41 protein-coding genes and 1 pseudogene (1 of these 42 only partly in view) are annotated in these 57,671 nt (G+C 45.3%); 6 read left to right on the plus strand and 36 right to left on the minus strand.

Translation table 11 applies throughout. The features are described from left to right. Positions 1 to 408 precede the first annotated feature (408 nt). Positions 409 to 2,871, minus strand: coding sequence for a TerD family protein (locus AAHF22_RS05410; RefSeq protein WP_347323942.1), 2,463 nt, complete (start codon positions 2,869 to 2,871; stop codon positions 409 to 411). 322 nt (positions 2,872 to 3,193) lie between these two features. Here AAHF22_RS05410 and AAHF22_RS05415 point away from each other — a divergent pair, with 322 nt between their 5' ends. Next, positions 3,194 to 4,246 carry an NAD(P)-dependent alcohol dehydrogenase gene (locus tag AAHF22_RS05415; protein ID WP_347323943.1) on the plus strand — a complete coding sequence of 351 codons (1,053 nt, stop codon included), beginning with the start codon at positions 3,194 to 3,196 and terminating at the stop codon, positions 4,244 to 4,246. A 791-nt stretch (positions 4,247 to 5,037) separates the two neighbouring features. Here the strand turns inward: AAHF22_RS05415 and AAHF22_RS05420 are convergent. Then, a complete protein-coding gene (locus AAHF22_RS05420; protein ID WP_347323944.1) occupies positions 5,038 to 5,547 on the minus strand; it encodes a hypothetical protein in 510 nt (169 codons plus the stop codon). Between the two features lie 349 nt (positions 5,548 to 5,896). Then, on the minus strand, positions 5,897 to 7,705 hold the full coding sequence (locus AAHF22_RS05425) for an ABC transporter substrate-binding protein (protein WP_347323945.1): 1,809 nt from the start codon (positions 7,703 to 7,705) through the stop codon (positions 5,897 to 5,899). Between the two features lie 233 nt (positions 7,706 to 7,938). Here AAHF22_RS05425 and AAHF22_RS05430 point away from each other — a divergent pair, with 233 nt between their 5' ends. Both AAHF22_RS05430 and cyoE read left to right on the plus strand, forming a co-directional pair. After that, on the plus strand, positions 7,939 to 9,219 hold the full coding sequence (locus AAHF22_RS05430) for an MDR family MFS transporter (protein WP_347323946.1): 1,281 nt from the start codon (positions 7,939 to 7,941) through the stop codon (positions 9,217 to 9,219). Between the two features lie 563 nt (positions 9,220 to 9,782). Continuing rightward, entirely contained in the window at positions 9,783 to 10,715 is a 933-nt protein-coding gene (cyoE, locus tag AAHF22_RS05435; protein WP_371834019.1) for a heme o synthase, read from the plus strand. 335 nt (positions 10,716 to 11,050) lie between these two features. Here cyoE and AAHF22_RS05440 read toward each other — a convergent pair whose 3' ends face one another. From AAHF22_RS05440 to AAHF22_RS05540, 21 genes are all read right to left on the minus strand, one after another. Next, a complete protein-coding gene (locus AAHF22_RS05440; RefSeq protein ID WP_347323947.1) occupies positions 11,051 to 11,719 on the minus strand; it encodes a hypothetical protein in 669 nt (222 codons plus the stop codon). Positions 11,720 to 11,900: 181 nt separating this feature from the next. Continuing rightward, positions 11,901 to 15,026 (minus strand): efflux RND transporter permease subunit, encoded by a 3,126-nt coding sequence (locus AAHF22_RS05445; protein WP_347323948.1) that lies wholly within the window; start codon positions 15,024 to 15,026, stop codon positions 11,901 to 11,903. Then, complete coding sequence (locus tag AAHF22_RS05450) at positions 15,023 to 16,573, minus strand: efflux RND transporter periplasmic adaptor subunit (protein ID WP_347323949.1); 1,551 nt, start codon at positions 16,571 to 16,573, stop codon at positions 15,023 to 15,025. Before AAHF22_RS05450 ends, AAHF22_RS05445 begins: the two co-directional genes overlap by 4 nt. Positions 16,574 to 16,896: 323 nt before the next feature. Next, positions 16,897 to 17,565, minus strand: coding sequence for a response regulator (locus AAHF22_RS05455; protein ID WP_347323950.1), 669 nt, complete (start codon positions 17,563 to 17,565; stop codon positions 16,897 to 16,899). Positions 17,566 to 17,574: 9 nt separating this feature from the next. Then, the gene (locus AAHF22_RS05460) at positions 17,575 to 18,750 is read right to left on the minus strand and encodes a sensor histidine kinase (RefSeq protein WP_347323951.1); all 1,176 of its coding nucleotides are present in this window, start codon (positions 18,748 to 18,750) and stop codon (positions 17,575 to 17,577) included. A 1,040-nt stretch (positions 18,751 to 19,790) separates the two neighbouring features. Continuing rightward, positions 19,791 to 20,600, minus strand: coding sequence for a type III-B CRISPR module RAMP protein Cmr6 (cmr6, locus tag AAHF22_RS05465; protein ID WP_347323952.1), 810 nt, complete (start codon positions 20,598 to 20,600; stop codon positions 19,791 to 19,793). Then, positions 20,597 to 21,028 carry a type III-B CRISPR module-associated protein Cmr5 gene (gene cmr5, locus AAHF22_RS05470; RefSeq protein WP_347323953.1) on the minus strand — a complete coding sequence of 144 codons (432 nt, stop codon included), beginning with the start codon at positions 21,026 to 21,028 and terminating at the stop codon, positions 20,597 to 20,599. Before cmr5 ends, cmr6 begins: the two co-directional genes overlap by 4 nt. Continuing rightward, positions 21,028 to 21,945: a type III-B CRISPR module RAMP protein Cmr4 gene (gene cmr4 / locus AAHF22_RS05475; RefSeq protein ID WP_347323954.1), complete on the minus strand. Its 918-nt coding sequence runs from the start codon at positions 21,943 to 21,945 to the stop codon at positions 21,028 to 21,030. Before cmr4 ends, cmr5 begins: the two co-directional genes overlap by 1 nt. Positions 21,946 to 22,000: 55 nt before the next feature. Further along, positions 22,001 to 23,350, minus strand: coding sequence for a type III-B CRISPR module-associated protein Cmr3 (gene cmr3 / locus AAHF22_RS05480; protein WP_347323955.1), 1,350 nt, complete (start codon positions 23,348 to 23,350; stop codon positions 22,001 to 22,003). Continuing rightward, on the minus strand, positions 23,319 to 25,130 hold the full coding sequence (cas10, locus tag AAHF22_RS05485; RefSeq protein ID WP_347323956.1) for a type III-B CRISPR-associated protein Cas10/Cmr2: 1,812 nt from the start codon (positions 25,128 to 25,130) through the stop codon (positions 23,319 to 23,321). Before cas10 ends, cmr3 begins: the two co-directional genes overlap by 32 nt. After that, positions 25,127 to 26,536 carry a type III-B CRISPR module RAMP protein Cmr1 gene (gene cmr1, locus AAHF22_RS05490; RefSeq protein ID WP_347323957.1) on the minus strand — a complete coding sequence of 470 codons (1,410 nt, stop codon included), beginning with the start codon at positions 26,534 to 26,536 and terminating at the stop codon, positions 25,127 to 25,129. Before cmr1 ends, cas10 begins: the two co-directional genes overlap by 4 nt. Before the next feature lie 31 nt (positions 26,537 to 26,567). After that, the gene (locus AAHF22_RS05495) at positions 26,568 to 27,515 is read right to left on the minus strand and encodes a DUF6602 domain-containing protein (RefSeq protein WP_347323958.1); all 948 of its coding nucleotides are present in this window, start codon (positions 27,513 to 27,515) and stop codon (positions 26,568 to 26,570) included. Between the two features lie 391 nt (positions 27,516 to 27,906). Further along, positions 27,907 to 28,629, minus strand: coding sequence for an MBL fold metallo-hydrolase (locus tag AAHF22_RS05500; protein ID WP_347323959.1), 723 nt, complete (start codon positions 28,627 to 28,629; stop codon positions 27,907 to 27,909). Between the two features lie 17 nt (positions 28,630 to 28,646). Next, positions 28,647 to 29,576, minus strand: coding sequence for a GTP cyclohydrolase FolE2 (folE2, locus tag AAHF22_RS05505; RefSeq protein ID WP_347323960.1), 930 nt, complete (start codon positions 29,574 to 29,576; stop codon positions 28,647 to 28,649). Positions 29,577 to 29,747: 171 nt separating this feature from the next. Beyond that, positions 29,748 to 30,980: a CobW family GTP-binding protein gene (locus AAHF22_RS05510; protein ID WP_347323961.1), complete on the minus strand. Its 1,233-nt coding sequence runs from the start codon at positions 30,978 to 30,980 to the stop codon at positions 29,748 to 29,750. A gap of 53 nt (positions 30,981 to 31,033) precedes the next feature. Further along, entirely contained in the window at positions 31,034 to 31,426 is a 393-nt protein-coding gene (locus AAHF22_RS05515) for a DUF3024 domain-containing protein (RefSeq protein ID WP_347323962.1), read from the minus strand. A 114-nt stretch (positions 31,427 to 31,540) separates the two neighbouring features. Next, complete coding sequence (locus AAHF22_RS05520) at positions 31,541 to 33,220, minus strand: nucleoside recognition domain-containing protein (protein WP_347323963.1); 1,680 nt, start codon at positions 33,218 to 33,220, stop codon at positions 31,541 to 31,543. Next, on the minus strand, positions 33,214 to 34,344 hold the full coding sequence (locus AAHF22_RS05525) for an NAD(P)/FAD-dependent oxidoreductase (RefSeq protein ID WP_347323964.1): 1,131 nt from the start codon (positions 34,342 to 34,344) through the stop codon (positions 33,214 to 33,216). The genes AAHF22_RS05520 and AAHF22_RS05525 overlap by 7 nt, the downstream gene beginning before the upstream one ends. 580 nt (positions 34,345 to 34,924) lie before the next feature. After that, positions 34,925 to 35,431 carry a GNAT family N-acetyltransferase gene (locus AAHF22_RS05530; RefSeq protein WP_347324117.1) on the minus strand — a complete coding sequence of 169 codons (507 nt, stop codon included), beginning with the start codon at positions 35,429 to 35,431 and terminating at the stop codon, positions 34,925 to 34,927. A gap of 438 nt (positions 35,432 to 35,869) precedes the next feature. Next, positions 35,870 to 36,835 (minus strand): AEC family transporter, encoded by a 966-nt coding sequence (locus tag AAHF22_RS05535; RefSeq protein ID WP_347323965.1) that lies wholly within the window; start codon positions 36,833 to 36,835, stop codon positions 35,870 to 35,872. A 297-nt stretch (positions 36,836 to 37,132) separates the two neighbouring features. Then, entirely contained in the window at positions 37,133 to 38,848 is a 1,716-nt protein-coding gene (locus AAHF22_RS05540) for an NAD-dependent malic enzyme (protein WP_347323966.1), read from the minus strand. Positions 38,849 to 39,184: 336 nt separating this feature from the next. Here AAHF22_RS05540 and AAHF22_RS05545 point away from each other — a divergent pair, with 336 nt between their 5' ends. The 3 genes from AAHF22_RS05545 to AAHF22_RS05555 all read left to right on the plus strand — a co-directional run bounded on the left by AAHF22_RS05545 (position 39,185) and on the right by AAHF22_RS05555 (position 42,431). After that, complete coding sequence (locus AAHF22_RS05545; RefSeq protein WP_347323967.1) at positions 39,185 to 40,066, plus strand: LysR family transcriptional regulator; 882 nt, start codon at positions 39,185 to 39,187, stop codon at positions 40,064 to 40,066. A gap of 319 nt (positions 40,067 to 40,385) precedes the next feature. After that, the gene (gene hcp, locus AAHF22_RS05550; protein WP_347323968.1) at positions 40,386 to 42,068 is read left to right on the plus strand and encodes a hydroxylamine reductase; all 1,683 of its coding nucleotides are present in this window, start codon (positions 40,386 to 40,388) and stop codon (positions 42,066 to 42,068) included. 123 nt (positions 42,069 to 42,191) lie between these two features. Further along, positions 42,192 to 42,431: a hypothetical protein gene (locus AAHF22_RS05555; RefSeq protein WP_347323969.1), complete on the plus strand. Its 240-nt coding sequence runs from the start codon at positions 42,192 to 42,194 to the stop codon at positions 42,429 to 42,431. A 446-nt stretch (positions 42,432 to 42,877) separates the two neighbouring features. Here AAHF22_RS05555 and AAHF22_RS05560 read toward each other — a convergent pair whose 3' ends face one another. The 12 genes and pseudogenes from AAHF22_RS05560 to AAHF22_RS05615 form a co-directional block, all read right to left on the minus strand. Beyond that, positions 42,878 to 43,726, minus strand: a complete 849-nt coding sequence (locus AAHF22_RS05560) for a S66 peptidase family protein (RefSeq protein WP_347323970.1) — start codon at positions 43,724 to 43,726, stop codon at positions 42,878 to 42,880. 323 nt (positions 43,727 to 44,049) lie between these two features. Further along, the gene (locus AAHF22_RS05565; protein ID WP_347323971.1) at positions 44,050 to 44,766 is read right to left on the minus strand and encodes a YwiC-like family protein; all 717 of its coding nucleotides are present in this window, start codon (positions 44,764 to 44,766) and stop codon (positions 44,050 to 44,052) included. Between the two features lies 1 nt (position 44,767). Further along, on the minus strand, positions 44,768 to 45,793 hold the full coding sequence (gene moaA / locus AAHF22_RS05570) for a GTP 3',8-cyclase MoaA (RefSeq protein ID WP_371834020.1): 1,026 nt from the start codon (positions 45,791 to 45,793) through the stop codon (positions 44,768 to 44,770). Positions 45,794 to 45,910: 117 nt separating this feature from the next. Next, the gene (locus AAHF22_RS05575) at positions 45,911 to 47,419 is read right to left on the minus strand and encodes a nitrate/nitrite transporter (RefSeq protein ID WP_347323973.1); all 1,509 of its coding nucleotides are present in this window, start codon (positions 47,417 to 47,419) and stop codon (positions 45,911 to 45,913) included. Between the two features lie 582 nt (positions 47,420 to 48,001). Continuing rightward, positions 48,002 to 48,919 (minus strand): annotated as a pseudogene (locus AAHF22_RS05580) (alpha/beta hydrolase family protein); the annotation flags it as partial. Between the two features lie 231 nt (positions 48,920 to 49,150). Beyond that, a complete protein-coding gene (locus AAHF22_RS05585) occupies positions 49,151 to 49,798 on the minus strand; it encodes a response regulator (protein WP_347323974.1) in 648 nt (215 codons plus the stop codon). Then, positions 49,798 to 50,832, minus strand: a complete 1,035-nt coding sequence (locus AAHF22_RS05590; protein WP_347324118.1) for a sensor histidine kinase — start codon at positions 50,830 to 50,832, stop codon at positions 49,798 to 49,800. Before AAHF22_RS05590 ends, AAHF22_RS05585 begins: the two co-directional genes overlap by 1 nt. Positions 50,833 to 50,867: 35 nt before the next feature. After that, positions 50,868 to 51,326: a GAF domain-containing protein gene (locus AAHF22_RS05595; protein WP_347323975.1), complete on the minus strand. Its 459-nt coding sequence runs from the start codon at positions 51,324 to 51,326 to the stop codon at positions 50,868 to 50,870. A gap of 49 nt (positions 51,327 to 51,375) precedes the next feature. After that, positions 51,376 to 52,056 (minus strand): respiratory nitrate reductase subunit gamma, encoded by a 681-nt coding sequence (gene narI / locus AAHF22_RS05600; protein WP_347324119.1) that lies wholly within the window; start codon positions 52,054 to 52,056, stop codon positions 51,376 to 51,378. Continuing rightward, positions 52,049 to 52,624 carry a nitrate reductase molybdenum cofactor assembly chaperone gene (gene narJ / locus AAHF22_RS05605; protein ID WP_347324120.1) on the minus strand — a complete coding sequence of 192 codons (576 nt, stop codon included), beginning with the start codon at positions 52,622 to 52,624 and terminating at the stop codon, positions 52,049 to 52,051. The genes narI and narJ overlap by 8 nt, the downstream gene beginning before the upstream one ends. Then, positions 52,617 to 54,197 (minus strand): nitrate reductase subunit beta, encoded by a 1,581-nt coding sequence (gene narH, locus AAHF22_RS05610; protein ID WP_347323976.1) that lies wholly within the window; start codon positions 54,195 to 54,197, stop codon positions 52,617 to 52,619. The genes narJ and narH overlap by 8 nt, the downstream gene beginning before the upstream one ends. After that, positions 54,187 to 57,671, minus strand: the 3' portion of a protein-coding gene (locus AAHF22_RS05615; protein WP_347323977.1) for a nitrate reductase subunit alpha. Its footprint extends 190 nt past the window's final position; 3,485 of the gene's 3,675 nt are visible here — the last part of the coding sequence; the start codon falls outside the window, past its right edge; the stop codon is at positions 54,187 to 54,189. Before AAHF22_RS05615 ends, narH begins: the two co-directional genes overlap by 11 nt.

Genomic DNA, 57,671 nt, shown 5'->3' on the forward strand with positions numbered 1-57,671 from the left:
CACTTACCCCTAATCGAAACTTTCTATACATTTGTGCTATATCATTTTAAACCATATTTTTCATATACATAATTATAGGTGTGCAAAATAATAAACAATACTAGATCACTTATCCGTTGTTAGAACACTCTTGATATAAAATAATTATACATGTATCCGGTACTCCAGTTCATTCAGATTCAGAGCGCTCTCTATGCAATTTCCTATTCACCTATCTGTTGTGCACTTCTATTCCAGCCCAAAGAGCACAAGTTAGAAAATAGCTTTCGCATTTCATTCCTGTGCTCTTTAGCAGCATAAGTATATGGCATATAGAGTCACTAGCATATAAAGTTACTAGCATCTATTCGTTACTGCCATCTATTTGTTACTATCTGTTCCTACCTGTCATTTTCCATTCCCTACATCCTATAAATAATGCGCTAAAATCACATCGGTTTGATACGGCGTCACACCCTGTTCCATCGCAAATACGGTATCCGCCTCCTCTATTCGATCGACAAGCTGCCCTCTCGCTTGCGCATGTAGTGCAAACAATTCTGCCAGCATCGGGCGACGCAGATCGGTAAATGCATGTCCTAACATTTGCAAGCTCGTCATATTATCTGCTGCCGTGATGCGGAGGCTACGATTGCGTACGATGGCATCCATCCATATCATCTCGCGTGTTTGCAAATCAAGTACAAATGGAACTGCCTGCTGTGCTTCCACGGTCAGATCAAACTTCGCCTGTACTGTAGCTGGATCATAAATCTCTCCTGCACGCTGATCCCCTCGCATCATAAAGCCAGCAAAACATTCCGGCAGTTCAGCAATCGCCTGTCCGGTATAACAAGCGATCTGCATCAGTACATAACGAGCATAGGTATGACGCTTGATTTGGGAAATGTACAGATCGATAAATTCAGAAGCTCCCTCCGGTGCATCTACGATATCGCCACTATGCACACCATACGGTCCCTTTAAATTATAAAAAGCTAACGTTTCGATCTGCTGCCAGTTCCCATCAAGCAGCACCGCAGACAGATCAATATCGACACGGCTATGATGTTCGTCATCCATATTTTTCCACCAGCAAAATAAACGAACGATGTCTCCTGCTGGCATCGCTATACGACTTCCGCGAGGCACCGTACGTAATGCTCGGCTGGCTGAGCGCTGTGACCACGGTACTGGAATCCCTTTTAATTGCGGATCGATATACACGCGACCCAATGCTGGACGTTCAGCAAATCGACGCTTCAACTCCTGTTGGATCATGTTCACGATATCCTTAGTGATCGATTTTTTTAAACGAGGTAAGCGGTTGGGAATGGCGACTGCTTTACCTGTATTTCCTTTTGGAAAAAAGACACGATAACGTCTCTGCTGTTGACGATGACGAAAATGCGCCATCATTTGCAAAAGTAAAGGTACCGCCAGCTCTTCAATATGAAGCTGAAACTGCTCCATAATTAGTGTCGTATGTTTCGGTTGCGAACGCAGCAGTGCATCCAGACGACGTGCCAGTTCTCCCGGACGGGTACCGAGCTTGGCAATCACTGCTGGATCACGTTCTATCATCCCCTGCTCGATCTCGGTACGCATCGTTGGAATGGATCGCTGGCGGCGTAGTGCCGTAAAAGCCTCCCAAGCACGTGGATAACGAGTACGCATTTCTCCTGGATGTAGCAGCTCTCCAAGCCGTTTCCACTGCTCCCGATAGAGCACCATATTCTCAAGCGGATGAGCTATACGTTCCAGCAATCCTAATAACAATCGACGCTCTGCCCGGCGAAATTTACGGAAATGATAAGCATTGCGCGGATTGTCTGCTTGCTCCGTTGATGCTGGTATGTGCATACCCTGATTGAGATTGTACACATTAGCCATGTGATTCCGTAACTGAGGCAGCTTTTTCGCCCATGCTAGATCGGTAGCCAGCCCGGATAATCCGGCAGCTAAACGCAATACATCGGTTGCTGTACGAAAATATACACTTAATCGCTGCCCATCTGCACGTCCTGCTTCCAATAGCACAGAAGCGATAAACGCAGCGTTTTCTTTGTAGGGAATCTGCTCCGGTAACAGCCATTCTACCTGTTCAACCATCCATAATCCCATAGTAAGATCATCCTTATCCTGGGCAGATAACGAACCATTCGCTGCTGCCAGATTACGCAGCATCCCAATACATGTATCTGCTGTCGCAAGACTGATCGGTTGGAGATGCGTTTTCGGTTCAGCAGGTGGCCGCATTACGGTATCATACTGTGGACGAATGCCGAATCGATAATGTAGCAATGCATTGATAAACAGCTCAGCTGCGGACGCTTCCATCACTTGATCAGGAAACTGAGGATACATCGGTTGATACTGTACATGATCGCCGACCTGCTCGCGCAAAACCGGTACGATTTGTTGATACAGCTCTGTCAACGATTGTACCGATAGCTGGCGACATTGCTCGATCAAATCGGTTGTAAATGTATAGCCTAGCTGCTCGATCTCTTGCAGTAAAGAAGCGAGTAGTTGATCTACAGCCGTATGCTGCTGGCGAGTATGTACAGGGTTATTCCACAGATCATTTTCGGACGCTTGCTTCTGATCATGATTATTATCTATCGTCACTGGAAGCATCACCTGTTCTGCACGACGCAACAAAATAGGATTCATCCACTGCGCTGGATGCTGCTCATGTCTTTCCTTTTGTAATAGATCATGCTCTGCCTGTAATATATCGTGCTCTGCTTTACGTGGTTTGGATGTATATTGTTTGGATGTATGTACGGTAGATTCTATTTGCTCAGGCTGGGATGAATGCCCTGCCTGGTGATACAGGGATTGATTACGTTTATTTTCCGATGAGTTATCGTTGTGATGTGTATTCATTGCAAAGCCTCCTAAATAACAGAAAAGTTGCAGGAGAGCAGGAACACTAAGGGATCCAATAAGGGAGGAGAAGGAAGTGTTCACAATAGCCTGCAACTATTCGTGTGTGTTGTTGTTTTCTATGGCTTTAGATTACACGATGCAAGGCGAGTTCAACAGGGCACAAGTATGGCGAATATCGACATATAGCCTTTTTATAAAATTAGTGAAAATTGCATCTATTTAAATTTTGCATATAATAAATGATTAAGTGTTCATTCATAACTTAATGTCACTTTGTCAGTTAGTTGATTTGAGGAACATCTATTTTATAAAACGAGGAGTGGGCAATATGGTACAAACACGAGTACTCCGTACTTCGCATGCAAAAGCACCTTTTGAGAAAACAACTATCGAACGTAGAGAACTGCGTCCGCATGATATTCTAATCGATATCAAATTTAGCGGCATTTGCCATTCTGATATTCATAGTGCGTATGATGAATGGGGCGGCGGCATTTTCCCAATGGTACCAGGTCATGAAATTGCGGGTATCGTTGAAGCTGTAGGTAATGAAGTGACCAAGTTTGCTGTTGGTGATCGTGTCGGGGTGGGTTGCTTCGTTGATTCGTGTGGTGAATGCGAATACTGTCAGCGCGGTGACGAGCAATACTGCACACAGGGCGTTGTACAGACGTATAACTCTCGCGATTATGATGGAAATCCCACTTATGGTGGATATAGCCAGAAGATTGTCGTAACCGATCGTTTTGTTGTCAGCATTCCGGATCAGTTGGAAATGGACGTAGCCAGTCCGCTGCTGTGCGCTGGCATTACAACGTATTCCCCACTTAAACACTGGAATATCGGCCCTGGTAAAAAGGTAGCTGTAATCGGTGTAGGCGGTCTCGGTCATCTGGCGCTGCAATTTGCACGTGCATTGGGAGCCGAAGTAACGGCGCTCAGCCGCTCGGCAAGTAAAAAGGATGAAGCGCTGGAGCTTGGTGCACATCAATACTACTCCACTGAAGAAGCGGAGACTTTTAAAGAGCTGGCAGGTCACTTCGATCTCATTCTAAACACCGTATCGGCGAATCTGAATGTAGATGCCTACCTGTCCCTGCTACGTGTAGATGGTACACTCGTTAATGTAGGCGCTCCAGCCCAAGCGGATCAATACCATGTATTCTCTCTAATTATGGGTCGCCGTAGCATTGCAGGTTCCCTCGTTGGCGGTATTGCCGAAACACAGGAAATGCTGAACTTCGCTGCGGAACACGGCATCGCGCCGAAGATTGAAGTAATCCATGCTCATCAGGTAGATGAAGCTTATGAGCGTGTGCTGAAAAGCGATGTGCGTTACCGCTTCGTGATCGATATTGCTACGCTGGACTAAGAGCTATTTCAATATACGAGCCGAGGTAAAAGTTAACTTGATCAAAACAGCGGGGCATGTACGCAAACTGTTTTGTAGTGGCATACACCATTCCGAGAAGGAATAAGTAAACGAACTACGGTATCGTACAGGATTATACAGAATAAGAGAGAGTTGTAGATCCCGATGCTCCAAAGAGGTAAGGTATTGGGCTTTGCAAAAATGACTTTTTCATTGAACCATGTGTTAGAAGCTCACTAACACTAGAAATCGTCCTTTCTCCTTCTTTCCTTCCCTCTACTCCATGCTGTATACATCTATACGAGTTTACGTACACGCCCTGGCTTATAATCGTATATCTGTATTACTGTTGTACAATGAACGTTCTACGGTAAGTTTGTAGCTCATAGGTTTGTAGCTTATAAAATTGCATAACGTTTACAGTATAGCGAAAAAGCAGCTTCCCTCCTGAATCTAATCAGGTGAAGAAGCTGCTTTTTTGCGATTTTATATTCGTAATCCTATATTCATATATTATGATCATCTATACTTTCCGACCATCTACAGTTTCGCTACTTACCTGTTTATTTACAAGGGTACCGTCAACGATTCATACAAAATTACAGAGCGCAACAGTATGAGAAATAGAACTCATTCACTCCACATCTATTCATGCTAACGAGCCGATTATGAAAATGCCACTGTATTCACTTTCTAAGCTTTATCCAGCTCCAACGCTGCCTGTCATCAAACCTATGCTCATGAGGCAGCCTATAGCTAGCTTATAAGCTTACAATTTACCCAGTATCCAGTTACCCACCATCCAGCTCATAGCGTGCCATTCGTTTCTTCTCCTCTTGCATCTGTGTATCGATCCGACTGCGCATCTTTTGTAGCACCAGTGCAAGCACTTCGCGGCGTTCGCCCAGATCAATCAGCATCTGTCGGATGCTCTCTCGTTCGGTTGTATTGGAGGTATCGTCTTTGCGATAACGTGTAAGCACATCTGCTACACGTACAATTTCTTCCTGCAATTCATGTAAATAACTAGTCACCACTTCCAACGACTCCATATACACCTCGCTTGCATAACCACGCAGCGGTGAACGTATAAATCGCTCCACATGGTCGCCCTGAACAAGCACCGGTGTGAATACCGGATTACCCATCAGCATTTGCAGGCTATCCAGCTGTAGCTCAACTGGCATTCGATCAATGCTAATCGCTTCGTTATGATCCACCATCTGTCGCAGTCGATGTTGCAGCGCAGTTGGGTCGGATGGAAGTTGCTCCACCTCGCTTTTCCGTACAAAATAGATCATCGTTCTTCTTCCTCCGATCTTTACGTTGAGTAGCCACAACGCCTTTCGACTACGACTTAGACTTTGTACAGATGTGTCTGGCTCTCATCATGGTTAATTCTTAACAGAGAAAATTAAGCACCTTAGATATATTTACGACATCGTTTGCATAAATCCCTGTTTGTAGGATGAATGACTACAATTTTTATCTTTCACTAAAATATAGCATTTATATCGCATTCTGTTTATATTTCTTATTGATGAAAACAAGTATGGAGAGCGGTTTATTCGTCTCATCCATATTTTCAAACCTACTTGTTCATTTCAAAATATTCCATTGTTCATAGATTTACCCTATTTTAGTTAAAATTCACGTATTTGCGACTGTTTTTTCTGATTTTGCAATTGTGCCTGCCATCGTGGACGTGTCTCGAATCCACATCGTAGACAGATTCGGAAAACCAAACGAATCCAGATGGAGTCCGCTCAAACTCCGGTTAAAATAAGCGCGTTGATTAATATGATTGCCGAGTAGCAGCCAGTGTTCCTCCTGTAGCTTACGCTCCATCTGCTCCAAAATGTGCTCGCGATCAGCACGTTCATGACGCATCACATCATACAGCATCGTATGCAGCACCCGAAGCTGCTCTGTATCCAGCAGACGATGCAGATGATTCACCTCATTGGAAAAGAAATTAATCAAATCCCATTCCCAGTCATCTTCCAGTACCTCGACTGCCAGTGCAATATGACCACCGATCAGGAGCCGATCTTCTTTCGCATCCAGCTCCAGATGCAGACCAATTGCTGCTGCACGCCGCTGGATCCATTCGGCTTCCAGTCGATCTTCCTTTTTGTGGGTAAAGCTTAATATTAGCGTTTCGCCAGTATAGCTACTTTCCGCAAGCTGCTGTCTGGCTTCTTCAAGACTATGACGCGGAATCGTTTGCTGTGCGCTTTTCCACGGTAGAAAGCTGCTTGCCGGTGAGGTACGATCGCCCTGTAACTCTTCCTGCATCGTCTGACGATCATATAACAGCCGTATCGCACGGCGAAAATGAATGTCATGCTGAACACCAGGCATACGCATATTAAACAGCAAATATCTGCCTCCAAGTGCAGGCTGTGTTAACTGACGACTGTTGCTCTGTTCCATCTCTTCTTCATCCGTTCCAGCTAACATATGGTATAAACGATGGGAACCTCCCTCCTGTGACAGAAACCAAATATCGACACGATCCAGAATCGGACGATAACCATAATAGCCATCAAAAGCGGTCAGCGACATTTTGCTTGCGTTTAACTCGGATACGCGAAATGGCCCTGTGCCGTTGATCGCAATCTCTTCCTGCTCATGCTCCGACACAATAGCCATATTAATATTGGAAAGCAGATGCAAAAACATCGTATTGGGACGCTTGAGCTTGAAGGTGAATGAATAATCATCATGTAGCTCAATGCCTGCAATATCCCGGTAGAGCCAGCCGATATTTTCTCCTCGTTGCTTAACTCGCTCCAGTGTAGCCAGCACATCGCGCGATGTGAGCAAACGTCCATCATGAAAACGAATGCCTTTGCGCAAATAAAACGTCCATGCCGTCTGATCCGTATTCGATTCCCATAAATGAGCCAGTTTCGGTATAAAATTCTCAGTCTTCGATTCATAAGCGACCAGTGTATCAAAAATATGACGCATAAGAAAAATCTCAAATGCACTAAACGCACGCACCGTATCCAGTTGCCCCAGCGGTCGATAACGAACGATACGCAATACATCCTGCCTGCTGCTCTCTTCCCGCTCCTGATGCAAACCAAGATAAATGTTAATGCGCTGTGACAAGCGTTCTCGCACATGCTCCTCGCCTTCAAATGTGCTGACCAGATCAAGCGCATCTTTTACCTTATCGCGATGAAGCAAATGCTGAACACGTTCGTCCAGCATATCCCCATTTGAACTTAGAAATTGTAAACGTGAGCTATTCCCCCGTCCGCGTCCGGGCTGCCATACAATCCAGCCATGTGCTTCTAGCCGGCGGATAATCAGCTTCACATTACGCGGTGTACAGCATAATAGTTGTGCCAGCTCAGCTACAGTAACCGTACACGTAAAGCCCGATTCACGCTCTGCGTTCAAGTGCTGGTATAGCTGTAAATATTGAATCATATCATTTTCCATCATGATGTCCTTTCTACAGGCTTTTTTTCGCATTGTATTTACCAATAAACGAATACAAGGTGACTATTTTCTACGAATTTAAAAGCAGATTTTCCAAGAATTTAAAAGCATATTTTACACGTACAGGTTAAAAGGGGAAGCTTACACAAAAAAGTCTTCTCTTTTTCTTCTCCTTTTATCTTTTTACAATGATAACAACTTGATTAACGTTTTGTAAAATATAAGGAGTGTTCAACATGATTGCCAAAAATTTAGCTATGATCCATCCACTCGCCTGGACGATCATCGTCGGTACGATGTTCGGCAGGCTCGTCACTTCCATGAGCGTTCCTTTTCTCGCCATCTATTTGACCTCTGCACTCCATGTGCCCGCTACACAGACCGGACTCATTATCGCGGGCAGCGCGCTCGCTGGTGTATTGTTTAGCTTTTACGGAGGCTATATTTCCGACCGCATCGGACGTAAACGTGTCATGCTGGTGTCTGTGTTTGGTTGGTCACTCGTCTTTTTCGGATTTGCATCGGCGCAATATGTATGGATGTTCTTTGTTGTTAATCTACTGAACGGAGTATGCCGTTCTACTTTTGAGCCTGCTGCACGTGCACTACTATCCGATACAACACCACCAGAACACCGTTTACTCGTCTTCAATCTACGTTATGCTGCTATTAATATCGGCGTCGTATTCGGCCCTTTGATCGGACTTCAGCTTGGCTCAGGTGCGTCGACATTTCCGTTTTACATTACGGGCGCCGTTTATGTACTGTATAGCTTTGTACTCGTGTTGCAATTTTACTTACATCCGATCCAGACATTGCAAAGTCATGCTTCGGATACGGCAGCCAGACCGAATATTCGGCAAGCGTTACAGGTGACATCGTCTGACCGCGTCTTCCTGCCTGTACTGATCGGGATGATCTTTTGCGTACTCGGTTATGCGCATTTCGATTCGACGCTAGCCCAATTTCTAGCGATCACACCGGATATTAGCAATGGCAGTAAAATATTTTCCTATATGCTGGCGATGAATGCTGTCGTTGTACTGATTGTGCAATATCCGCTTGTACGTACAGCCAGACGTTTTCGTCCGATCGTTCCGCTAATTATCGGCAATATCTTAGTAGCGCTATCGCTGATGATCTTCGGTATCGCCCATAACTTGCCTGTGTTTATGATCGGTGTGTTCATCTTCACTGTAGGCGAAGTGTTGATGTTCACGATGATGGATATGCTGATCGATCATATCGCTCCTGCCGGCTGGAAAGGCACGTATTTTGGCACGATGGGTTTCAACAACATCGGTACGATGGTCGCTCCGATCATCGGTGGACTATTGATCGATCGTGTGGCATTACAGGGTGGTATTCAGGTGTTCGCGCCGCTTGCTCTACTAACGCTCGTAGGTCTGCCATTCCTATTGACCGCCCATCGTCGCTTGACGATTCGTGATCAGCGTGCGGAAGCCGAGGCTGCTGGGGAGAATAGGGTTGTAGCAGAGAAGGTAGTTGGAGGCTGAGTAAAGAAGTCTTAATGTCCGTCACTTTCTAAATGATGGCATTAAGAATCAATAAATGATGCGAATATCACATAACGGAGACAAGGAAATAAGGGGGAAGGACGAACTTTGAGCGCGGGAATCTACAATGATCTTCTACTCTGTAGATTCCTGTGCGAGACCGGAGTCCGTCCCCTTATTTCTGGACGGAGTGATGTACCTCCCATCAGCCATCATTAACTAGAACGCACATTTAAACTATCTTTTCTCTATCGATACACTAGCAGCTCAACGCACACCAACACCACAATATCGTCTATTTCGCAATAACCATCCGCACCTTTCGATTATTTTTTACACGAATCGCTGGCTTTTATATTCTAATAGGTATATATTTATCTTGATGTGCGACCAATGTTTAGGCATATTTTCACAAATATTCCTATACCTTTGTGAAAATCGTTATAAAGTTTTCACAAATTCATGGCGTAATTTTAAAAAACGTCATTTACATCGCATGTTTGTACCTTATAAATGGTATGATGGACACATATCAAATACTGAAACGGGTGACATATATAGAGATGAAAAATCAAACTGGTCAAGCTGTACCTATGCAGACGAATTCGTTTCCTGCCATCTTCTTTGCGACCATCAAAACGGGAATCATCAAATCTAACCTGATTGCGATGTTTGCCGGATTGAGCATGGCTATTTATGTGTTTAATCTATCCTTTTTTGAGCATATTGGAGCTATTATTTTAGCGTTTATCGGCTCCTCGCTCGTGATCGGCTCTGCTGGAGCGTTTAACAATCTGTATGACCGTGATATCGATGCGATTATGGAACGGACTAAAACACGTCCAACCGTAACTGGTAAAATGGATGCCCCGAATGGACTTGCGATCGGTACGACGATGGCACTGATCGGTATCGCCCTGCTTTACATGAGTTCACCGATGGCTGCACTGTTTGGCTTCCTCGGCCTGTTCCTGTACGTAGTGCCTTACACGATGTGGACCAAACGCAAAACGATCTACAATACCGAAGTCGGTAGTCTGTCCGGCGCCGTTCCTCCATTGATTGGTTGGGCAGCGGTATCCAGCGATCTGGGACACTGGGAAATCTGGGCGCTGGTCGTAACGATGTTGCTGTGGCAAATGCCTCACTTTTACGCGATTGCGATTCGCCGCTTTGATGAGTATAAAGCCGCAAGTGTGCCGATGCTGCCAGTTGTAAAAGGGCTGAAACGGACTTATGCGCAAACGAACTTCTATCTGGTACTGCTCGTATTGTCGAGTCTGATGTTCTGGCCGCTTAGCCCGTACATCGCCGGCGTTGCTTTCCTGCTTAGTCTGTCCTGGCTCGTATTTAGCTTCCGTAGCTATAGCAAAGCAGGCACAGAAACCGACGTGAATAGCTGGGCGAAGAAAATGTTCATTTTCTCCCTCAATCATATTACGCTGTTATTCCTGATCATTATCGCCTTCTCCCTGATCGCACAGTGGTTGAGATAATCTTTCAGAAAATCTAGCGTGTCCATTCAAACTCCTATCTGATTTATCATTGGATGGACTCCATAATCTGCACTATAGGCTACCATGTATAATGCCATAATGTATATGCTAGAATGAGAAAAGCTTCACCGATAATGATCGGTGAAGCTTTTTTGTACGGCATTGCATAAATAACTACACAACCAATACCGATTTCGGATTAGAGTAGTATCTGTTCCAGCAAAACAGTTTGCGTACATGCCTTAACGCAATCCACCATTGCAACAGACGCATGTCTAAACATTCAGAAGCTCAGAAGCATCGTAGAATTGAAAATATACTACATAGAGATGTACTTAACAGTGCAACCATACTTGAAGCAATTGTGGATGTTGCTCCATATAATCTAGCCATAGCTGCACAAGCAATACACGTTGTGTGGGACATAATTGCAGTGCTTCCCTGCTCATTAACATCTGCCAGCGACTATACTGAACTGCGGGTGCCAGCGGTTGATAGTGGAGCCTACGTTTTAATGCGTATGAACGACTGAGATGCTTCAAAGCCAGATCCAACAGAGGACGTGTAGATGGAGACAATGCAGATTGGAATGTCCTGATATGGATTATTAATGAATTTGATGTGAGTGGGTGAGTGCTTATGCTTGTATTTCCTTCATCTATCAGCTCATGTATAGCGATTTGAAGCATCTCGATCAGTAATTGACTGAGCCAGTATTCCAGCCGATCCTCTGGTTCTGTCGATCGATAAGTGTTCGGAAAACGAACACTATCGTCGGTGTTGCTATTGTATTCGTCCATATTCAGCTGTTGCCGACTCATAAGCGCCATGTAAGCGCGGATTAAACGTTGCATTTTATAAGAAGTTGTTGTGTAGACATCGTCCGTATAGAGACAGAAAATCATATGCTCGATTGGTTGGCTCCATGCTTGCTGGAGTTCGTATTGTGCGGTTTTGTGCCTTTTTGCAGGTGATTGTATGAAGAATTGACCGGATGTCCTCATGCTTCCACTCCCCTGTGTTATAAACTAAGGAGACAGAACGATTCTGTCTCCGCGTTAGCGATCTTTCTAATACGAGGTCAATAGAACGGAATTTGGGTACAATACAATATTTTACAGTCGTTTTGATTGCGATAGCGGTGCTACTATTTACATGCAGCTGTTACTGCTCCTACTGCTCCGATTAATGTGCTGATCCTTGCTGTTTCCGTTTATCAATGCGCTGCTGTTTGCGTTCGGTTCGGCGCCATTGACGTTTCTCTTTCCACTCCGCTACAACCATATACAGTGACGGTACGACAAATAGCGTCAGAACGGTCGAGAAGATCAGACCGAAAATAATGACTACGCCAAGCGGACGGAACAATAGCTCGCCAATGGTAGCGATTGGAATCATGCCGACGATCGCAGTTAGTGACGTTAACAAAATCGGACGGAATCGTGCCGCAGCCGCCTGTATCACCGCTTCTTTCAGCTCCATGCCTTCATGTCTTGCATCTTCAATAAATTCGATTAATACGATACCATTTCGCACGACAATACCAGCCAGTGCAATAATGCCCATAATCGCCATAAAGCCAATTGGCGTACGTGTAATGAACAGTCCTAGTACAGCACCAGCTGCTGCTAGATAGACTGTAGTCATAATAATGAACGGAATCGATAGGGAATAAAATTGAATAACGATAAGGATGAAAATAATAAATACCGCCACTACAAACAGCTGCCCCAAATCACCGAATGTATCGGCTTGATCTGACGTTTCCCCGCCGATCGTCCACGTATATCCTTCTGGAACGTTCATCTGCTCTAGCTTAGGCTTAATATCCGCCATTACCTCGGTCGCTGTACGTCCATTCACATCGGCTTCAATCGTATTCACACGTTGCAGATCATAGCGATTAATTTGTTGAATCGTAAAGCCAGGCTTCATCTGTACGAGCTGAGATAGTGGAATCTGGGTGCCTTTGCTGTTCGTAACATTTACCTGTTGCAGCAGCTTCTCTGGATTAGAAGACTGTGCATCGGTCATATATAACTTCATATCAACCAGATGCTGACCATTATCGAAATCGCCTACATTAATACCGCTGCCCATCATTAATAACGTCTGAGTGAGATCTTTGTAGCTAACACCGTAGCGATCCATCGCCTGCTTATTCACAACGAAATCAAGTGCATAATTATCATTGCCCATCGTATCGGTAATGCCATACGTGCCTGATGTTTCGCTAATAATCTGTTTGACCGTATTAGTTAAATGACGTAGTTGTTCCAGATCATCACCTGCAATACGAATCGATACCGGTTTGCCGACCGATACACCGAGCGCTGCCCCTTTTACCGATATGTCGATGCCGGGGAATTGTTGTTTTAATTGTTTGGACCATTGCGCTGTAATGGTGTCGATATCCATGCCTGTTTTACCGGTAACAAGAATCTGTCCGTTATTCGCTCCACCACCGGAACTACCGCCAAGTCCACTAAATAGTAATGGTGCTCCGCCACCAGCAGCATAAGCGATTTGATCCACATCAGGCTGCTTGCGCACCCACGCTGCAATTTGTCCGGTGACCTTATTCGTTGCTTGTAATGAAGTTCCGGATGGCAATGTTACATTTACCGTAATGCGCGGTTCTTCTGAAGTAGGGAACAATTCAACTGGTGTTGCTGCTGCCAGTCCATAGATGCCTGTACTGACGATAAGGCCGATAAGGGCGATTAACAGTGGTTTTTGCAAAATACGCGGCATCAATCGATGCGCATATCCGTTACTGAATGCTTGAATTTGCCGACCTAACAATCCAGCCGGACGATCCTGGCGACGTTTGCCTCTTTCCAGTTGGCGTTCTTCATACCACTGTCTGAAAATAGGGATGATCGTCAGCGACATAATCATCGATGCCAGCATACAAAGTGAGATGACGGTCGGAATCGGACGGATAAATGAACCCATATCTCCTTGCAATAGCATCAACGGTACAAAAGCAGAAATGGTAGCGAGCGTCGCTGTAATGATTGAGACAGCGACCTCCTTCGTTCCTTTCACAGCTGCATCGGTTGGACTTTCGCCTAGCGTAGAAAGTCGGCGCTCAATATTATCATTAACAACGACCGCATCATCGACTAGAATCCCAAGCACGATAATCAAACCAACAATCGTAATCTGATTCAGTGAAATGCCAAGTCCAGGTAAGAAAATCAAACCAAGTGCAATCGAGATCGGAATCGCCAGCGCAACAAACCCGGCAGTCAACCCATTCATCCCAAGTGTGCAGATCAAAATCACAGCTGCAATCGCAATCAGCATTTCTTTAATCAAATCGTTGAAAATACGATCCACTTCATCATTTTGTGCAAATAGTGGCTCTAGCTTCACCGTGCCTGGCAATGTTTTTTCGAGCGAAGTCATCTTGGCGTTCAGACGTTGTTCCATCTTAGGCACATCTGCGCCAGTTTGACTGCTAATATCGAGTGAAATCGCCGGACTGCCATTGTAATAATTCAAATGACTTTCTGTAGCTTTGCCCAGTTCAACAGTTGCAACATCCTGTAAATAGACAGGAATACCATCATCATTCTGTGAGATGACAATCGTTTGCAATTGATTGTAATCGGTCGATTTATCGACTGTGATCTGATACGTGCGATCATCGTAAGTCAAATCACCGGTCGGGATACGGTTATTTTCGCCCTGAATCGCCTGTTGGACTTGTTCCCATGTAATGCCGTATTGCTGTAATTTGGACATATTTAGCTGAATACGTACTTGCTGATCTGGAATCCCGGCAATCGATACTTGCGTAATGCCTGGCACCGAACGAAGCTGACTTTGCCATGTCGTCATCAGATCGTTGAGGTCATATAGATTCTGTTTATCTTTACTGTAGATCACATACGATTTGACAAACGATTGCGTTAAATTATCATTGACGACAGGTGTGTCCGCATCAGCTGGTAATTCCGCCTGTGCATCTTCCACTTTACGCCGTAATTCATTCCATGTATCCGTCGCATTCGCATCATCCTCAGCTTGCACGACGATGCTGGATACACCGTTGCTGGAAGTGGAAGTGATTTTTTTTAGATTGGTCACTTCTTTAATTTTCTGTTCCAGTACTTCAGTGACCGTCTTTTCCATTAATTCGGGTGTCGCGCCTGCATAAGTAGTGGTAACGGTAGCTGTTTTGATAATTACATCAGGCATTAGCTGCTTCGGTAATTGACTCAGCTGGGCTACACCGACAACGATGAGCATGATGAAGAATAAAATCGTAATTTTACGCTTTTTCACAAAGTATTGAATCATTGCACAGCCCCCACATCCTCTGTAATACTTGTTGTTATAGGGGGATCACTCTGTGCATCTGTGTCTGTCGTATGAGCTGCGCTATTTCCCTGCTGCATGCCTTTTTCAATCGTCAGCTGATCTCCGTTAAATAGACGATCTGCGCCGGTTGTGACCACTTTATCACCAATCTTCAAGCCGTTAAGGATCTCGTACTGATTGTTATACACTTTGCCCAGTTTCACGTTAGTTTGTATAGCCTTGCCATTTATAGCCCTGAACACATGAGGCTGATTACTAGAGCTAATGACGGCTGTAACAGGTACGAGGATTCCTTCTGCTTCGGAAATTTGACGCGAAGCTTGCACGACCTGACCCGGTTTCCAGCTTCGTTGTGGATTATCGATAATGACTTCTACATTAATGGAGCCTGTATTCTCATTCGTTTGTGGACTAAGCTTGTTCACTTTGCCCCGGCGCACTTCATCATACAATTGCACACTGACCTGTTGACCTATTTTCCAATTGGACATGTCGCTGTCCGCAATCGGTAGCTGTACCTTTAGCTTATTCATATTACCGATCAAGAACAGCGGCGAACTGCCATTACTCCCTCCACCACCGCCTGCACTTACCGACTGACCAACCGATACATTTTTTTGTAAAATTGTTCCGGTGGCTGGTGCCTTCATACTTGTACGCGATAAGTTCAGCTTCGCGGTCTCTACAGCGACCAGTTTTTGATCATAGGCTGCCTGTGCTTGCTGTACGCCTGCATTCGCTTTGCTAACACCGGCATTTGCCTGTTCTACACTTGCCTGTGCGCTCTGGATGCCGACCTGCGCTTCTTTCACAGCTGATGCGGCTTTGGCGCGATCGGCTGCGCTTGCTCCTTCACGAATGAGCGACAATTTCTGCTGCGCATCGTTTAATGAAGCTTGTGCATCAGACAGTGCCGTTTGCGCTTTATCATGATCTTGCTGGGTCATTAATCCGTTATCCAGCAGTGTCTGCGAACGGGTCGCTTCTGTTTTCGCCTGATTGTAAGCGGTCTGTGCTTGAGTGACTGCATTTTGCGCCTGAGCTAGCTCCTGCGATCGGGCACCTGACTGTATATCCTGTTCACCGATGCGTGCACTTTCCAGTTTCGCCTGTGCAGAAGAAACGCCTGCTCTGGCAGATTGCTGTCCAGCCTGTGCGTCTCGCAGCGATGCTTTCGCACTCGCTAAAGAGGCTGCGGCTGCGGACACATCCTCCTGTGCATTTTGTAACGATAATTGTAAATCAGCGGTGTCCAGCTTCGCGATCATATCGCCTTTACTCACCTGATCTCCGATCTCTTTGTTAATTTGAATAACAGTGCCTGCCGTTTGAAAAGAAACAGGTGTCTGATCGTATGCCTCCAGCGTGCCAGACAGATCATAGCTTGTATTCAGCGGTTGCTTTTTCACCGTCATGATCTGTACCGTGCTCGTTGTCGGCTGTACTGCTGCTGGCTCGCTGGAGCATGCTGCCAACGCCATAAGTAGTAATGTGGACGTGAAGGCCATCGGCCATTTTTTGCTCATAGGTGTCGTATCCTCCTGTAATGATTCATATCGTCTGTACCCCATGTATACAGACTAGCAAAATCATCGAACAGCCGAATCGTCCATACGTGCAATTGCCCTTTTTTGCCCGTTTGCCCAAAAGGGCAGCATCCAGAAACCGATCGTGCCGCAGACAATACAAAAACACTCATTCCAACGAATGAGTGTCAGCAAACGAGCGATCCAGCGCTCGATTATATAACGAACATCTACTTTTCCCTATCTTATTTGTGCTGTAGTATGTCTGACTATCTGTGCAGACCAAATAGCATACATACACAACGATTCTAAATGCACCATAGTCATAAATGCACGATACCCTTTTCAATGGCAAAAGCGACCGCCTGTGATCGTGAATCTACGCCCAGCTTATTATAAATATTAGTCAGATGCGCTTTGACCGTTCGTTCGGAAATCCCCATATCAAAAGCGATATCTTTACTGCGATGTCCATGAGCAATCGCCTGCAATACAATCTTTTCCCGGTTGGAAAGCAGTACAGCGGAATAGCCCGCTGTACTTGATGGCCGAGTCGATGCAGACAATGTGGTTTTACTCCGTGCTTGAAATACAGTTTGCATAATTTCCGGTTGCAGCAATGTCTCGCCACGGATCGCTGAATCGAGCGTACGGAATAGATGTTCACGTTTGGAATCCTTTAATAAATAACCTTTCGCTCCCATCGCCAGTCCTTTGACCATCAGATCATCCTCATTGTATGTCGTCAAAATGACCACTGGAATTATGCACTGCTGCTGTTGCAGCTTCTCCATCGCTTCCAGTCCATCCATGATCGGCATATTCAAATCCATCAAAATCACATCCGGTTGTAGCTCAAGCGCTAGCTCCACAGCGATTTGACCATTCTCCGCTTCACCTATTACCTGATATTCATCACTCGTTTCCAAAATGAGCTTAAGACCTTCTCTTACGACAAAATGATCATCTACGATTAGCACTTTATATTTCATATGACCCTCCTATCTGAGCGGAATGTTAATTTCTATAATGGTGCCCTTTGGCTTATTCGGGATAATGTTAAATTGTCCATCCATAATGCGTACACGTTCGCGAATCCCCAGCAAGCCGTAATGACCGGGCTGCTTGCCAATCTGATTTAGATCAAGTCCTCGACCATCATCTGTAATACGGATCAACAGCTTCTCCTTTGCTGAACCGAGCGATAATGTCACATGCTGCGCTTCCGCATGACGAGCAATATTGGTCAGAGATTCACGCACAATATGCAGACTATGTTCTATTTGTAACGGAGAAAGCTCATAGGGAATAGAGATATCTGCCTGTACCGCAATGCCGGTAGCCGTTTGAAAACGAGTTACTTCATTTTGCAGCATATACTTAAAGTCGGTATCATTCGCCGATTCCCAGCGTAAATTATCAATAACTTCACGCGCTTCTGCCAGTGTGATCCGCGCATTATCCATAGAAGATGAGACAATCTCATAGGCGCGTTCGGTATTGCCTTTCCCTAAATGGACATGAATCGCTTCCAGCTGCATAATGATCCCAACCAGTCCCTGCGCTAACGTATCATGCAAATCACGCGCCATCCGCTGCCGTTCATTCGTCACCGTTAACTCTTCAACCTGTCGATGTGCCTTTTCCAGCTCATCCAAAAAGTTCTGCGTGCGTTCACGTGCATAATATTGCCGCAGCATCAGATTCACAATGCTAATGACGATAATATTCATAACCGTCACAAGCGATAGCGAAATCGCTACATTCGCTCCGTTATCAATCGATACGGTGTACCATAGCACAAGTACATAACCAAGCGCGAGAAAAAAGAACATTTTTACCTTATCATAATAAGCATAAAGAAATTGACCTGCCAAAAGAGGATAAAGGCCTAGCTGCGCCAGCGCGTAGCCATAATGTGAAAAGCATATAATCGACACACTCAGCAGTACTTGAACCGTAAAATAGATCCACAGCCACTTTTGCGGGATGCGATCAAAAATCCAGTTCATGCCCATAAATAGAAACAAGAGCAGCATAAGTAGCGCCGTATATAGTGGTTTCTGCTGGAGTGAGGTAGAAATAATACCGATACCGATTTGAATAATAAAGATCCATAATGTTGTGATCTTTCTGGCTTCACGGGCAATCCCCGAAAAATGATGACTGTTCTGCATAATTTCACCCTTTCACCTGTCATTCCATTATATCAGGTGTAGGCAATCGTATATTGTACCTTTGGGTATGCCCTTTAGTGAGTTGTGCTTGAAATTCCGATCCCATTTCTTTTTAACATGATCATTGAGCAGCAGCTATGATATTTAAACTCGATGAGATAACGAGTATGTTCGGACTTTAGTAAAAGAGGAAGCTACATCAAAAACAGCCGTTCCATATAGAAACGACTGTTTGGGTGATAGGTAGAAATGAGGTTGGATGGGATAGGTACTCAAGCAAGAAAGACACAAAAGTAGGCTAAACAACCAAGCAGAATCTACATCCAAATTTGTTTATAACGATAGATATAAATCGTATATAGCAAGCGGTACGAACCTTATAGCATTTTTGTGAGGGTTTAAGCTTTGCACTTCTCATTCTTTCATGTTGATGTTCTTCCACAAAATTGTTGACTATCACTTATAACAAAAGACTATGACGGAAAAACGACTACGGTTTTCTCACTTTTAATTTATACTTCTGCGTAAGGAGCGACCAAAATCTCCTACAGTGTAAGTGAATGCCATACATCTTTCAATCCACGCTCCTGCGTAAGGAGCAACTTGGATTCGATCAGGCTGCGCTCGATAATCCAAGCGTTTCAATCCACGCTCCTGCGTAAGGAGCAACATGCAAACATCAATATGATAGCAGCTAGCAATATTGTTTCAATCCACGCTCCTGCGTAAGGAGCAACTGTACCCCTAAAAAAGCCTTAATACGTAAGGGCTTCCACCCTCAAAAGTGCGAACCCCTAAAATGACCTTAGTCAATTCCATCTAATAAAGCAATATATACCTCCAAACCCTTGCACTGCAAGAGGTGCGAACCTCCCAGGGTTTTTATGAGAGCTTAGGGTTCGCACTTTTTTTATTCTTTCTCTATCAAAACTGCCCTTACTTCTAACTATGACAAAGGACCGGAACAGAAAATCTGCTGCGGTCCTTCTCACTTTCATCCACCCCTGCGTAAAGAGCTATGCCCCACCTCTACAATCAGCTTATGAACTCCTGACCATTCGTCCATATCCTGCATTCGTTTTTCCACCAATGCCTTCATGCTCTAAAGCAAATTGTACAATCGATGCAGCTAGTTCCAACCACTCCTTCGCTATAGAAACTTTCCCTTCACAGCTAAGCGCCACTTTATACGTACCCTGTGCATGAAGAAAAGGAACCGGCACTGGAGGATCATCGTCTCTTGGTGCAGCATAAGGCATTTCCTTCTTCTCTTCCTTCACTGAAATCTGATTATATTCCTGATGGTGTGGCGTTAACACATCCAATTGAATAGCGTCTTTTGCCGTTCCAGGTGTAACTAGCGCATCATGAAACTGAATAAAGCCCGCAGCTTCCGTTGTACCAAATAACGTCGCATACTCTACTCCATCCTTCGCCAGTTCAGAGTGTGCATGAAGCTGTGCTAATTGATCCGCAGCTCGAACAGCAAGCCCTTTTAACGCGGTACCTGGCAGATACGGAACACCATAGGTAGGATGCAGCGACAAATAAGTTTCCAGCACCGAAGCGGTTCCATTACCGATCACAAGCGCTGAACCAGGAGCGGTCGATACTTCAAACGTAATATGCGCCTGCAATCCAAACGCACTATTTTTATAGTACCGCTCAAAACATATTTCGTAATCTTTTGCATACAATGTATCTTTAAATTGGTCCTTATATTTCTGTATGGCGTCTTTATAAAAAGGAGCTTTACGATCCCCCTCTTTGGACGCCACACAAGAAGCAAGTTTATGTTCGCGGCTCGTGACATCATAATGCGATTTAGTAAGAGCTAAATATATATTCATATTTGCCCCTCCAAATCAGACCTATCGTTACGTTGCTCCACCTTTAAAATCGCCTCAGCGTATCGTTTAAACCATACCGAAGCATTCAGCGCATTACGCGAAAGATGTAAATAGGAGGTTTGAGAAGAAACACTAGATCGTACCTTATCATGTCTTTTTTCTAATCCAAGACCCTCCTCCCAATCCTCTATATCCAATGCTTTTCCCATATGAGCTAAATACAACTGATATGCTTTTGATTTAGCATCTTTCGATGCCGCCTTTTTTGCAAAGAAAATATATGCCAGCCGCAACCCATTCGTTAAGACTAACGATGGAAAACGATGGCATAACTGACCATATTCGTTCACCAGATCAGCATGTGATTTTTTGACTTCTTGAATGCCAATATATGCTTGTTCTGCATAGCGATGCTGAGCCGATTGCATTAGCGCTCTCCCCCCGCCCGGTAATTCACTCTACCTTTACCTACGGTCGCATTGCCACCCATTTGAATAACGGTCTGGGTTTCCAGATGGCGGAGCAGTTCGTCTTTCGCTGTGGTCTTCTCTTGTACAGGTATCCGATCACACCACATCAGTCCATAAAATAGAGCTTCTGTCGGTACATACTCTTCATACCACAGCGCACCATCTACCGTTGTTTTCGTTTCTTCATTTAAACGGATACGCGGCGTTACTTCACTGCACATCGTGACCAGATATTGAAAGACTTCATCTGAAACAACGGTACAACGTTCCACAAACAAACGCTGGGATTCGACATCTCCTGCAAAGCATTGCTGGCCCAGCCACGTAGCGAACGTATTCCATTCGGTATTCTTTTCTGCATTGCCGACAAATTCATCGATGTATACTGTATGAGAAGCTGTAGAATTTTTATCATAAAGCTTCGATTGATTTGTGATCCAAACTTGTTCGGCTTCAAAGGAACTCACATCCGGCACAGGCACATCCATATCCATCGCAGTCGCATCTCGCTTCAAACGCTCCAGGACAAGCGGACTCGTCACATAAGCAAAAATGCCATAACGACTGGCGACTGGAAAGGCCAGCAGCCGTCCATCAGAGAATACCACTGCACCGGCTAACTCGTCCTGTGCCCCTTTACCTCTACCAAAGGCTTGATCCACCCAAGAAGAGGACTGTCCCTGTGCATTCTTTCCTTCCTCCTGTGAAATGAAATGATTGCGTAGAACACCTTTTACTGTACTACCTGGAATGAATGGCCATTCGGTTACTTTCTCTCGGATAATCGGTTGATCAATAATACCGACTCCATCACCAGAGCCGATATGTAAAGGGGATAAACAGTGAAGCCAATACCAACGACTAGCATTATTCATGGACTATACTCCTTTACGTGTAAAATCGTATGTTTATTATAGGTCTAAAACTGATTTATAGTTCCGGATGCCATACACCCCAGAGTGCTAATCCACAGCCATCTTCTTGATCAAAGGCTTCACGGCGTCGATTCGTATCGGATACGGATTGGAGCCACATCGCTTTTGCTAATGCTGCCGGATTGCCTTTCACGCCTTGTGCATCTTCGATCACCTCAAAGAAATACACACTACCTACTGGAACCATACGACGAATCGCTTTTTCATGTCCTTCACCTTTATAGGGTTGTGTAGATGTCGATTGGACTGTGGCCTGATCTTTCTGATCTTTTTCCGTGGTTTTCTCCATACGCCAACCCGATACGGCTTCCCACCGCGGTACACAAGCCCAGCGTAACCGCACCCGTAGTGTCGTATTAAACAATTCCCCAAACAACTTGTTGGATTCCATGTCTTCATTCAGCCAACTTGGGAGCCAGCCTCGACGGAAATAAGCCGGTGTCGCTAACACGATCCGAAAATACGATTGATTTTCCAGTGCTTGTGCGACTTCGTCCGGGCAGTTCCATTGATCTTCATGCAGCGTATGCTCTTCCGTAAAATGTGCAAGGCGACGTTTCCCACCCATCGGATGAAGTTCAGATAATCCTCCATGCCATTGTTCTGGTTCGGGTAGCGTAATTTCAGATTGCAGGGTCAAATCTTTAGGAAGAACCAGCGATTGGGTGGTAAACAATTGTTGATCTTTGGCCCTAGAGGTGAGCAGATCACGCTCAATATGGGTTCGTTCCTCTTTTTGAAATAATGGTAAAAAAGCATGATGCTCTGACTTGAGGGTGGACTTCTTTAGCTCGTCTTGCCATGCTTTCACCTGATCAGCATATTCGTTTCGGAAGGATGCGGTAGGCTGACTTAACCATCGGTACATGTACGCTGCACTCACATGGGTTGGCTGCTTCGATGCTAGTTTGTATTCTCCGCTCTCTGCTTCCGCTACTTGAGATACAGCGACTTTCGGTAACCAGAGATTATCATAGAGTCCCATTTTACCGGTGCCGAAAAATCCGCTATCTTCACTCATCTGGGGCTGCGGTTGAACCGGTTGAATATGCAGGTGTTCTCCGTTCTCATACACTTGGGCATCTTGAGGCACGGCAAAATACATCTGATCCTTCCAGACATACACCGGACCCCGAATTTTCGTTTTCGTAAATCGCTTAAAATCGGTGAAAGCTCCTTCGGAAGCCTGCGCTCGTTTCGTTAACATAGTGCGAATGGAACCTGCGAGTACGCTAGGCGAAATGTTCTTTAATGTATGTGCACGAATACCGGGTGTCCGAGTAAAGGGGCGCCCATCGCGGATCATGATCGGATCAAGCGGTTGGACTCGAATGAATGCCTTCATGGGCTACGCGTACCTCCTCTAGCTGAATCGTTAAAATAAGTTGTTCGGTAAGTTGTTGTAACCGAAGCAGTGGATTAGGCAATACGATGGAAGAATCGCTATGTCCTGTGAAAAGATCGAGTAGTTTAGAACGGAACACTTGATGCAGCTCTTCACTAATCGATGTTGGTTTTTTCTTCACAGCCAGACGTCTAATTTCGTCATGTAATACCTCGTGCAAAACAGAATCTTGGTTTAGCCACGAAGACGACTTGGCTAACTGGCGGTAGGTGATATACAGATTCCGCAATTCATACGCCAATTGTGTCGAAAAATAGCCCTGACGGAAATCAATCAGTAAGTCGTTCAGCGTTCCAACTGGATCACCGGTAAAGGAAAGCGACATCTGTAATTGATCGCCTCCGCCACGCTTATGAACATGGATCGCTAATGAATTCCGCTGTTGTTTCGCATGTTTCTCGGCAGCCTGTGCCCACTGTCGTACCTCTTCTAACGGCTCTAACATATGTACAATGACCATACCGACAGATAGCGTAGCGGATTGTCCTGCTGTGTCAGAGGAAACGTTATCCTGAAATGCCTGGCGTAACCTTTCTGCTGCTTGAAGACAGGTATGCACAGGCACATACGCCATCACATCATCGCCGCCGCCATAGATCAGTTGCCCCTCGTAACCGCATATAATCTTCTTAGCTTCCGCTGAAAAAGCTGATAGTTTGTTGGAAAATGTAATATGTTCTTCATCATTTTGAATGGATCGAAGTATATGTCCCATACGGTCACCATCCGCGACGATAAACGCATAGTATGGTGTAGGTTCTGGAATACGTTGATAGAGTTCGCCCAACCATTGGTTAACCTGCTGCGCGCACTGTTCTTTTTCTTGCAGCGTGCCTTTTGTAGATTCATCGATATACTCTTCAACGCGACGGGCATAAAATAGACGCGCATCTAAGGGTTCCTTGAGCGTCGAACCAGCCAATAACTTCTCTCCTATGTAGGCGTTTACTTGACGCTGATAGGCATGAACAAGTTCAGAAGTGGCGGTATCCTCGGTCAAGCGTTTTTCAAAAGGAAGAAAAGCCATTTCGCACACAGAAGGAAATGTAGGTTGATCTGACAATGCTGTTTTGATTCGCTTCACAACCGATATCGCATCTAACTGCTCATTCTTCTTTATGCCTAATCGAAGGAGTTGCTGTTGTTGTTTGGCAGCTTCAGCATCATCACGTGGTTTTAACCATACTGACTCTCTACCCCCATCCAGTGTGGATTTCATTTCGCCATACAGCACACCCGGTTCATTTTGTCTGAAGTCTCGCAAGGTTTTGCGAGCCGTCATGTCGTGCTCTACTTGCGCTAGCGTCTCCGCATAGGATGAAGTGTCTACACTGTACCGTCTCCATACCGCGTAATACTCGATAAGATCGGCAACCTGTCGATCCCAGGTATTTTCCTTAATCAGGCCCTCTACTTGAGCACGGGCTTGCTTGACATGCTTCATCCAGACCCCGCTCATCGCGTGTCTGACGTTAAAGGCTATATGCTGTGGGTCTACATCGGCTCCAATAATACCCAGGATACGGTTGGGTGCACTTCCCCGGTCGGAGCCATTATCTGTAGCTAGAACAGGATAAACGACTTTGCCTCCCAGCTTTTGGAACGCCATCGCGCCTTCCCAGCTCAGTTCAGATAGCAGGTGTGAACCAAACCAGAGGTCCCTTGTACGGCGAGCCTGAGCGATAAATTCTTGAACGGGTCCGATGGAGAAAAGCATCATGATTTTCTGTTGGGATGCTGACAAAATTCTTTGACCTCCTCGCTGTTAAGAAAAGCTTCGATAACTAAAGAATAGCCATTCATAGGATTCTCCAAATAGTTAATAGTTGGATGTTCCGATACTTTTGGATAAATTTCTCTTTCCATTATTCGTACTGTTTTTAATTTTGATTCCACTTTTTTAAAATGTTGATATTGCGAATTATTTTTAATAACTGGTTCAATAAGACTTAATGTTACCTCTTCAATTTTGGGTTGATTGAGTACAATAATCACTCCAAATCCTTGCTTTGGACTGACTGCAACAGCTTTAAGAATAACAGGGGAAGAAAGTCTACTTTTATCTTTAGGCACTAATTGTGTATCATAAGGCTCACCCTCGTCTGAGAAAAAAATACGTGGTGGAAGATCAGACTCTTGTCTAAAATGTGTGATGATCGGCATACCAAATTGGACTCTTGGAAAAGCCACCAGGTCTTTACTTTTACTTTTTGGATATGGATGCTTATGATCTTTTTCTTTCATACCTGTGAGCTTACGAAGCACATCAGGCTCAACCCATGCTGATCTACCTTGCGGATTATCAGATGAGACTTTTTTTTGCCGAAATCTCCGGTATACTTCAATGGTGTCTCTCCATATTCCGTTCCCTCTAGTATTCGATATCTCTTTTGTATATGAAGTTGATTTAAATTTCAGGCTTAACGTTGGCCATTCCTTTTCAGGATCAGTGTCGTGCAAGGGACAATGGAGTTCGTCCAATTCCTTTTTAAACCACGCTACTAATAAGTCTTCTGAATTTATAGTAGCATCAGGAGAAAATGAACTACAATATAAGCTGCCACAACCTCTTCTCGTTCTTGAACCTATCCCACCAAAATTAATCCATGCCCATAGCGCTGCATTGATATCATTTTGTAATTCTTTATAAAGGTCTTGCTCTTTCTGATCTCGTCTTAACACTACAAATTGAAGACATAACATAAAAGAGTTGTTTTCCAAATAAGAAATGGTTTGACCTTTTTTCTGTTGAAATAAATAGGCTGGATATGGCGGTCTCGTTCCCTTTTGCGATGTATATGATTTGGGTATACGATTCGTGACATTTTCCACCCATATTTTAATTGGGCTAGGATGTTCCGTATCTCCAAAAATCTCGATCTCTCGTTTACGAAGATCATAGGCATTTTGAAATGCAGCTCCGCGAGTTGCACGCCACCAAAACCGAAGTTGACCACGAATCGTACTAGAACGTATTGGATTTTTAGTATCAATTATTCCTGCTTGAACACCCCCACCAAACATAGGCGTCACGACATGAACTTTATACTTCGATACAGGATATACCGTTTTCGTTGTTGTGGGAAGTGATTTACTTTCCTGCGGTAACGAAGGTAATTTTCGCAAGGATGTCATTCTCCTTTCGTCTATTATGAGCTTAGTTCAATGACGTGGTTGGTGAAGCAACTTCCTGAAATGCTTTAGCATATGCAAAATGAGGGAACAACATAGGATTATTAATCAGCATCAGCAATTGATTGAGCTGAAAGTTAAGCGTCAGCAGCGGATTATTCGGTATTCTAAGATCAGCAAGCGTATTGTCTAAAGCGACTTTATCCTTATCAAACTTCAACTCTGGATGACTCTCAGTCATCCCTTCAAATAATGCAGGATTAGTGGGATGCAATTTCAAAATTTCTTCGCCTTCTTGTTGAAGAGGCAATCCATTTAACGTGTCTCCCCACCAACCTAATTTCTTCTTTTCGTTAGGTACAACAACCTCAAACAACATATCTTCCTTCGGCTGTTTAAGGATGACAAAATCAAATCTACCCTGAAGCTTCGTGATATGAGTTTGGATCGTTGTATCTTTGACTTTAGTCAAGTTAGTAGCCAGGATACGAATCGGCCGTGATTTTTTCTGCGTGGGATTTGTAAAGCCTACAGAATACCCTGATAGGGTTCGAGCAATGCCAGATGCTTTAGGTTCTAATCGTGCAATACTGTCCGCCCAAGTGATTAAGGCTTCTTCATCCACGTCAGTGCTTTTACATTCAATCGCTACGACAACAGCTTCAATCGGGATGAATTTAAGCGTGTTATATTGAAATACATACGGCGTGTACTGATCATCATAGATCGCAATATCGACTTCACGAGACACCCTTTTTTCGGAATCAATAATCAGGACGCCTTGTGCAATAGAATATTTAAGTGGAATAATACTCCGAAAAAACTTGATCCACATTTCCTCTCGGTAATCGCCAGTTAATCCACCATGCACAGCAGCAATATTAATTTCTTCGACCATCGTTTTGTTTAAGTACCGATAGTTCTTTTCAATTTGCTCAAATACTTTTTTATCCTCATTCGAAGAATTAGCCATCATCTGATTCCTTTCTACTATACAATGTATAAAAGTAATAAATATACATAGTAAATTATAACTACCATTTTTACTTATTATAGTAAAAAGAACCTGAATAGTCACGTTATATTTAAATTTTTGCTCTCTAGTTTGTTTAGCATCATTCTATGTACCTATAAAATAAAAACAGACCTTCTATAACAAGGTCTGTTTTTTCAAAATTTTATAACCTATAACTATGACTATGACTTCACTGCTTTTTTCTGCGCAAGAAATGACAAGGATTATGAAGTGATACTATACAAATACACAGTTCTTTCAAAATACACTCCTGCATAACGAGCGACCTTATCTAACAAAACGAAACTACAATCATCCATTCATGTATTCAAGTCATTCTAACTGCCAGCTATGATCCCTTTTCCAGCCTACGCTCCACCGACGATTGCGCTAACAACCGCCGTAAACGAGCCTTTGCATCATAACATACCCCGCCATGATAACAGATCAACGTATCAAAATCATAGTGTAACAATTGCTCTAATGACTGCATAGCCGCAGGCACATCCTCTGTCAGTTCGACAGGCGGCAGCACCAGCTCATCATCGATATAAAAGACAATATCTCCTGCGATTACAGCTCGTTCCTGTGGTAATAACAGGCACACATGTCCGGCGGTATGACCGGGCGTATGAATAACCTCTATTCCGCCTGCGATATTGAACTGTTGGCCATGTGTGAGATAACGATCAATTCTACCACTCGGTAGCTGAGTCAGCTCGGATTGCCACGGTACGACGTTTTCTTTTAACAATGGACGCTCTCCGCGGATGTACGGAGCATCTCCTTCATGCGCATAAAACGTCGCATAACGATTAACCGTATCCAATTCCGGTAAGCAGCCGATATGATCAAGATCCTGATGGGTGAGTAGCACAGCATCGAGCATTTCTGGTGAAATGCCTGCTGCGTGCAGTTCTTGACTAAGCTGCTCATACTGTCCCGGTAATCCTGCGTCGATCAACATCGTATAACCTTTCTCTGCTAAAAGTAATGGATGAATAACACGATCTTTACCCATGAATTCCATATCCAGCTCTAGCATCGTTACATTCGCATTGATTCTTTTCATCTGTTGTCCCACACTCCTTATTCCATACTATAGGCTGATGTTCTGGAATAGGTGATGCTCCCTACAGCATCATGCTGATGAATCGACTCCTCATTTCGACACTGGATCTGAAAGCTAGAAATCCACTCGATCTCGTATAGATCGGCAGCACTCAGACGTAGCATATCTTCTACAAAGCGCGCATTTTCATAAGCTTGCTCCGTAATATGCTTTTCATCCGGACGCTTTAGCACGGGATAGGGAATGCTGCTTGCATTACTTTCTGCTACCTCAAGCAAGCGCTCCTTCCAATCATCTGGAAGCAAGCCATTGGCAGGTATGATCTCTATCGTTAACCGTCCACGCTGATTATGTGCACTATATTCACTAATATCACGGGAGCATGGGCACAATGTGGTAATCTGCACTTCAAGCGTCGCTTTAACGTGGAGGGCGGATGCCATCGTATGATTTAATTCTAATCTGGCTATGGCATGGTTAAGTCCAAGCCGACCGCTGCGTGGTGCCTGTCGTTCATAATACCAGTCGTACTCCACTTCCAGCTCTGCCTGTTTTTGTTGCATATGCCGCGCCAGATTCTGCGTCAATGTGGTCAGATCGTCTAATCGATCGCTTAATCCATTCTGCCGTGCCAGCTCCAGTTGCTCCGTAAGCCTGCTCATATTAATGCCACGTGATTGCTGAGACAATGAAGTCGTCAGACGAAAACGGGCTGAGGTTGTCATCGTAGATGGAAGCAGCGTCGAATGGACGATTAGGGGATAACGAAGATTCCCGATTCCAACTTGATCAAGCGCAAATAGAAAATCATGCTGTACATTTTGCAAATCATGCATCCCTTCCGCTTCTACTGGCTTCTCTCCAGATACAGACGGTATCGAACCAAACAGCTTTAATCTTGCTGCTTTGTTTGGCCATAGGGATGCGTGCTGTTGATTTTGCTGCATAGGGGTAGAACTCCTTTGAGTATAAGTTGAAATGATGGCATTATCTATTCATATCAGACTGCATCTCATCCGTTGCCTTTGCATAAAATAAAGCTTTAGCAAGAGATGAAATTGGATGCGGGTGACCTTCTAAGCTAATTATTGTAGTTCTATTGATGGCTATACACCAGGTTACAATGCTGACTCTGTCGATTCTGCGATACAGTCAGCAAATCGTTGCTGAAACCATACTTCGTCCAGATTTTTGCCGATAATGACGATCCGAGTCAGGCGTAGTTCATCATCGCGCCAGTTGCGATCGGTATTGATACCAAGCATCATATGCACACCCTGAAATACGACACGGCGATCCACTTGATCCACGTGAATAATGCCTTTGTATCGATACGTATCCTCCGCATGATTGATCAGCCATTCATCCATAAATTGATTGATCTTTTGTAAATGCATCGGACGTTCGTCCTGCAACACGATCGATCGCACATGGTCTTCATGATGGTGATGGTGATGGTGGGCATGTAGCAAGTTTGGACGAATGTCCAGCTTATGACTCAGGTCAAATGCATTCACATCCAGTACATAACGAATATCCAGTGTCGATTGACAGGTGTGATAGATCGGCGCGGATACGTTCATATGACGCAACCGTGCTTCGAGCGCCGTCAATTGCTCCATGTTAACCAGATCGGATTTGTTCAATAACAGAATATCGGCAAAAGCAATCTGCGCCTGCGCTTCAGGGCCTTGATGGAGATGCAGATGAGCATGACAGGCATCCACAAGCGTAATGACTGCATCCATTTTAAAAAATTGAGCAAGTAGATCTTCTGCCAGAAACGTCTGAATGACCGGTCCCGGATCAGCCAGTCCGGTCGTCTCAATAACAATCCGATCAAAATGGTACGCTCGCTCATTCATGCCAAACTTGCGATCCAATAGCTGTAATGCAATCTTCACCAGATCACCGCGTACCGTACAGCAGATGCACCCATTATTCATCTCGATAATTTCGTCTTCGGCGCCTATGATCAATTCATGATCAATACCGACCTCGCCAAACTCATTGACGATGACCGCGATCTTTTGCCCGTGGTCTGAGGTTAATAGATGATTAAGCAATGTAGTCTTACCTGCTCCTAAAAATCCGGTGACGATCGTTACGGGAATACGCGGATCATCGATTTCATCCGCATTGCGGCTTCCCATCATTGATTGATCGACTTCATGTTCGATCCATTGGTCTATATCGTGTTCTATCAGTTGATCTACATCGTGTTCGTTCGCTTGCTGTTTTCGTTCATTTCGCTCCATAGCGAGATCGTCATCATTGCATCCCATTGCGAAACGGCTATCATTACATTCCGATATCCACTCGGTTGAATCGTCGTTACATCGATTGTTCATTCTTCTACCTCCTTTGACCAATGAATATGCAGTACGCCAGCATTACCATCATGCTATACGTAATCTTCCTGCTCATTATGCGCCTGCCAATCCGGCCAGAACAACTCAAGCGGGTCTTCTTCCACATATTGCAGCTGTCGCTCGAAATCATGCTGTCCGCCAGCTTCGCTCACGGCATTCCATTGCGGCGGTTCCTGAGCAGATAGCTTGTTTTGACGTGCATACACATGCCAGCAACCATCTGATTGGCAACGCAGACAGGCGAATGCCGTTCGTTCCCAGCCGCGTAACGACTCTGATGGCCGAAGCTCGGATAAGACCAGTCCATCTGGCTCTAATTCATACGCCAGCTGTACCGATGTTCGCATCGAAGCAGGCACTTTGGCATCAATATAGCCGTCCATAATCTGCCTGATCCGGCGAATAGTAAATAGGTCTAATATCATGGGAATTCCTCCTATCGATTTGCTATTCTTATATATTTGCTGTATCACTGGCACTGCATCACTGTCGCTTTATCGTTGCTGCTGTATTGTTGCTGCTTCATCGTTAAATCTGTATCATTTCCACAATACGACTATTACCGCAATCATCCATGCACTCACGAGCGAAGTTAACAATTGCCGACCGGCAAGCTTGAGAGCGAATCCAGTACCTAGCTCTTTGGAGATCGTCCATAACGTGACCAGGCATGCAGTCAACGTAGAAGCAAGATAGACGAGTACGAGCAATTGCCCACCGCTGAGCTGCAATAACCACTCTCCACCACCCTGATTCAGCACTAACAAGCCATCTTTACGCAGCACTGAAAATAAAATGCCGGCAGCCGCCTGCTGGGGTAATCCGAACAAGGACAACAACGGTGCAAGTCTATGCGTCAATCGATCTAATAAACCGCTCCATTGCAGTACACTCGCCACCACACAGATGAAGAGGAAAATAGGCATCGCTTGTGTTAAAAACTGCTTTAGTACAGCCCGAAGCCGCCAGCTCACAGCACGCATAGATGGCCATTGTAAAAAGGTACGACCAGCTGTAATTGACTGCAAGCTGGAGGAAGATTGCTTGTTCCATATGCGCGTATGCAGCGCACCTGCTAGCACGAGGATAAGCAAGTATGGCAGAAATAACCACGGTCGCCCACCAGAACTGAAGATCGATAGACTGGCACCGATCTGATAGCTGCATGCAGAGCCAAAAGCAATAAGCGATACACATGAACGCCGTGTACAACGGCTACAAGTACGACTTTGAAATACAGCAACGACATTGCAGCCAAAGCCACTGAGTACCGGAATAAGATCCCGTCCATTTAGACCGATACGTCTCATCCACCCATCCAGAGAATCAGTAATACGATCTTTCAATCCGCTTTCTTCGGTCAGCGCTACACTGAATCCAATGAATAGTACAACCGGAAATGCCCAGATAAACGAGTAGCTGCCAAGACTGAGCACACCATAATCGCCCATCACCATCATGTCCAGCCACGCTGGAAGTTGCGAGCTAAGCTGACGCAGCGGATCAAGCAACCAGCGGTCGGCCACAGGTTGTAGCCAGCCGGAAAATACGTAAGCGATATACACCGGTACCGCGAATAGCAGCAATAGCGCAATGACCGATACGAGCCTTCCCCATATCGTATGCTCAAACCAGGTGAGCGGTGCATCTTTGATTTCTACTATAGGTAGCTCTGTGAGCACCGGCTTTCGTTTCATCGGGCGCGCCATATCAATCGCTTGTACAAGTGTATGTTGAGTCGCTAAATCGAGTTGCCGCGAATCAACTGCCAGTACGGAAATGCCTAATGCTTTTCGGAAGTGATGGCTATAAATCTCTGCAAGCGCACCAGCCCGATCTGCAAAGGTAAGTAACAGAACGACATTTTTACCGATCAAATCAAGCAACTGCAATAGTAACGGTAGTTCGCGAGCAGCATGAGTAGCACGAACGACCAGCAGCACAGTGTCACTTTGACCGAGCATACCCAATGCTAATTCTGTCGTCAGACTATCATCATGCATACGAATGCCCGGTGTATCGACCAGTTCTATGTTTGCTTGAGATGACGGTATCGTTAATCCGGCACGCCGCACCGTAACCGTTGAGCCACGAAAATTCGACTCTGTACCGGTATCCATCCCGCTCAAGCTGCGAAATAACGCCGACTTGCCCGTCGATTCCAGACCAATGAGCACGACAGCGCGCGGCGTAGCTGAATGTTGTTGTTCGTTTAACATGTACAGTTCTCCTGACAGCAGGACAGATCATCCAGAAACATACCTTCACCGCGATAATGTTCCAACCGTGACACATCATAACCGAGTAATGTACCGATCCGATGAGCGATCACGGCAAAGCGCTGCCGGAATTTATAAATGAAGCAAAACATTAATTGATCATGCATCACACTCGGCCCGCTGACGAATAAGCCGGGGGCAAGTAAAGATTCATCGGCTGGTCCAAGCCTAATTGCTCCATTCCCACTGCGCTGAATCAGATGCTCAATCAGACGCAGGCTGCCGGTAAAGCCAGTAGCCATAATCGGTGCCGCTTCACTATGAATGACATGTTGCTTACCATGATCATCTTCACAATAGATGAGATAGCCACCCTGCGCTTGTGGCTCAATCCACTGCACTTCACAGCCGCCGATAAACGAAATCCGTCCATGCTGAATCTCATGACGCAGACGATCTTTCGTATACGGACTTAGCTCCATACTGGGATCACTGCTGCCTTTATCCAGCATGCGTGAACGCCGATCCAGCATCGTTACATTCTTCCCCAACCGGCTCAGGTGAATAGCGGCATCTGTTCCACTCTCATATCCACCAATAACGACAAACTGCTCTCCTTCCAGTGCTGCCCAGCTTGCGATCTGGCTATTATGGATAGCATATTCACTGCCAGGAATAACATCCAGACGTGGATATTGAAACTCACCTGCCGCCCATATTACAAATCGTGTATACCATTCTCCTGTACTGGTGCTGACACAAAATCCGTCTGCTTCCTGCCGTACTGCGGTTACGTCTATACCACAATATACAGGCAACTGGTGATAATCGCTTACTGCTTGCAAATATTTGGCGTATTCTTTACCTGTAGGATGCTCTGTACTTAATGTGTATGCAGGCGATGTGTTCAAAGCAACAGCATTCAGATCAAGCATGCCATACGCATTACTTGTAAATGAAGGCGTAATCAAGCGCATCTCCTCCGGCCACATACCAAAAGATGCACCTACCGCATGTCGCTCCAAAATGGCATAATTGTGTAATCCAAGCTCTTTCAGTACGGTTCCTATGCCAATGCCCGCAGCGCCTGCACCGATAATTAGACAGTCCCATCTTTTTAGCATGTGATTCCTTCACCTCTTCCAAACGATCGTTCTTATGATGATGGATATATTGATTAGATAGCTGATAAAAGCTCACTATTTTTTTAGAGCATTCGGATATGAATTTAACTTCGATATGAATCTAACTTCGGATGCGAATAGATCATGATTTCAGTTAAACGGCGAGAGAGAAAGCTAGTGATTGATTTGTTCTATGCTAGTTGGTGTGAAACTTCAGCTGATCTTATAACTAATCCTCTATCTATTAATCGTAATTATTACGATTAATAATCAATATAGTCGTATGCTCTATGTTTGTCAACACGTCCACTTATCGTCGGATGGTTCGATCGCCAATGGTATGTTAGATCATAAGGACGATGTATTACAGAGCTACTGGTTACTGGTTGCTGGTTGCTGATATCCAATTATGTTGTAAAATAAATCTTCTATATAAAAAATAAAAAAGCCTCCCTGCTGTTCATGCAATACGGAGGCTCTCATATATTCGCTTTCATATGTTTACTCTCATATGTTTGCTTGCATATACTTGCTCGCATATAGCTAACAATAGGCAACCACCTATCACGTATTCCTCTATCTATTCGTTCACTCTACCATTCTCTTCAACCAAAAAGCGGTAAAACTTCTTATCCACCTGCATCACAGGAAAGCTCGCTGGTAACTCCTGCTGATCCACCTCGACGAATCCATTTTTTTCATAAAATCGATGTGCTGCCTTAAACTGTGGAGTCGTCCCAAGATAAATATCTGTCATCCCCTGCTGCCGTGCCCATATGATCGCTTGCTCTAGCAGTTGATGAGACACGCCCCATGTTTTGCCACGATATTCATGATGTACAAACATTTTGCGTAAAGCCACTTGCCGGTTACCGATATCGAGCAATGCAATCGTACCCACTACGCGTTCTTCGACACAAGCAAGCCAGAAATTACCGCTTCCGTGCTGGTAAAAGCCAGCAATATCCTGTAAATCCGGCTGCTGTTCTCTGGTGATCGGAATGCCATACTCTTCCTGTTGAATGTGCACGATCATGTCTGCAATACGCGCTTGCCATATTGCAGCTGCTTCTGTTGGAAATGGCATAATATAGACAGTATTTTCCAATATAAAGCACGCTCCTCTTCTATTTATTAGGTTGGAAAATAGGTAACACTCATATCATAGCTTTGTATGCTATAACAATCGCTATCCATCTCCCCAGCTACCAATAATGATATGTAATCTGTCCGCTACCCAAACTATTAAAACTGTTCCAACTATGCAAACGATGCAAACCATACGAACGATGCAAAAAAGGCCGCTACTCGCTATCGTATGTAAACGATCCGTTGCAGCAGCCTTTCTATTATATTGACATGTATGCACATGGAGGACAAGTGGAAACCGCTAGTATTGTTTCAATGCAAGTGCGTTACCTGTAAGATCCATCGAGCTATAGAGCAACGGATACTTGCAATTCATGTAGTTCAAATTCAAAGCATCAGGTAACAATACATCGTCTAATGTCCAATCTAAACGTCATCAGAGCAATAATGAAATTAAAATAGGCAGTGAAATCAGTGATAAGATCGAGCTAAGTACGAATGAAGAGGCAGTTTCGACCTCCAACGTTTCAAACCGTGTAGCGATCATTGCAGCTACAGCAGAGCCTGGGAAGGATACGAGCAATACCGCCATCGTTACATCATCTGTGGACAATCCTAGCATAACGGCAAAAGCAAGCGTCAGCAGTGGCAAACCGATCACTTTAAGCAACGAGATACCGATCGCACTTCCACTCAGTTTGATACGATTCAGACCGATCGTAACCCCGATGGCAAACAGTGCTGCACCGGACGTAATATCACCGATTTGATCCAGCGAATCTTGTAACAACTGTGGCGCATGGAAACCGAGTAGCGCCAGCACGACACCGATCAATGGAACACAGGCAAGCGGTTCGCGCAAACCGTGCAAAATGGAATGGATGGTGAGCTTGAATAGATTCTCATGCTTTCCATCTTCCTGATTGTTAGCCTGCGTCTTTTTACCAACCGAGCTAACGATTGTTGCAATTGGATCAAGCAGCGCATTGACGACAATACCGGTAATGGCAATCGGAATAGCGACCTCTGCCGCTCCAAATAGACTTCCGAGCACCGGTATTCCCATAAAAGCAAAAGACGGCTGTGTTGAATTTAGGGAGAAGATGGATGACGTATTCAAATCCATCCGAAATACTAAACGCATAATCAGCAGCATAATGACATAAAAGCCAATAATACCCAGAAACATCGTCATAAAAAAAGGCCATTTCTCGATCAGCGTTTGCTTGCTGGTCGTGGTAATGCCAATAAAGAGATGCGCTGGAAGCGCGAATTTGGTAACGAGTGTGTTCAAACCTTTTGACGAAGCTGGACTAAATACTTTAAAATGTCCACCCAAAAATCCGAGAATAATGACAAAGAAAATCGGAATTAAAATTACAAAAATATGACCAACTGACATGGTGCAGGACCTCCATCTTTATGTTGCGCAAAACGACGTGCAGGCATGACCCGAAAAGGGCGGCTGCTCATCGGGATGGATAAGCAGCCTGTTGATGTAAGCCGTATGCATAGTTACAATCGAAACGTGTTTCTTCTATATAAAGATAGATTGCATGATCCGGCGAATCTATCCATTACTTTATCAGGTGTTGTTCTCTTTTTTCCTTTATAGATATATCAATTATAGATATACTTATCATCAATCGTAATCGTAGGACGATCTACAAACATAATGCTAACGCTTCTATTCGTTTATTTAGCCGACTTGAGTCAATTGTTCTGGCTTGATTTCACGATAGACGGGATGCCACATCGCATTGCGCACTGCATCCTCTACATCTTCCGGTGCATAACGTGCTACACCATCTGTTACTGCTGCATTGGCAACAGCTACAGCTACGGCAAACGATACCGATTGCAGATCACGAACATGTGGCAGTAACGATGCTCCCGGCGCAGACGAATCAACTGCATGCGCAACGGCATCCGCAGCGGCGGTAAACATGCCTTTTGTAAACATTTTCGCCTTCGTTACAATCGCTCCCAATCCCAATCCAGGGAATACGAATGCGTTGTTGGATTGACCAATCTCATATGTTACACCGTTATAGTCAACCGGTTCAAATGGACTACCCGTAGCGATTAATGCTTTACCATCGGTCCATTTCAGCAGATCGGCAGGTGTAGCTTCAGCCAGTGGTGTTGGGTTAGACATTGGCATAATGATTGGACGCTCCACATGCTTCGCCATTTCTTTTACAACTTCTTCACTAAATGCACCTGTCACGCCGGATGTACCGAGTAGGATCGTTGGTTTAACCTGTTTGATCACTTCCAGCAGACTGATCTTGCCATCTGCATCGGTAGCAAAATCACGTACTTCTGCTGCGGGACGTACATACGGTTGTTGGAAACCCAGTACACCTTCGGTTTCATCAGTCAACAGACCACGATAGTCATACGCCCAGAAACGACGTTCTGCTTCTTCCTGTGTCAAACCATCGGTCATCATCGCATCACGAATCTGATCCGCGTTACCGATACCGGCAGCACCTGGTCCAAATACAAGTACACGATGATCGCGCAGCGGCGTACCACTCACCTGTACACCAGACATAACGGCTGCCAGTGTCACTGCACCTGTACCTTGAATATCATCATTGAATGTGAGCATATGCTCGCCATATTTATTAATGATATTGCGTGCATTCACATTACCGAAATCTTCCCAGTGCAACAGTGCATTCGGGAATAATTTCAATGCCGTTTGTACATAACGATCGATAAATTGTTCATAACGTTCACCGCGAATCCGTTCATGGCGGTTACCGACATACATCGGATCGTTCAGCAATTTTTCATTGTTTGTGCCCGCATCCAGTACGACCGGCAATACCCGACCTGGATTAATACCCGCTGCTGCTGTATATACAGCCAGCTTACCGATCGCGATATTAATGCCCCCTACACCCCAGTCTCCGATCCCGAGGATACTTTCAGAGTCGGTGGCTACGATCAGATCGATATCGCCAGGATGGATTCCACTGTTGCGGAACGCTTCTTCGATTCCGTCCATGTTGTCAATCGAGAGATAGACGCCGCCAGGTTTATGGTAATGCTGACTATATTCTTGAATCGACTGCCCCACTGTCGGTGTATATACGATAGGTAACATCTCACTTAGATGCTCGCTCAGCAAGCGATAATAGAGTACAACATTCCGATTGGACAGGTCTTCAAGCATAATATTTTTACGCAGATTACTCGACTCATTTTGGAATTGCTCATACGCACGTTTTGCTTGTTCTTCGATTGTCAGAATAGTCGGTGGCAGAATGCCGTTCAAATGAAGTTCCTTGCGTTCTGCTTCTGAAAAGGCAACCCCTTTGTTCAAAATCGGATTAGCAAGTACATCTTTACCACGTAATACCGTTCTTAACGATCCGTCATTATCCAGATAAAAAGCATTCATTGTTAACAGCCTTCTTTCTTACTTTTTTGAATATTCAATTACTTTTCGTAAACAACTATTAATCACATTACTTATAATAGTCTCATTTTGACATATTGTAAAGGAGGAATTTGAACAATTTCTATCAATTTTCGATTTATCATTGACAAAAACTATTATTAATTTGAAAATTCATTATTTTTATTTCATGTTTGCGCAAATTTTTATTTTAGTAAAATCGCTTACATTTGTCTAAAACGTGACAAAATCAGCGTTTATGCGCTATAACAAGGGATTGGAAAAATAAATTAAAAATAATATAATGATAGCCAAAAGCAATGATGAAAGGAGAACGATATGGAACTCAGACAATTGGAGTATTTTGTAGCGGTATGCGAGGAATTGCATTTCACACGTGCTGCCGAACGGCTTGGCATTACACAACCGACGCTTAGCATCCAGATTCGTACAATGGAAGATGAGCTGGGCATGCAGCTATTTGATCGGATTGGGAAGCGGATTACGCCAACTGAAGCCGGTTATATTTTGCTCAAGCAGGCACGTAGTATTTTGCTCAAATTACAGGATGCGTATGATGAGATTAATGGATTACGTCAATATGATGGTGGCAATCTCGTCGTTGGACTGATGGCAGCAGAGCTAGATTACCGGCTAACACCGATTCTGATCGATTTTCACCATCAATTTCCGAAAGTTCACTTGAAGATTCATTCTGCAATCGAGGTGGCGGATATGGTCATTAACAATCTGGTGGATGTGGGGATCACATTAATGGAGACGAGTGATCCACGATTGACGACCATTCCACTGTATGCGGAGGAATTTGTACTCGTCGTATCTGAGCGGCATGAACTAGCTGGTCGCAAATCGGTTACGCTGGAGACGATCGGTAATCAGCCGTTGATCGCTTACCCGAAAGGTTTTAAAGCACGCGAACTGATCGAAACACATTGCCGCGATCATGGGCTTAATCTGAATATTATCGTGGAAACGTCGACCGCTTCATCACTGTATGGGTTTGTACGTTCAAATGTCGGCGCCTGTTTACAGCCACATTCTTTATCTCATTCCCTGAATGATCCAACGTTGCGTTTGATCAAAATCGAAGACTTCCCTCCCCTGCGCCAGATTGCGATTATGCATCGCAATGATAAGTTTCTCGGTTATGCCGCGCAGCAGTTTATTCAGCTTGTGCAGGAGCAGTTAAAAAAGGATTAGCGCTGATTTAGCATGCCGATTGCTATCGATGCGATTTGTACTATTTAGAAGTATATACAAACTCGTATGATGCGAGTGACCAACATCGAGCAAAGAAACTAAGAGGTAAGGGCGACTTACAGTATTCGTAGTTTACTACAAGCTGCCTCATAACCTACCTTGCTAGAATCATAAATTCTTTTTCTATTAAAGTGATTGTAATCACAAGGCGACCTCCTGATCCACGATATGCTGGATTCAGCATACAGCGATACGTACCTGTGGATGACACCAGTCAATGTTATACACATATCGAGTCGCATGATCAGGAGGAACTATAATGCAAACTCAACATACTTCTATGGATGAGACACCGATGTTTTGTTTTCAATGTCAGGAAGCTGCGAAAGGAACAGGGTGTACGATTAAAGGCGTGTGCGGTAAGACGCATGATGTGGCTAATTTACAAGACTTACTATTGTATTCACTCAAAGGCATCGCATGGCTTGCCGAACATTCGGTATCCCCTTTGCCAGAGCCGTTAGAAAAAGAAGTGGCTTTATTTATAACCGATGCGCTGTTCACGACGATTACGAATGCTAATTTTGACCGAGACTTCTTCTTCCATCACATTCGTCTGGCATTAGAATTACGTGATCGTATAGATGAGACGTACAGCTTGGCTACCCAACAAGATGTCACGCTTCCTCATGCTGCTACATGGAGTGCGCAAACCGATGCAGAACTGGAGCAGATTGCCATGACGGTCGGTGTACGCCGGACGACCAATGAAGATATCCGCTCGCTGCGTGAGTTAATTATGTATGGGCTTAAAGGCATGGCAGCCTATACGTATCATGCCGAGCATTTGCATTACAGCAGCACTGAGGTGGATCGTTTTATGCGCCGTGCGCTGGCGGCTACGCTTGATGATACGCTGAGTGTATCCGATTTACTCGCACTGGCGATGGAAGCAGGCAAATATGGCGTCGATGCGATGGCGATGCTGGATCAAGCCAACACTAGCACCTACGGACATCCTGAAATGACGAAGGTCAATATCGGTGTCGGTCAAAGACCGGGCATTCTGATCAGCGGACATGATCTGCATGATATGGAACAATTATTAAAACAAACGGAAGGCACTGGCGTGGATGTGTATACGCATAGCGAGATGTTGCCTGCTCACTATTATCCTGCTTTTCGCAAATATACACATTTTGTCGGTAATTACGGCAATGCATGGTGGAAGCAGACGAGTGAATTCCAATCATTTAACGGTCCGATTCTGATGACGACTAACTGTATTGTGCCGCCAAAGGATAGCTATGTCGATCGCCTGTACACAACAGGCAATACTGGCTATGCAGGTGTGAAGCATATTCCGGCTGGAAGTAACGGACAGCCAAAAGATTTCTCTGCTTTGATTGAGCAAGCGAAGCAATGTCCACCTCCAACAGAGCTGGAACAGGGTGAGATCATCGGTGGATTTGCCCATCATACGGTGCTTGGGTTAGCCGATCAGATCGCTGAAGCGGTACAAAACGGTGCAATCAAGCGTTTCTTCGTTATGGCAGGTTGTGATGGACGAATGAAATCGCGTAGCTACTATACACGTTTTGCCGAGGAGCTACCACAGGATACCGTCATTTTGACAGCAGGCTGTGCAAAGTATAAGTATAATAAGCTGCCACTTGGCGATATCGGTGGTATTCCACGTGTGCTGGATGCTGGACAATGCAATGACTCCTACTCGCTCGTTGTGATTGCGATGAAGCTACAGGAGATGTTTGGACTGGAAAATATTAATGAGCTGCCCATCTCATACAATATCGCCTGGTATGAGCAAAAAGCTGTTATCGTACTCCTCTCTCTACTGTATCTCGGTGTGAAAAATATTCATCTTGGCCCGACATTACCTGCCTTCCTCTCCCCTAATGTCGTGAATGTGCTAGTGGAAAACTTTGGCATTGCCGGGATTACGAGCGTAGAAGAAGATATGCATCTATTGATGGAAGTATAACGATAACAACGCATCAGGCAGCAATTCAGACTTCGAAATGATCGAGCGCTGATTGCTGCTTTTGTGCTACGGTTAATAAAAGGGGAGAAACCATCCAACTAACGATGCTGAGGAGGTGCAATAATGGCACAATTTCCAGAAAAAGTGCAACTGACAGATCGCAAGGAACGTGAACAGGTAGGTAGACAAATCAACGAAGGCTTTGCCCGTGTTGAAAAGCAAGAGGTGCCTGGCGGCGCTACCGACATTCCCACACTGCCGATTGCTCCCAAACTGTCGGAAGATGATATTCGGCGTATGGTAGGCGAAGGTAATTTCCAATCTGCCAAAGAAGGTGGACAGCATCATTCTATCAATAGCTAATGATCACGGCTGGACGTAAGATGAGGAATAACGGTTACTCGTCTGGCATTAAGTAGGACATGGTATACCGTATATTTAGAATTCAACCGACGTTCTTAAGATTTAGAGTTTAACCGACCTTCTTGCTCAAATAGCGGTGATGGATGAATACTAAGCAGTCATAGCAGTATTGCTTATGATGTAGATAATAGTATCAACCACTAGTTGAATCTACTGTATGCTTCGAATATACGCATCAAAGTGTGCAACTCAAGATATATAAACCAAAGTAAATAAATCAAAGTATAAACAAAAAACCACCTTTCTCTGTGCTTTAGAAAAAGGTGGTTTTTTCATTAAACAGCTACATATCAAATCGCTATACTTCAAATAGCTACCATATCAAACATTTACACTTCAAACCTCAAACAGCCATATATCCTCATCCATAAGCCATGCTGACACAGCTAACCGAGGATCATACACCCCGCATCGCTACCATGACCGATTCCATTCGTATGGACGATCGGAATACCGCGTGCTGCTGTCATTTTCACTACATAGTCCAGTAACGCTTCTCGCTCACCATATTGCTCTAACTCCGTAAATGTACCGAGCAGCAAACCTGAACATTCGTCTAGTGCACCTGTCTGCGCAAGCTGATCCAGCATGGAAATGATCCGCTTCAGTCTACCGCTCAGCCCTTCTAACATGATCACACGCCCACGTGCATGCGGGAAGTTCGGGGTACCGGCCAGCTTCAGTAGACAGCGTAGATTCCCACCAATCAGCTCGCCATTCAGATCCTCCCCACGTAGAAATTCAAATTCCAGATCATACAGATCACTGCCTCCGCCGAAGAAGGTCGCATAAAATTTCTGCCGTTGCTGTTCTCCATGCTGACGCACCAGATTCATGATCTGATAATGATAGCTAGGCATACCTGTACGTGCATAGATCGCATTGAGTACAACCGATAGATCACTCATGCCAAATAACGGTTTACCCGATCGAGCGATTCCGTCAAAATCGACATAGGGCAAGATCCCATTCGCTGAATCGCCGCCAGAAATATCAAAAATCGCCTTCACATTGCTATCGGCAAACAAACGATTCAGCTCGGCTGCTCGCTCCTGTGGACTGCCGCTCCAGCCATACTGCGTCTGCATGAGCGTTTTGGCTTCTTCCACACGCAATCCCCATCCGCTTAAATGTTGGATTAGCTCCTCTACACTACTACGTTGTCCCCAGGCAATACCGTCTGAGCAGGCGATCAGTGCAACGGTATCACCATTTTTGAGTTGCATTTGTGACATAGGAATGCTCCTTTACCCGATCTTTATTCTATGTAGCCGCATGTACTTCGCATACGATATAACTGAAATGGTATAACTTTGCGTTCATCTTATCATTGTTGCAGGAGCAGGAGCAAGTAAGGTAGATATGCAAATAAAGCTTTTTGGCTGCCGATATGGATCACAAGGATAGTGATCTTCTCGCTTATACAAAAAGCTTCGTTGCTTGTTATATTGTTATACGATCGCCTGGATCGATTAGTGTTCGTTGGAATTGAAATCATATTTGGGAATGGAGAACATGCTTTACAATTAAAATCATACTCTCCACTGAAACGTATACTTTAAAATAGACACAGTACAATGAGCGACAATCCTACCATACATGCTCCTCCAAGCTCAATCAGACCAACCGTTCTCGTTCGTAACTGGTACCGAGGCAAAACGAGGCTTCGCAGTAACAGTAACATTGCCGGAACGAGCATCCACATATTCCACCAGCCTGCAAGGAAAAGCCATACCAGATGATATCCGACAGACAGACGGTAATAGAACCGATTATCTTTTTCACGAATCATCGTCTTTACATATACAGCCGTTCCGCAAAAATATAATACTAGCATGATGAACAATTCGCTCGTTATACGCCAGTTGATAGCGTTACCGATATAAGCGACCGGATAAACGAACGAGCAAAATAGCACAATCGCTAGCACGTCATTAAGTAATGCTCGCTCATTACGAGCACGGGCAAAATACATCGTCGGAATGAATAACAACAGCAACAAGGCGCCATACCAGAGCAAGTGTGGTTCGATCCAGACGAGAACAGTGAGCAAGGGAAGCAACAGCAATCCATATACAAGGGTCGGATGACGATAACGTGTAGCACGGCCTGTTTTGATCCATAATAATAATGGGAAACTGAACAAATACATGATTAGCCAGCATACGAATAGCGGAATATGCAGCCAACTTGTTCCGGAAAGGCTTAATCCACATAGAAACGGTAAGATGAGCATCGCCCAGGCTCCATGTTGATTCGGGATATATCGATTCATCTTAACCGCCAATATAAGACATATTGATTTTGCTCGGATAAGTCTGCTCGGTTGGATCAGCATCGCTACGTTCATCCGAATATCGATCCAATCGATGCTCCCATACTCGCTTGATCGCCTGTAGCAGAAACGTATCATCCGCTCCACGACGCATTAAGGAACGCAGATCATAACCTTCATTTGCAAACAGACAGGTGTACAGCTTCCCTTCAGACGATAGCCTTGCTCGTGTACAGGATGAACAGAACGAATCGGATACCGAGCTAATAAAGCCTACCTCTGTATTTGTGCCTGCATAGCGATAATAGCGCGCGACTTCACCATAATGATCAGGATCGACCGGCTCTAATGTATAACGTGTACGCAATTGTTGTAAAATAGCCTGCTCTGGCACGACATACTGGTGTTTCCAGCCATTGTCATTGCCTACATCCATAAATTCGATAAAACGCAGCGTAATGCCACGCTTGCGGAAATAATCTGCCATCGGCACAATATCAACATCATTCAGCCCTTTTTGCACGACCATATTCATCTTGATCGTATAGCCGATCGATTGGGCATAATCGATTCGTTTCAAAATTTGCTCTGGCTTGATTCCGCGTCCATTCATATAACCAAACCGCCGTGGATGTAGCGAGTCCAGACTAATATTCAGACGACGTAAGCCAGCATCATAGAGCGGCTGCGCCTGTGCACCAAGTAGCAGTCCATTTGTCGTTAAACCAATGTCTTCCACTCCAGCAATTGCTGCCATCCGACCGATCAGCTGGGGCAGACCGCGACGCAGCAACGGTTCACCACCGGTCAAGCGAACTTTACGCACACCCAGACCGACAAATAACTGCACCAGCCGTTCGATTTCATCAAACGATAATAGCTCTGAACTATGCATAAATGCATAATCATCACCAAATATCTCTTTCGGCATACAGTATCGGCAACGGAAATTGCAGCGATCGGTAACCGAAATACGCAGATCGCGCATCGGCCGCTTCAGCAGATCAGTAGACGGATTCATGATCAAGAACTCCTTTGTATTTAGAATCGATATAGCATACGAATGGTATGCAGCCGTAACGGTAATTTCTCAGCACATCGATATCGCATAAGCCGCAGTCATCCATTGGATACGCACGAATGATCAGGAAGAGGAATTGTTCGGATGCTCGGTTAACTCGCTAAATGTGCCCACATAACGGATATCCTCACCAGTCGCATCCTTTACGGCGCTAATATTGAGCCATTGTACATATTCTTCACCATTTTTACGACGATTCCAGATTGCACCTTGCCAGAGACCTTTTTCTGTAATCTCTTTCCACATTTGCTGATAGAACGTTTCGGGCTGACGACCTGATTTTAATAAACTGGGCCGCCGACCTCGTACCTCCTCTTCTTCGTATCCGGTCAAACGGGTAAACGCAGGATTCACCGTTTTAATATAGCCCTGGGGATCGGTCACGAGAATACCTTGTGCTGTCGATTTGAACACATCCGATACAAGGGTCAGCTTGTCCTGATAATACATCCAGACGACGATAATCAAGCTTGCCAGAGCTACCTGAGACAGCAGCATAAAGCCAATCGAATATTGCCCGGTCAACCCGTGGATTGCAGCCAGCATGAGCGGCGGGAAAAATCCACCTAAGCCGCCCATCATCGACACGATGCCGTTCGCAATCCCAGCTTGCTTGTTGAAATAGAACGGAACGAGCTTGAAAATAACACCGTTACCAATTCCCGCACTTACAGCAATTGTCAAACAACCAACCGTGTACAAGCCGATCGAAGGCGAAAATGCTAGTACAATCGCCGCCAGTGTATATACCGCAAACGTACACATTAGCAGAAACAAGGCTTGAAAACGATCCGCTAGCCAGCCGCCGACCGGACGAAGGAATGTCGCCAGTGCGATAAAACCTGCGGTACGCAGTCCAGCATCTACTTTATCTAGCTGGAAGTTGGCTACGAGGAAGTTCGGTAAATATACGGTGAAAGCTACAAATGAACCGAAGGTAATAAAATAGAATAAAGAAAAGAACCATAGCTTTTCATTTTTGTACACGCCTTTTATCTGTTCGATAATCGGTGTTTTGATTCGCGTCTCTTTACGGTCACCGAATAGGAAATTGAGAACGATAAATACGAGCAATAGCACCAAATACAGGCGAACCGCTGCTTGCCAGCCGATCGCTGTTGCGATAACCGGTGCGGCAAAGGTCGTAATCGCTGTACCGATATTGCCCATGCCGTATACACCGTTCACAAGCCCATGCTTTTCACGGGGATAATATTTAGGCAGTGAGGTCACGCCGACCGAGAATACGGCGCCACCAATACCGAGGAACAGACCGCCGATAATCAGATCGGTCAGCGATGATGCAACGCTAATGTAATATACCGGGAATAACAGCAAAACAAAGCTAATCATAAACACAACACGCGCGCCGACGATATTGGCATAATAACCAAGCGGAATACGCAAAATGGAACCGAGCACTACCGGAATTGCTGTTACGATTGCCAGGCTCCCCTGTGGAATGCTAATATCTTCTTTAATAAATGGCATTAGTGAGGAAATAATAACCCAGACCATGAATCCCAGTACCAGATTCAACGTCTGCAACGATAACTGCATCTTTTTGATCATCCCATTCACCCTTTGCTTTCTACTGTTCTGTTTTCGTAAGTCAGACATGTTATGGTTGCCATACTCTATTGACGTGGAGAGGTGCGCTGCATCAAACGATTTCGATAAGCACATTCCCAGACCATACGGATGCCAACCTATAGAGCAAACGTTACAGTCGTATATAGCGCTTGTGCCAAAGATCACATGTATAGCTATTACTCCATACGACATGTGAACAGGCGTATATGGATAACGACATGTCTGCTTTCTCTTCCCTCTTATTGTAGAATTTTGACGACAGGTTGGACTATAGGGGAGTACCCTGATGATGCAGAGGGAATGCCCGTAATGGTTATGGGGATCGTAAAGTCATATAGCTACCAGGATTACATCTATAAGTTTTCGTTTGAATTTTAAATAAGAATAAAAGACTAATAACAATGAAAGACAAATAACGATGGCTAACACAAAAAACCTGTCATCGCGACAGGTTAAATAGTCATTGTATAGCGTAATATCGTGTTTTATTATTCGTTTTCTCATTAGATCATGTTCTCCCATTAGATTATGCTCTCTCGGTAGACCTTGTTCTCGTTCCAGTTAACGCGAGGATATATCTACAAATTCTACTTCTGGAAAATAGCGATCTGGCCCTTCCAATAATACTCCCCTTTGACCTTTAAGATACGTATCAAAAAATCCCTCCATATAAGTATTTGCAATAGCATTCGCTCTTGCAGGTGCGATCTTGCCTGTAGCACCAATAAACTGGAATACTGGAGAAATAAACTGGATATCGGTAAAATTCAAATGTTCTGTATTTTCGATAGAAATGACTTGTCCGCCGCAAGCAACAGCTTCGCGCATGCGTTCAATCTCCAAGCGTTTATCCTTCATGACCGCCTCTTCCCATTCTCTCGTTGATCCGCTCTGTTGCAATTCCGCATCTGTGTAGACTCGGTTATCGATAACTCGTTGTATATGTTCATTATGGCTTGCCGAGTTAATAAATAAAAATGGCTTACGTAAAGCTTCTCGATCATGCAACCGGTAAAGTCCTCCATCGAGATCAATACCTGCTGTAATACGCGGATCGTACGCTGCATCATACGCAGTCGCACCGCCGATTGAATGACCGAACACGCCGATATGCTGCAAATCGATCTTTCCTTTGAGCAGACTGGGGATTTGCCCGGATTGGATTAACTGCAATTGATCCAGCACAAATGATACATCGTCGGTTAACATCGCGCCCAGTCCATCGCGATGTTGGCTTTCCGTCTTATAATCATGACTGGGTGAAAATAAAGTATCGCTCGTCGTTGTCGTTATGCGCCCATCTGGAAACTGTGTTGCGACTGTATTATCGGTATGGTCAATAACAGCGACAACATATCCATGACTTGCAAGTTGTTCAGCTTGTGATGTATGGAAAAATCGCGACGAACCGTTACCCGGATTCCCGATTAGAAGGGGATAGTCAGACTGTGCTAGAGCCACCTCTACATCGGGATACGCCCCTAGCTCGAAAATGTATCAATCCATCATTTACCGCATGTTAATCGAACTATTGCCTGGAGGCTCTAAGTAAGAAAATTGGCAGCTCGAATAAAAAGAATAGAAACACTATCAAGCTGAGCGGCATCCCGCACTGGTTGACCAGCACGGCGAATGCTACCTTATCTGCACATAACAAAAAAGCTACTGGCATCCCAGCAGCTTTATTATTCATCCTATTCTATTACCAGCTTAAAACTCCAAAATCTTCTTCCGCAACGCATACTCGACCAGCTCCGGACGGCTTTTCAGATTGAGCTTATCCATAATTTTTGCTTTATGTGCTTCAACTGTTTTTACGGAAATGAATAACTTCTCTGCTACATCTTTGTTGCTATAGCCTTTGGCGACAAGCGGCAAAATTTCCAGCTCTCGCCGTGACAGCACTTCATACACATCTTCAGAATCCACACTTGTATTCGTTTTGACAAATTCACGTACAAGTGATGTGGCGAGCTTCGGATGGATATATGTACCGCCTTGATAGATCGTGCGAATCGCCAGCAGTAGCTCTTCATCCGGTGCGTTTTTGAGTACATAACCCGATGCGCCATTACGCAGCACATGGAACAGGTACTCCTCATCATCATGCATCGTCAAAATGAGGATGCGTGTATCAGGATAATCTTCCTTGATTTTGCCCGTCGCGATCAGTCCGCTTTCGCCTGGCGGCATACTCAGATCCATGAGCAATAGATCCGGCTGATGCTTAGCAACCATCGTGTACGCTTCAATACCATCTGCCGCTGTACCGACGACCTCCATATCCGGTTGAAAATTTAATATCATCGCGAAGCCGCTGCGAACAATCGCATGATCGTCGGCAATTACGATTTTCATCATTGTCCCTCCCCCTGCATAGCGCTCAAAATCGGAATATCGAGTGTAATTCGTGTGCCTTTGCCCCTTTCCGAATGAACGCTAACTTTACCGCCAACCAGCTCGGCACGCTCCTGCATTCCGTATAGACCGAGTCCAGTGCCAATCGGATCATCTGCCGGGTCAAAGCCATTGCCGCGATCTTCGACGATCAGCCACATCCGTCCATTGTCCTCACGCAGCCTCAGATCGATATGATCCACATCTGCATATTTGAGCGCATTTAGAATCGCTTCCTGCCCAATCCGGTAAACGACGGTTTCCAGTTCACTTCCATAACGCTGCTGATCGAGATTGGATTCGAAGCCAATCGTTACGCCGTAGCTTTGCTGAATTCGTTTAAAATGCGAGCGAAAAGCCGCTTCCAGACCAAAATCGTCCAGCGCTGCCGGACGCAGCTCCACCGCCAGATTACGAATATCATCCAGCAGACGGGTCATCGATTCTTCCGTTTGGCGCATTTTTTTTAACAATTCTTCTTCGCCAGTCATATATTTAAGCACACGCAAATCAATAACCGCGCTCATTAATTCCTGAGCGACACTATCGTGCAGCTCACGTGAGATGCGGCGGCGTTCATTTTCCTGTGCATGAATTACATGCTTCATCATCTTGTTCTGGTAAAAGCTTTCCTGTGTTTTAAATTGCTGTGACAGATCGCGTAACATTAACACATGCACATCTTCATCAGCCAGCGTATGATACGAAGCCGCATAAGGGATCACCCCTTTACCGACCGTATCCAAATACACCTGAAAAGATGTAAATCGCTCCGATTCTGGATTTGTAAAATAGCATGCAATACATGTACGCAGCTCGGTCTCACTCATATAGCCACGGCACACACGACAGATTGTCTCGGCATGGCCTTCATACAATTGACGCAACACATCATCGTCCACAATGCGTTCTGCTGCCGGGTTCATATACAATACACGTCCAGCATTATTAAAAAAGAAGATCGCTTCTCTACTCTGACTGTACAGCTTGCTCATTAGTCGATTAATCTGTTCCTGCTCATGAACCTGCTTCAACTTGGGATGTACTCCTTTCCATTCAGCGCTCCGATACCGAGATGGGCCAGCTCATTCAGCTCCTGCATCATCTGGAAACTTACCCGCTGTTCATTCCGATATCCGCCCAGCAGTACACCAGCAACACGCGTATCATTCCATACCGGCACCGCGCCCAGACTCGTCAGACGCTCGGTGCGAATGATCGGATAATTGAACAGCGCATCACGTGGCACATCCTGCTCAACCGAAGCGAACATAAACGGTTTGCCTGTTTTGAATACCATACCGGCGATGCCACGTCCACTTTGCAGCACAATATCCTTGAACCGCTCGTTTCGATTACCGGAAGCATATTTCCATTTGATCACATAATGATATTCCGCAGGCTCTGCCAGCGCTAATGCCATAAAATCATAGCCGAATAACGCACGAATCTCGTCCAGCTCCTGCTGGTAATTCACTTGATCGTTCATTCACGCTCGCTCCTAATACAAGAGGGAAAGAAGGCAGCGCCCACTTTCCTCAGCTCGATTTATGTCTTCTATACAGGATATAACTTCTGCCAATATAATTCAATGGAACACTCCACACATGCACAAGACGTGTAAATGGCCAGAAGGCGAAAATCGCAAACCCGGTCAATGCATGGATTTTGAACGAAACCGGTACATTTCGCATGAATGACGCATCCGGTTGCAAAATGAACAGTCCACGGAACCAGATCGAGATCGTTTCCCGATAATCAAATTCCGGTTGAACCGCATTCGTGAATAGCGTAGCATACATGCCCATAAACACGATAAACAGCAGCAATGTGTTCACGACCAGATCCGACGCGCTGCTTAGCTTGCGCACGCTCCGAATCGTAAAACGACGTGATGTCAAAATGAGCATACCGACGAGTGTAATCACACCGAACAGACCGCCACCATACACCGCGCCCAGATGATACAGATGCTCGCTCACGCCCATTGCGGTCATCCATGAAGCCGGAATGCCCAGACCGACTACATGACCGATAATAACGGGCATGATCCCGATATGAAACAGCATACTGCCGAGCATCAACTGTTTCTTTTCAATAAATTCACTGGACTTGGCCGTCCAGCTAAACTGATCGGTACGGTAACGGAAAATGTGACCTACGATAAAGATCACTATACATGCATACGGGAAAATGACCCATAAAAACTGTTCAATCATGTTCACTCACCGGCTCTCCCTGTGTGATGCACGACTTGAGCGTTTGGCGTAGCGCGCGGACGAGATGCACATATGGACTATTGTACTTGCCCAGCGCCCCTACCAGATGATACGTTCCATCTTCCAGAATAGCCATCGGCATTCGGAAATTTTGCCCGGCTGATGGATGTCCACGCCAGTCGGCAGCATATAGAAATTCGCACATGAGCGGTAAATAATCCGGTAACTCCTCATCCGGCATTTCCAGCCCGAACATTTCATAGAGTAGCTTCAGCTTAGCAAGCATCTGCCCACGCTCACGTGCTTCTTCGAATTTGAAATAGGTCATGTACAGCGCGCAATCCTTTTGAAAATCAAACGTCTCCGTATACATTTCCTGAATCTGCTCCATACTGCGCTCATGCATCAACTCCCAGTATCGCTTTGCTTCCTCCGCACCAGGATGATCCGGCGCAAATGATTGTTCCAGCAATTGCGGATGAAAATCCAATTTCTCCGGGTACATGAGCTGGCGTGCAAAAAAGTGAAACGATGGTTTATATGCATATAATTGCTCCAGATTAATCACGCCAGATCCCCCCATAGAAATTCTCTTCATAGATCGTCTTCCCGTCCTTATCACGTCCTGGGCTAAACGAATCGACGGCACTGCATCCACTACAGCCACCATCCATACCGGCACCCATATTGCCCATAATATCGCCAAAACCAGCCGAACCTTGCGCCCGATATGGATTCATATGACCTTCCTTATGCGAGGTTGGAATCACAAACCGATCATCATATTTTGCAATCGCCAGCAGACGATACATTTGCTCGGTTTGACGGGCGGTTAATCCGACACGTTCCAGACGCTGTTCATCAAAATGATCTCCGGTTAGCTTGGCACGCATATAAGAACGCATCATTGCCATACGCTGCAACGCTTCTTTGACGGATTGACTATCACCCGCAGTCAGCATATTAGCCAGATACTGAATCGGTGTGCGCATCTCATCAATCGCCGGGAAAATCAAATCCGGATTATCGATCGAATCTTTACCTTCAAAATAGTTCATGATCGGACTGAGCGGCGGTACGTACCATACCATCGGCAATGTACGATATTCCGGATGCAGTGGGAACGCCAGCTTGTATTCGATAGCCAATTTATAGACCGGCGAATTTTGCGCTGCTTCAATCCAGTCGGCAGTTATACCGTCTTTTTTCGCCTGTGCGATAATTTCAGGATCATTCGGATTCAGAAATAGTCCGCATTGGGCTTCATATAGCGCCTGCTCATCCTGAATCGATGCTACTTCCTGTACACGATCCGCATCATATAACAGCACGCCCAGATAACGGATACGTCCGGTACATGTTTCCGAGCAGACGGTAGGCAAGCCGGCTTCGACACGTGGGAAGCAAAATGTGCATTTTTCCGCTTTGTTCGTTTGCCAGTTAAAATATACTTTTTTGTACGGACAGCCTGTCATGCAATAACGCCAGCCACGGCAAGCTTCCTGATCGACTAGCACGATACCGTCTTCATCGCGCTTGTACATCGCACCGGATGGACACGATGCTACACAGCTCGGATTCAGACAGTGCTCGCACAGACGAGGCAGATAGACCATAAACGATTTTTCAAAATTAAACTTGATCTCTTCTTCAATCTTCTCGATATTCGGGTCAAGTGGGCCGGTAATATGCGCACCTGCCAGATCATCTTCCCAGTTTGGACCCCAGTTTACTTCCATCTTTTCGCCGGTGACAGCGGAGTGTGGACGTGCCACCGGAGAATGCTTTTTTTCCGGCGACTGGGTTAGATGTTCATAGTTGTATGTCCACGGCTCGTAATAGTCTTTCATTTCAGGCATATCGGGATTGTAGAAAATTTTGCCGAGTGCCACTTTGGATAGTTTATTACCAGACTTCAGCTCTAGCTTGCCTTTACGTAGCTGCCAGCCGCCTTTATAGATGCTCTGATCTTCCCAGCGTTTCGGATAGCCGATACCCGGCTTCGTCTCCACATTGTTAAACCACATATATTCGGCACCTTTGCGGTTCGTCCACGTCGTCTTGCACGTAACACTACAGGTATGACAGCCGATGCATTTGTCCAGGTTCATGACCATGGCGATTTGTGCTTTAATCTTCAAGCCAGTTAACCTCCTTCATTTTGCGGACAGCGACATATACGTCACGCTGGTTACCGATCGGGCCATAATAGTTGAACCCGTAACTGAGCTGGGCGTAACCGCCGACCATCTGGGTCGGCTTCATATGAATGCGAGTCGGTGCATTGTGACTACCGCCGCGTGTATCGGTAATTTCCGAACCCGGTACGTTAATATGCTTGTCTTGTGCATGATACATAAACATCGTGCCACGTGGCATCCGGTGACTGACGACAGCACGTGCTGTGACCACACCATTACGGTTATATACTTCCAGCCAGTCGTTATCGTTAATATCGCTGGATGCTGCATCTTCATTGTTGATCCATACCGTTGGCCCACCACGGAACAGGGTCAGCATATGCTGGTTATCCTGATACGTAGAGTGAATATTCCATTTACCGTGCGGCGTCAGATAGCGCAGCACGAGTGAATCCTGACCGCCTTTAATCTCACGATCGCGTGGACCGAATACCATCGGTGGCAGCGTCGGCTTATACACTGGCAACGATTCGCCAAATTGTTCAAAAATTTCATGATCAATATAAAAATGCTGTCTGCCTGTTAGCGTCCGGAACGGAACTAAACGCTCAATATTCGTTGTAAATGGCGAATACCGTCTGCCCTGCTTGTTCGAGCCGCTGAATACCGGTGTCGGAATGACTTCACGCGGCTGTGATGTGATGCTTTGGAAGGTGATTCTTTCTGCTGCACGATCAGCGGAAATGTCTCGTAGTTCTACCCCATGATCGGCTTCGGCTTGAATATACGCTTTTTGTGATACACGACCATTCGTTGCTGACGACAGATGCAAGATCGTATCGGCAGCTTGACGTGCCGTTTGCAGCTTGGGCAGACCGTTTTTGATCGTTTCATCATAGTGCACACCGTTCAGTAGCTTCAGTTCTTCGTACTCCTCTGCTACCGAGAAGTTCACGCCGTGCGCGCCTGCTTTACCAGTCAGCAGGTTCGGACCGAGCGAGGTGAATTTATCGTAAATTTTCGTATAGTCGCGTTCGACGATGCTGAAGTTTGGCATCGTTTTACCAGGTTTCGGTTCAACCTCACCTTTGATCCAATCTTTGACCATGCCCATCGGCTGTGAAATTTCACCCATCGAATCATGTCCAAGTGGTGCGGTGACCAGATCTTTATATACGCCAGGCAGATGTGTCTTCGCCATCTCGGAAAATGTCTCAGCTAGACTGCGGTAGATGTCCCAGTCGGATCGTGACTCCCAGAGCGGATTGACCGCTGGATTGAACGGATGTACAAATGGATGCATATCGGTTGACGACAGATCGGTCTTTTCATACCATGTCGCTGCGGGTAGTACAATATCGGCATACAGCGGTGTCGTCGTCATGCGGAAATCGAGCGCAACCATCAGATCAAGCTTACCTTCTACATCTTCGCGCCATACAATTTCTTCTGGCTTTTGCTCTTCATTCGGACGTGCAATCAGATCATCGGATGCACCGAGTAGATGCTTCATAAAGTATTCCTGCCCTTTAGCCGAACTGGAAATCAGATTAGAGCGCCAGATAAACAGCGAGCGTGGGAAATTTTCCGGTGCGCCGGGATCTTCGACGGCGAACTTTGTCTGGCGGGACGTAACCTGCTCTACGGAATGCTGAATAATATCTTCGTTTGATGTTTTACCTGCACGCGCGGCTTCTTCTGCGAATAACAGGCTATTTTTATCAAACTGCGGATACGAAGGTAACCAGCCGAGACGTGCAGCCAGCACATTGTAATCAGCGGGATGACGATAATGTACCTCACCGCTCGTTGGTGATTGCAGCGAATCTGTGCCGCTTTCTTCATATCGCCACTGCTCGGTAGCAAAATAAAAGAACGAAGTCGCATTTTGCAATCGTGCCGGACCTTGCCAGTCTTTTGCAAAGGCAACGGTCGACCAGCCTTCGATTGGACGACATTTCTCCTGGCCTACATAGTGCGCCCAGCCGCCGCCATTTACACCTTGCGAAGCGGTCAATACGACCAGATTCAGAATCGAGCGATAGATCGTATCGCTGTTAAACCAGTGGTTAATGCCTGCACCCATAATGATCATCGAGCGTCCACCCGTATCAAGCGCATTTTGTGCAAATTCACGTGCGATCTGCACTACGACCGATGCTTTAACGCTCGTCACTTTTTCCTGCCATGCCGGTGTATACAGCGATTCGGCATCGTCATAGCCGCGTGCATTATGTGGGCTATCGATCCGCGCTACACCATACTGACTCATCATCAGATCATATACCGTTGTAATATAACGTTCGCTACCGTCCGCGAGCGTCATCCGGCGCGCCGGAATTGTGCGCGTAAATGTTCCATTGCCATTGTTATCAAAATAAGGGAATACGATCTCAAGCCATTCATGCTGCTGGCTCGTCATACTGAGCGCAGGTTCAATCACCGTTCCGTCCTCACGCTCCAAAATGAGATTCCACTTTACGTCCTTTTCCCAGCGCTGACCCATTGTGCCATTTGGCACAAGCAACTCAGCGCCAGCTTCATCATAGATGACCGGCTTCCAATCCGCATGCTCGCTCTGCTGCCCGATATCGCTTGCACGCAGGAAGCGTCCACCTTTCAGCCCATCGCCATGCGGCTCCAGTAAAATGACAAATGGCATATCGGTATACTGCTTCGCATAATTTATAAATAGCGGTTCCTGCCGCTGATGATAAAATTCATCCAAAATGACATAGGTCATCGCCTGGGCAATCGCAGCGTCTGTACCTGGATGTGGTGCGAGCCAGTTGTCTGCAAACTTCACATTTTCCGCCAGATCGGGAGCGACCGATACGACTTTCGTTCCTTTATAACGAACCTCGGTCATAAAATGCGCATCCGGTGTACGGGTCAACGGTACATTGGAACCCCACATGATTAGATAGCCGGCATTGTACCAGTCTGACGATTCCGGTACATCGGTCTGCTCACCCCAGATTTGCGGCGAAGCTGGTGGTAGATCGGCATACCAGTCGTAAAAGCTGAGCATCTGTCCACCAAGTAGTGAAATAAAACGCGCCCCGGATGCATAACTGACCATCGACATCGCCGGAATCGGTGTAAAGCCTGCGATCCGGTCAGGCCCATATTTGCGAATCGTATAAATAAGCTGGGCAGAAATCAGATACAGTACATCATCCCAGTTCACACGTACATGACCGCCTTTACCACGCGCTTTTTTATACTGAGTCGCTTTATCTGGATTTTCTACAATGCTTGCCCATGCTTCAATCGGATCGCTATGCTCAGCAAGTGCTTCTTTCCACAGCCGCATCAGTTTACCACGCATATACGGATATTTGATCCGTAGCGGGCTGTATTCATACCAGGAAAATGTCGCGCCACGTGGACAACCACGCGGTTCAAATTCCGGCATATCTGCACCACAGGATGGATAATCGATCTGCTGATTTTCCCAGGTGATAATGCCAT

Origin of the sequence: Paenibacillus wenxiniae (assembly GCF_039822605.1) — a bacterium.
GTDB lineage: Bacteria > Bacillota > Bacilli > Paenibacillales > Paenibacillaceae > Saccharibacillus > Saccharibacillus wenxiniae.

Bases quoted from the DNA above. Each gene is read 5' to 3' on its own strand.
- AAHF22_RS05460 (WP_347323951.1), bottom strand. From the start codon at position 18,750: ATGCAGAACAGTCATCATTTTTCGGGGATTGCCCGTGAAGCCAGAAAG.
- AAHF22_RS05440 (WP_347323947.1), bottom strand. From the start codon at position 11,719: ATGAGGACATCCGGTCAATTCTTCATACAATCACCTGCAAAAAGGCAC.
- cmr5 (WP_347323953.1), bottom strand. From the start codon at position 21,028: ATGCAATCGGCTCAGCATCGCTATGCAGAACAAGCATATATTGGCATT.
- AAHF22_RS05455 (WP_347323950.1), bottom strand. From the start codon at position 17,565: ATGAAATATAAAGTGCTAATCGTAGATGATCATTTTGTCGTAAGAGAA.
- AAHF22_RS05590 (WP_347324118.1), bottom strand. From the start codon at position 50,832: ATGAGCAAGCTGTACAGTCAGAGTAGAGAAGCGATCTTCTTTTTTAAT.
- folE2 (WP_347323960.1), bottom strand. From the start codon at position 29,576: ATGCAGCAAAATCAACAGCACGCATCCCTATGGCCAAACAAAGCAGCA.
- AAHF22_RS05565 (WP_347323971.1), bottom strand. From the start codon at position 44,766: ATGAATCGATATATCCCGAATCAACATGGAGCCTGGGCGATGCTCATC.
- cmr4 (WP_347323954.1), bottom strand. From the start codon at position 21,945: ATGAATAATGCTAGTCGTTGGTATTGGCTTCACTGTTTATCCCCTTTA.
- AAHF22_RS05420 (WP_347323944.1), bottom strand. From the start codon at position 5,547: ATGATCTATTTTGTACGGAAAAGCGAGGTGGAGCAACTTCCATCCGAC.
- AAHF22_RS05425 (WP_347323945.1), bottom strand. From the start codon at position 7,705: ATGATGGAAAATGATATGATTCAATATTTACAGCTATACCAGCACTTG.
- AAHF22_RS05540 (WP_347323966.1), bottom strand. From the start codon at position 38,848: ATGAATGCTTTTTATCTGGATAATGACGGATCGTTAAGAACGGTATTA.
- AAHF22_RS05585 (WP_347323974.1), bottom strand. From the start codon at position 49,798: ATGAAAATCGTAATTGCCGACGATCATGCGATTGTTCGCAGCGGCTTC.
- cmr6 (WP_347323952.1), bottom strand. From the start codon at position 20,600: ATGAATATATATTTAGCTCTTACTAAATCGCATTATGATGTCACGAGC.
- cyoE (WP_371834019.1), top strand. From the start codon at position 9,783: ATGAAAAATCAAACTGGTCAAGCTGTACCTATGCAGACGAATTCGTTT.
- AAHF22_RS05495 (WP_347323958.1), bottom strand. From the start codon at position 27,515: ATGGCTAATTCTTCGAATGAGGATAAAAAAGTATTTGAGCAAATTGAA.
- AAHF22_RS05545 (WP_347323967.1), top strand. From the start codon at position 39,185: ATGGAACTCAGACAATTGGAGTATTTTGTAGCGGTATGCGAGGAATTG.
- AAHF22_RS05595 (WP_347323975.1), bottom strand. From the start codon at position 51,326: ATGAACGATCAAGTGAATTACCAGCAGGAGCTGGACGAGATTCGTGCG.
- AAHF22_RS05555 (WP_347323969.1), top strand. From the start codon at position 42,192: ATGGCACAATTTCCAGAAAAAGTGCAACTGACAGATCGCAAGGAACGT.
- AAHF22_RS05450 (WP_347323949.1), bottom strand. From the start codon at position 16,573: ATGAGCAAAAAATGGCCGATGGCCTTCACGTCCACATTACTACTTATG.
- AAHF22_RS05500 (WP_347323959.1), bottom strand. From the start codon at position 28,629: ATGAAAAGAATCAATGCGAATGTAACGATGCTAGAGCTGGATATGGAA.
- AAHF22_RS05515 (WP_347323962.1), bottom strand. From the start codon at position 31,426: ATGATATTAGACCTATTTACTATTCGCCGGATCAGGCAGATTATGGAC.
- cas10 (WP_347323956.1), bottom strand. From the start codon at position 25,130: ATGATGCTTTTCTCCATCGGACCCGTTCAAGAATTTATCGCTCAGGCT.
- AAHF22_RS05445 (WP_347323948.1), bottom strand. From the start codon at position 15,026: ATGATTCAATACTTTGTGAAAAAGCGTAAAATTACGATTTTATTCTTC.
- AAHF22_RS05520 (WP_347323963.1), bottom strand. From the start codon at position 33,220: ATGTTAAACGAACAACAACATTCAGCTACGCCGCGCGCTGTCGTGCTC.
- AAHF22_RS05510 (WP_347323961.1), bottom strand. From the start codon at position 30,980: ATGAACAATCGATGTAACGACGATTCAACCGAGTGGATATCGGAATGT.
- AAHF22_RS05525 (WP_347323964.1), bottom strand. From the start codon at position 34,344: ATGCTAAAAAGATGGGACTGTCTAATTATCGGTGCAGGCGCTGCGGGC.
- AAHF22_RS05560 (WP_347323970.1), bottom strand. From the start codon at position 43,726: ATGTCACAAATGCAACTCAAAAATGGTGATACCGTTGCACTGATCGCC.
- AAHF22_RS05530 (WP_347324117.1), bottom strand. From the start codon at position 35,431: ATGCCATTTCCAACAGAAGCAGCTGCAATATGGCAAGCGCGTATTGCA.
- narI (WP_347324119.1), bottom strand. From the start codon at position 52,056: ATGATTGAACAGTTTTTATGGGTCATTTTCCCGTATGCATGTATAGTG.
- cmr3 (WP_347323955.1), bottom strand. From the start codon at position 23,350: ATGAAGGCATTCATTCGAGTCCAACCGCTTGATCCGATCATGATCCGC.
- AAHF22_RS05535 (WP_347323965.1), bottom strand. From the start codon at position 36,835: ATGTCAGTTGGTCATATTTTTGTAATTTTAATTCCGATTTTCTTTGTC.
- AAHF22_RS05430 (WP_347323946.1), top strand. From the start codon at position 7,939: ATGATTGCCAAAAATTTAGCTATGATCCATCCACTCGCCTGGACGATC.
- AAHF22_RS05575 (WP_347323973.1), bottom strand. From the start codon at position 47,419: ATGATCAAAAAGATGCAGTTATCGTTGCAGACGTTGAATCTGGTACTG.
- AAHF22_RS05410 (WP_347323942.1), bottom strand. From the start codon at position 2,871: ATGAATACACATCACAACGATAACTCATCGGAAAATAAACGTAATCAA.
- hcp (WP_347323968.1), top strand. From the start codon at position 40,386: ATGCAAACTCAACATACTTCTATGGATGAGACACCGATGTTTTGTTTT.